Source organism: Marininema mesophilum, assembly GCF_900106775.1.
In the GTDB taxonomy this organism is placed as follows: Bacteria; Bacillota; Bacilli; order Thermoactinomycetales; family DSM-45169; genus Marininema; species Marininema mesophilum.
On sequence record NZ_FNNQ01000009.1, the window covers coordinates 115,343 to 158,563 of the forward strand.

Below are 43,221 nucleotides of genomic sequence, written 5' to 3' on the forward strand. Positions count from 1 at the left end.
GTTCATACCGCTTCCCGTTAGGAGCAGTAAAATCGATCTGCCGATTAACAGCATCTCGCATATTGATTTGCCCTTGGATGCTATTCTCCCACGTTGGCGAGTTCGCATCTTCAAAGTCAGCCATAAAGATCTTCGCTCCGGAGTTCAGGGCGTTGATCACCATTTTCCGATCCGATGTGGGGCCAGTAATCTCTACACGACGATCCTTAAGATCATACGGGAGATCAGCAATGTGCCAAGAGCTGTTACGGATCTCTGCTGTTTCCGGAAGGAAATCAGGTCCCTTTCCTGTATCAATCTCCTGCTGTCTCTGCCTGCGTTTTTCGAGTAACTCATCCCTGCGGCCACTAAAACGGCGAACCAACTCAGCGACAAAGGTCACCGCCTCCGGGGTGAGGATATCAGCAAAATCCTTGGTAACTTCCCCTTTGACATTTACATGAGCGGGAAAAGAGGGTGTTTGCGTGCTCACGGGTGCTTTCACTCCCTCGAAAAAGATCATTTGATGTCATACTGTTTAAGTACAGAAACCATCTTTCGACTTGTATTATATAACAGTACAATTCAAATTGACAATACTTTTTTTCAATTCAAAGTATATCGTCACTCCAACCGCCCTTAACTCTGCTCTAGTACAGATTAAAAATATCCTTCTTCCAGACTTTCGCTGACTGAAAGTCCACTTTTATTAATGGGGGTGTTAAGACAATGATTTTTAAATTCTGACTATTGAAGAGGAATCTCCGCACTCTTGAAAAAGAACACATGGTAACTTAACCTCAACAAAAGGGTTTGATGCTGCTCCAATCTCACCTTTTGAAGATCAAAATCCACTAGAGTGTCATAGGAGGAGTCACATGACGGAATTTTATTCAATTGTTCTTATTACTATTTTGGCAACGATGAGTCCTGGGCCAGACTTTGCAATGATTACGCGAAATAGCTACCTGTATGGTCGACCTTCTGGGTTGTTTGCAGCCTTGGGAATTAGCTTAGGTGTACAGGTTCATGTGTTGTACACTATCTTTGGGATTGGTTTGATAATTTCCCAATCTGTCATCTTGTTTACCCTTATCAAAGTGGTAGGCGCCATCTATCTCATCTTTATTGGTATAAAAACATTTATCAATCGTGAAGGTCTCCGTATTGATTTACAAGGAGGCAATAGCTCCCTTTCATCCTTCTCCTCATTGAAAAATGGTTTCTTAACCAATGCATTAAATCCCAAAACCACTCTATTTGTTGTTAGCACCTTCACCCAAGTAGTAGATGCTCATACACCCTTAGCTATCCAGTTTGGCTACGGACTATTGATGTCCGTCGTTCATTTCATTTGGTTTGGATTGGTTGCTCTCTTTTTTTCTCGGGAACAATTTCGCAAGAAAATCATGTCCTATCAGAAAGCTGTCGATCGAGGCATCGGGTCGATCTTAGTTGCTCTAGGCATCTCTTTAATGTTTGCAAACCTATCTAATAGGTGAATGAAAGAATTAAAACGCCGAAGGTCTCCATGATGAGAACCTTCGGCGTTTTATTTTTTACTTCGGTTGTTGTTCTCTTCCTTGAATATACGTCCATTTCAAGGAATATTCAGGGCCAATCGGCAAGCGATACAGTTGTTTCACATAGGGCTTTTGCACGTAAGCTTGGGACTCATAGAAGAGGGGAGACACTCCCGCATCATCCATGACAATCTTTTCCGCCTTGACTAAATCTTCGTTTCGTTGTTTTAAATCCTTGGTTACCTTCGACTTTTCCATCAAACGATCAAAGTCAGCGTTGCTCCACCGACCGAAATTAACTTGGCTTTGGGAGTAACCAATCTCCAAAAAGCTCATGGGATCATTATAGCGACCGATCCAGCGCACAAGGGATAGATTAAACATCCCTCTTTGTTCCGCCGCAAGCTTTTGTTTTATCGCTCTTGGACTGATACTTACATCAATACCGAGGTTATTTTTCCACTCGTTCTTTAAAAATAGCGCAATTTTTTTTCGATCATCGTCATTTACACTTAATTGAAGGGTCGGCGGAGTTGAAATTCCTAACTCCTTCATCCCTTCATTCAAGAGTTGCTTTGCTTCTGCTGCATCATAATGCGTAAGGGTTCCGGCATCTTTGCGGAACGTCTTACCATGGGCGTCATCAATACCGTCTGGAACCATTCCCTTTGCAGGGCGTGATCCATTTTTCATTACGCCATTAACCAACTCATCCCGGTCAATAGCAAGACTGAGTGCCTTACGAATTTTCTTGTTTTGGAAGAATTTCATCCGGTTGTTAAACACCAATAAGAACGTGGCCCCGCGGTCAACAGATTGGTACTCATTCCCACTTTGGAACGCTTTCACAAGTTTATCGGAGAGAGGAGATAGATCAGACCTATTGGAGGTGTAATCATTCATCGCACTGACAGAGTCACTAACGATTTTTACGTCTGCCTTCTCCAACTGCACCGTTTTTGCATCCCAGTAACCTTTGTTTTTCTTATACTGATATCCCTGTTCGTGTTTCCATTTGGATAAAATAAAGGGCCCATTGTATACCATCGTATCCTTGTTCGTTCCATACTCTTGTCCATACTTCTTTACAATATCTTGTCTTTGAGGTAAATACGCTGCGGACGCGAGCATACTCAAAAAATAAGGAGTCGGGTAACGTAAATTCACCTGCAAGGTACGATCATCCAATGCTTTTATACCCAACGTTGTTTCTGGGAGTTGCCCTCCATAATAGGCCTGCGCATTAACAATAGGAAAAAGAATAACAGCAGATTGCAATTTTAAACGCGGATTGAGAGCCCGTTTCCAAGCATACACAAAGTCCTGGGCTTTCACTGCTTTACCATCACTCCACTTGGCGTTCTTACGAATCTTGAAAGTGTAAGACTTTTTGTCCGCACTCACCTTCGGCATCGCTTCTGCCATAGCCGGTTGGGGCTTATTATCCTTGTCCAGCCGCATTAAACCTTCCATCACATTGTTTAATACATTGAAGGAGCTACCATCCAAAGCCGTAGCACTATCCAAGGTTGGTGGATCTGCTTCGGTAGTCATCCGCAGAACCTGCTTCTCCTTCTCCTCTTCTGCAGGCGCAGCCTTCTTCTTATCTCCCCATCCTAGTGAGTCTATCAATCCACATCCTGATAACATCGTAGCTACGGTAAAGATTACGACCGTCAGTACGACTCCCTTTTTTTTCAATCATCGTCCCCCCTTGAGCTGAACGGAACCGGTCCCAATCGACCAGTAATAAATCTTAGCAAACAGAATATTTGCTAGAAGATACCTTTTCAATTATAGTGCAATCACATCAGGTAAGAAAGAGTAGGTTTAATTAGTTTTTTCCTTTTTTGCACATCAAAGAAGGATAGGGAAAATAACCGAAAACCAATGAGATATGGTATAGTATGGCTGAAATCCTTAAGGAAGGAGGTTAACTATGCACCGAACACACTCGATCTTTACACTCTTGATTCTCATTGGATGTGCCCTCTTTATAGGAAACATCTATTGGCCCAAGGGAAATGGTTCTCCAAAACCCTCTGTAGAGCTCACTGTACTTGCAGCTTCTAGTATGACCGATACAGTCACCAAACTAGCCTCTCTATATGAGAAGGAACATCCCGAAATAAAGATTCTCCCTACCTATGCCTCCTCTGGTACCTTACAAAAACAGATCGAGGAAGGAGCTCCAGGGGATCTACTACTCTCCGCTGGAGAGCAGGAAATGAGGAACTTGATACAAGCTCATCTGATCAACAATCGCCTACATACTAACTTACTTACCAATCAATTGGTCCTCATCGCTCCATCTACTAAATCGAAGATAAAAAGATTTGATGATCTAAAGCGATCATCTATCCAACAAGTGATCATCGGCCAACCTAAAACAGTACCCGCAGGTCGCTATGCTAAGCAAACGTTAACCTCTCTTAAATTAATGGACCACCTCCATTCCAAAATGATCTTCGCTGGGGATGTCCGTCAAGTATTGGCTAGTGTCCAAACGGGAAATGCAGATGCAGGCCTTGTCTACCTCACGGATACCCTTGGTCAAATGAATATCCGCGTAATCGATTCTGCTCCACCAAAAAGCCATGATCCGATTCGCTATCCGATAGGTGTCATTCGCAACACAGAACACCCCAAAGAAGCAAAACAATTATACAAATGGCTGCAAAGCAAAAAGGCTCTCCAAGTATTTCATCAGGCTGGATTTCAAACCTTGAGGAAGCCGTTTTCTCTATGACAACACACTCTTTTTGGTCTCCTATACTCATCTCATTAGAAACAGCGATCCTCGCCAGTAGTCTTGCTTTTTTGCTTGCTATCGTTATCGCTTGGTGGTTAAAAGATAGATCCTTTCCAGGTAAGACGCTTTTAGAAACCTTTTTTCTTCTCCCATTAGTCTTACCCCCTTCGGTTGTAGGGTTTGGACTTTTAATGATTTGGGGTAGAAGAAGCCCCTTGGGAAAAATGATAGAGGACGTGTTCCAGCAGCCAGTAGTATTTACATTCCCAGCCACTGTCATTGCAGCTCTCGTCGTAGCTTTTCCCCTCGTATATCAAATCGCAAAAGTTGGCTTTACCAGTGTGGACACAGAACTAGAGGATGCTGCTCGCTCGATGGGCGCCCATGAGGGACAGGTCTTCCTCTACGTCACCCTACCTCTTGCCTGGCCAGCCCTAATAACTGCCTTTCTCCTAGGATTTGCCCGAGCACTTGGTGAATTTGGAGCTACCTTAATGTTCGCAGGCAATATCCCAGAGAAAACGCAAACGATCTCCACCGCCATCTATCTAGCCGTCGAAACAGGAAATATCAACGAAGCCTTCGCTTGGTCTCTTTTCGTCGTTCTATTTTCCTTTTTACTACTTAGCCTCAGTCGCTATCTCCATCGGTAGAGTGACAGATTACCAAGCAAAAGGCGCAAGTATGGATACCAGCGCCTTTCTTATCAGATGATATGTTTCAACTGATCAACCTTCTTCATTGGTAATTACTTTTTTGCCTCGGTATTTTAAAACTAATGGAACTGCGATCCAAAGTAGCGCCAAAATGAGGAAAGCCAAAGAAATCGGATGGGTAAACAGCACACTATAATCTCCATTGGAATTGGTTAATGCACGTCGTAAATTATTTTCAATCATCGGCCCCAATACCAAGCCCAGTACAAGTGGGGCGAGGGGAAAATCGTTTTTTGCTAAAAAGTAACCGATTACACCAAAAGCAATTAGTAAATACAAATCAAAGGTAGTCACCTGTACTGCATATACACCAAAAACCGAAATGGCAATAATAAGTGGAAGCAAATATTTTGGAGGCGTCTCTATGATTTTAGCAAACACTTTTACCAACGGCATATTGAGAATTAATAACATTAAATTCCCAATAAACATGCTGGCAATCAATCCCCAAGCTACCTGTGGATGATCCTCAAATAACAGGGGACCTGGTTGCACATTATACATAATTAAAGCTCCCATTAAGATCGCTGTCGTTCCAGAGCCTGGAACACCCATCGTTAGCATGGGAATCATCGCCCCACCCGAAGCAGCATTGTTCGCTGATTCAGGTGCCGCCACTCCTTCGATCGCACCTTTTCCAAATTGATCTGGATGTTTGCTTACCTTCTTTTCAATGAGATAAGAAAAAAACGAAGCTAACGTAGCTCCTGCTCCCGGCAAAATTCCAATGAAGAAGCCAAGTAAAGATCCCCTCGCAATCGGAGCTGCACTCTTCTTTAGATTTTCCTTACTCGGAATCACCCGTCCCACCTTCGCAATTTTCCCCTCAGTACTCTCCCGTTCTAAAATGGATTTAAACACTTCACCTAGTGCAAATAACCCAACTGCAATCGTTAAAAACTCCAAACCCTGGTATAAATAGGGAATATCGAAAGTGAATCTAGCTACCCCGGAAACATTGTCGAGGCCGATCGTGGCCAATAAAAGTCCAGATACAGTCATGATTAAAGCCTTAGTTAGAGATTTACCAGCTAAACCACTCACAGCACATAAGCCCAAAATCATTAGTGAAAAGTATTCATTCGGTCCAAATTTAATGGCCAAATCAGACAGAGGGCCCGCGAGAAATACTAAAAAGATCAATGAGACGATTCCCGCTACAAATGAGCCAATGGCCGAAATCGATAGAGCCGCTCCCGCTCTTCCTTGTTTAGCCATCTGATAGCCATCTAATGTCGTTACCACAGATGAGGATTCACCCGGTGTATTTAAGAGAATAGATGTAGTCGATCCTCCATACATCGCCCCGTAGTATACACCAGCTAACAGGATAATCGAACTCGCTGCGGCATCTTCCGGTGACGCTCCACTGGTAAGGGTTGATGTAATCGGAATTAATAAAGCCACTCCACTCATCGGCCCAATACCGGGCAAAACACCCACGGCTGTGCCGATTAACACACCGAAGAAAGCATAAAATAGATTTGTCCATTGAAATGAAACCAAAAACCCTTGATACAAAAATTCCAATGTATTCATACCAGCACCTCCTCAATTAAAATAATGGAAAAGAAGGTAGAACTCCCTTCAATACATTGACATAAAGGTAGTAGACGCCACCCGAGAAAAACCCTGATACAAGAATCGTCGAAATCCATTTCCCACGTTCCATCGTTTGAAATGTAATGACAAGGAAAATAAAAGTACTCAAAATATAGCCTAACCATTCTAAACTTGAGGCGTAAAAAAGAACTGCTACGATAACGATCAAGAACCTTTTCCAATCAAGTGTAACCTTCTCCTGTTCATTTGCTTGATAGCGAAAAGTTTCATAGAAAAGTCGTATACTTAGTAAAACAAGAAGAATACCGAGTCCAAAAGGAAAGACATCAGGTCCTACACCACTGCCATAAGCAGTAGTAGAAAGGCTTTTACTTGCTACAATAAAGAAAATGCCAACAAGTACAAATACTATGCTAGCCCAGCGGTCAAAGGTACGGTTTATCATAGAATCCCACCTTTCTTATATAGAATGTTTGATTTGCTCTACTTTCTCGATTTTATGTTTGAGTACTTTGCCGATCAGAACAACGAATATCGCTAAGGAAATGGGTAAAATATAATCGAATCCAGAAAATATATGATGCAAATACCCACCAATGATTTGATCTCCCATGACCATTTCCCCACTGATATAGCCCAGCAAAGCAGCTCCCAATGTAACGATAATGGGAACCTTATTCATTACCTTCATCAATATATGACTTCCCCAAATAATAATGGGGATGCTAATGATCAATCCGATAATCACGATAGAAAGATTTCCTTTAGCAGCTCCCGTTACAGCAATCACATTATCTATACTCATCACGACATCAGCAATGAGTATGGTTTTAAAGGCATCAATCAAGTTATTACTGCTTTTTACGGAAATACTTTCATCTTCACCCTTTAATAAACCCATCGCGATCCAACAAAGAATGATTCCAGCTATAAACAAAATCAGTGGTATCTTTAACACCCAAGCGGCTATAAAAGTCAGGATGATTCTTAAACCAATAGCCCCAGCACTCCCCAAAACTATCGCTTTTTTCTGTAGCTTGGGATCTACATTTTTACAAGCAAGGGCAATCACAACGGCGTTATCTCCACTCAATATCACATTCACAAAAATTACTTGCATCAAATTCATCACAAAATCAATCGACATTGACACCCCCCATATGAGACATTTTTTTCATCATAAACACTCGTTTTTGAAATAGGTAGTTTAAATTAATAAGTTGAATAAAACTCATTCCATGCCCTTTTGTTCATTTTATTCACAAACAGGTATGGTCACACTTTCGTTCTGTAATAACAAAAGTTTGATAAGTGTCTCGACGGTTAACGGAGATCTTCTTTTTAATCTCCATCGTTACTAACTTTCACTTGTACCGAATTTTTTATGTACAATCCAACCATAGCTAGGTGAGATTGATGACTAGACGCACGTGGAAACTAGAAAGTAAGATGGTCGCTTGGACAAGTTTGTTAATTTTTATGGTTGTCCTTATGATTGGTACCTATGTTTATTCCATACTAGTAACTACCATCGAAAATCAAGTTGGGAAGCGAGCACTTTCGGTTGCGCAGGTTGTTGCCGAAATGCCTGAAATAAAGGAAGCGTTTTCTCAAAAACAGCCTTGGCGCATTATTCAACCCATTGCTGAAAAAATCCGCAAACAAACAGGAGCCAAATATATTGTCGTCGGAAATCGGCAGGGGGTTCGTTATTCTCATCCTCTAGCAGAACGAATTGGTAAGAAAATGGTGGGTGGCGATAATAGTCCTGCATTGCAAGGAAAATCCTACATTTCCAAGGCGACTGGCAGCTTAGGACCCGCATTACGGGGAAAAGTTCCCATCAAAAATCAACAAGGCCATATCATTGGTATCGTTTCAGTCGGTTTTCTTTCCCATGATATCGATGAGATTATTCTAGATAACCTAGCGGATATTTTGATGATTCTGTTGATCATTTTTCTTCTAGGTACATTATGCGCTTTCTTCATAGCCAAATATATTAAACAACTGATATTTGGCTTGGAGCCAAATGAGATATCTGCACTTTTTCGTGAGCGTAATGCGGTATTAGAGTCGGTACGCGAAGGGATTATTTCCATTAACCCAATAGGAAAAATCACGATGATCAATCAGGTAGCCATGGATATATTGGAGATCCCACCCCATCAATCCGTACTCGGGGAATCGATTCAATCCATCCTGCCCAACACGCGGATGTTACATGTGTTAGCCAAAAAAGGAGAACCCGAATTAGATCGTGAAATGCGAATCCACGATAAGGAAATCATTGTAAATCGACTTCCTATCATCGATCAAAATCGTATACTTGGAGTGGTATCCAGTTTTCGCTTAAAGTCTGAATTAGACCAACTCAATTTACAGCTCTCACAAGTCAAACAATACGTAGAGGCGTTGCGAGCACAAACCCATGAATATAAAAATACTTTGTATACAATCTCTGGCTTGATACAATTAGAGTCCTATCAGGAAGCACTTCATCTGATTCATGAAGAAAGTACAAGCCACCAAGACCATATCGGTTGGGTCATGGATCATTTTGCTGACCCTTGGTTGGGAGCGATTTTGATCGGTTTTTATAATCGAGCTCGAGAATTAAAAGTCAATTTAGTAATTGATAAAAAAAGTAGGTTATCTCATCTACCCAGTTCGCTTCCTTCTTCTTCTTTGGTGACCATTTTAGGGAACTTAATCACAAATGCACTTGAAGCTGTGCAAAATCAAATAACCCCGAAACCGCAAGTAAACTTATCGATTTTCGAAGAAACCGATCAATTAACGTTTATTGTTGCTGACAATGGCAAAGGAATTCCCAATGACGACATCAAACGGATTTATCATTCTGGTTTTACGACAAAACAAACGGATCCACATACAACTCGGGGGTATGGGCTAAGTAACGTTTTACAATTGGTCCAGGAACAACAAGGCTCCATCAACGTCGACAAAAGCTCTTTAAGCGGAGCGTGCTTCACCGTAACTCTTCCGATTTCTGAGGAGGTAAGCAGATGATTGAAGTGCTCATTATAGAAGATGATCCACGTGTTGCTGAAATAAACCGTCGGTTCTTACAAAAAACAGCCGGTTACCAACTCATTGGTATAGCCAAGAATAAACAAGAAGGACTTGAATGGTTGAAGGTAATGCAACCGCAGCTTGTTCTGTTAGATATCTATCTACCCGATGGCAAAGGACTGGATTTGATTTGGGAGATTCGAAAACAGGCAAATGATACAGATATTATTATTATTTCAGCTGCTGATCAGATGGATATCGTGCAGGAAGCCCTACGAGGGGGGGTATTTGATTATCTAGTCAAGCCTGTGATGTTTGAAAGATTCGCCAGTAGCTTGGAAAACTATATTCAACATCGAAAGGTTTTTTCAAAAGCAAAAAAAGTGGATCAAAACCAACTAGATAGCCTCTTATTTACTCAAGCAGCTCCACTTGATCCACTACATCAACTCCCGAAAGGCATTGATCGTGTCACCTTAGACAAGGTAATCGAAAGTATGAGATCCAATCAATCTCAAGGATTAACAGCAGAGTATGTCGGGGGACAATTAGGAATGAGCCGCTCTACTGCACGTCGTTATCTCGAATATTTGGTTTCGATTCAGCTGATACGTACCGATCAAAGTTATGGTTCCATCGGCCGTCCAGAACGTAAATATCTCTGGGTTTCTTCATGAACAAAAAGCACAAAATGAACAATATCCTTGTTAAGTAAATCAATGCACAAAAGCTATCCTCCCGCTAAAAAGCATACTATGATAAAGAGAGTCATGAGGCGGCTTTTTATGTAAGCGCTATCAATCATAGGGAGGATCGGATATGAAGAAATTCATTTTCTCTATTATCGTTGGATTATTCGCTATATCGGCGGTTGCTTGTGCCAAGCCTAACTTTGGCAACGAGTCTGGAAATTACCCGCAAAGAACGATATCTTTCGTAGCCCCTTCGGGCGCTGGAGGTGGTTGGGACCAAACTGCCCGCTCGATTACTAAAGTTTTGCAGACAAGTAAGTTAGTCAAGCAACCCATGATGGTAGAAAACAAACCCGGTGGTGGGGGCGCTGTCTTCATGGCCGAATATGCAACACAATTTACAAAGGATAATTATAAATTACTTCTCAATTCACCACCTATTATCATTAACCATTTGAAAAAAGAGGGCAATAGCCCCTATGGGTACCAAGATACAACACCACTCGCTCAATTAACCAAAGATTATGGTGTCTATGTGGTCAAAGCAGATTCTCCCATCAAAGATTTGCCTAGTATGATAAAAGAACTAAAGAAAAATCCAAAAAAATATTCATTTGCCGGAGGTTCTGCTCCTGGATCCATGGATCATCTCGTTTCGATTTTACCTGCCTATCTCTCTGGTATTAAGCCTAAAGACATTAAATATATCTCCTATGATGGTGGCGGAGAAGCCATGACCGCCCTATTAGGAAACAACGCCGATGTCATCGCTACCGATGCCTCCTCAGTGAGCGAATATGTGAAATCAAACAAAGTACGTGTACTAGGGGTGACGGCCCCGAAACGCTTAGATGGTGCCTTGAAAAACGTTCCGACTCTGAAAGAACTAGGGATGAAAAAGGGAGAATTTAATATATGGCGTGGTATCTTTGGTCCAAAAGAAATGGAGCCCTCTGCAAAAAAATATTGGCAAACTAAATTGAAAACTTTATCTAAGAATCCTCAATGGAAAAAAGAGCTGAAAGCCAAAGGGTGGGAAAGTGACTATAAAGATGCCGATGAATTTTCTGCTTATCTAAAAGAGCAATCCAAACAAGTTAAAACGTTGCTAAAAGCAGTAGGAATGAATAAATAATATACCCCGTTCAGAGAAATCCCCGTTCACCTTCATCATGTGATACGGGGGTTTGCTGATTCTGGCGTTGATACAGCGTGACGATTCCGACTATCCCCTCTCAACTTTCGAGTATCTTAGGCTTTGTGCTATAATCCGAGGGGAGTATAAATATTGAACGTAACCAATCATCTGTGCACGGAAAGGGTGTTACTCATGGAACAAATGGATGCGAATCAGATTATCGAGTTCATCCAAAAAAGCGAAAAGAAAACCCCAGTAAAGGTCCACATCAAAGGGGATCTCTCTGGTATTGATTTCGGGAGTGAAATTCAGTCCTTTATCACAGGGAATGTAGGCGTGCTCTTTGGCGATTGGAAAGATATCCAGGTGTTGCTGGATACCCATAAGAAGAAAATCGAAGATCTTGTCGTCGAAAATGATCGGCGCAACTCGGCGATCCCTCTTCTCGATATGAAAAACATTTCTGCACGCATTGAGCCAGGTGCCATCATTCGGGACCAAGTAGAAATCGGCAAAAATGCGATTATCATGATGGGTGCTTCCATTAACATCGGTGCCGCCATCGGCGATGGTACCATGATCGATATGAATGTAGTAGTGGGCGGCCGCGGAACCATCGGTAAAAATTGTCACATCGGTGCAGGCTCGGTCATCGCTGGTGTGGTCGAACCTCCTTCAGCCAAACCCGTTGTCATCGAAGATGATGTCGTTATCGGTGCTAATGCGGTTATTCTTGAAGGGGTTACCGTTCATAAAGGAGCTGTCGTTGCTGCTGGGGCTGTGGTTGTGGATGATGTGCCTTCCAACAGCGTGGTAGCAGGTACACCTGCGAAGGTGATCAAAAAGATCGATGAGAAAACCCGCTCCAAAACCGAGATCAAGCAAGAATTGCGCCAACTATAAACCCGAAAATCAAAGATAGAACGCTAAGGAACGGGCCGTAAATGCGGCCCTTCTTTTTCAATTACCGTTTACCATTTCTTCCCCGAGGGAGGACTCATTATGAACGACTGGTCATCTCTTGATGATACTTACATCTTACCTACCTATAGCCGTCTCCCTATCGCCATCGCAGAGGCGAAGGGAAATACCTTAATCGATACCAAGGGAAAATCCTATCTCGATCTTTTTACGGGCCTAGCCGTTAATATTTTGGGTCATTCTCATCCTACTGTACTAAAAGCTCTTCATGAGCAAGCTGATCGGTATCTCCATATCTCAAACAAATTCTTAAACACACCCGCGATTTCATTAGCAAAGCGCCTTGTGGAGAACAGTATCCCTGGAAAAATATTTTTCACCAACTCGGGGGCTGAAGCTTCAGAAACGATGGTAAAACTGATCCATAAGTGGTCACAGGATGATGGCAAAGGACGAAGCGGCTTTATCGTAATGAAACGAAGTTTTCATGGACGCACACTAGGCGCCGTCCGCCTGACTCGTCAAGCCAATGTATATCAAGACTTTCCGCAACCAGACATTCCTGTATATGAAGTCGATCCAGAGGATATAGATGGATTGCGTCGCTTATGTGAGCAAGAACGACCGGCCGCCATCCTCGCTGAGCCCATTCTCGGAGCAGGTGGTGTACAACCTGTACCCTTGGATACCCTTCGTGAAATGGAACAGCTCTGTCGCACCCATGGAATGCTTCTCTGTATGGACGAGATTCAGACGGGAATTGGACGTACAGGGACACTGTTTGCTTATCAGCATGCAGGGATAGAGCCTGATCTCATTTTGTTTGCGAAGGGTGTCGGTGGGGGACTCCCTCTTGGTGGAGTAATTGCTGGACATCAACTCGTTGAGATGTTCCAGCCTGGGGATCATGGCACAACCTTTGCTCCCTCCCCACTCTCCGCGGCTCTTGGCAACGCAGTGCTTGATGTATTATTGGAAGATGGCGGCTTGGAAATGGGCCGACACCATGCAGAACACTTGTGGGATCGACTGCGTGAACTACAGGAAAAATACCCGCATATCATCTCATCTTTAAGTGGACGAGGGATGATGCTTGGGATTCGCACCAACCTTTCTCCCCAAGCCACCGCCCAACTCCAGCAAACTTTGCTCGCTAGGGGCTTTCTTGTGGATATCGCACAACAAACGGTAATTCGCCTTCTTCCCCCACTTACTCTCACAGTAGAAGAATCAGATCAATTTACTCAACAACTGGATACCCTGTTCGCCCAGATGCCTGTTAAGTAAATCTTCACCAGCGCGATAAAAACTCACGTAATTACAAGTCACGGATACAGCACATTTTCAGCCTTCTGTATCACGACGATGAAATCCCATTGCTTTCGATGAGGAGGATCTCCCATGAGCGTAGGTGATCTACACCCTATGATCAAAGTAAGACGGGACCTACATCAGATCCCTGAACTGGGTTTCGCCGAATGGAAAACCCAGCGCTATATCCTAGACTACGTCTCTAGTCTACCCCAGGATCATCTGGAAGTAGCTATCTGGCATACGGGGGTATTGGTTCGTGTACGAGGAACAGAAGGGGCACGCACTCTCGGTTGGCGTGCAGATATGGATGGACTTCCTCTTACTGAGGAAACCTCTTATGAATTTCAATCCCTTCATCCCGATCAGATGCACGCTTGTGGTCACGATATGCATATGGCTATCGGATTGGGTATCCTCACCCACTTTGCGACTCAACCAGTGAAAGATCATCTTCTTTTTATCTTTCAACCAGCAGAAGAAGGCCCTGGTGGCGCTCAGCCGATGCTTGCCAGCGAGGAATTTAAGAAGTGGAAACCGGACCAACTCTTTGGCCTTCATATTGGCCCTGAGTACCCAGTCGGAACCATCGCTACTCGGCCAGGGATACTATTTGCCAATACTTCCGAGCTCTTTATCGATCTCGTTGGCACAGCAGGACATGCCTCACTTCCCCACCAAGCCAACGACATGGTAATCACTGCCTCTCAACTGGCTATGCAACTCCAGACGATCATCTCGCGCAACATCGATCCCCTGAACCCAGCCATCCTAACACTCGGTAAGGTAACCATCGGCACAAAACAAAACATCATCCCAGGTATGGCACGCCTAGAGGGGACGATCCGCACACTCTCTATTGAAGTGATGGAACAGATCAAAGAACGCATTCTCGCTCTCGTTCATGGCATTGAAGTCGGCTTTCAGTGCAAGGCGACCATCGATTGGGGAGCTGGCTACTGTCAGGTATACAACCACGAATCTCTTACCCGTTCCTTCATGGAATGGGCTGATGCCAAAGAAGGTATCCAAGTCATCGAATGCCGAGAAGCCATGGCTGGAGAAGACTTTGGCTATTTCCTCCAAGAGATCCCCGGTTTCATGTTCTGGCTTGGGGTCGATACCTCTTATGGCCTGCACCATCCGCAATTGGAGCCAAATGAAGAAGCGATCCCTTTGGCGATTCAGTTAATTACTCAGTATTTTACTGATTACTAACAAGCAAAGCGTAAACGATATTGATGCCAGTAAAGTGCAGTTATTTGAATTAACGGATCCTGTTTTTGCATCGCTATTTGCTTTCATTTTCCTTAGTGAATGGATCAAGGGGACTGTTGGCTTATCTTGTTAGCAATCTACATTTCAGAGTACAAATCTAAAAGCGAAGATAGCCAGCAAATCTTAGCTCCACTAAGGAAAATTTGAATTTTTTTGAGAAAAAGTTTTTTTCGACCTTTTTTTACTTTTTATATCCTGCACAAAAAACCACCTGATAAAACAGGTGGTTTTTAATTGCATATTCCCGCCATATGTTGCTACATTCTTTATTCTCTCCGCCCGATTTTTAGGCTAACACTCAGTCAGTAGCCATCATTGATGGGAAAACTAGCTAACAGAGAGGGAGGTTGAAGATTCAGAAACCTGGACATTTCTCTTTCTTCTGTCACTGTTTCTCAACCATTCGTTCTCTTACAATGAAGCTATACAACAACTAAGGAGTGATTGTTCATGCAAAAATTACGCCGTGTTCTACCCTTTGCAGTTGCCTTTGCGCTCGTTGTCACTGTCTCTACCTCAGCAGCCTTTGCAAGTGATGGCAATGATGCTACTAAAGCAGACAAAAGTCTCCCTACTAAACACGCTGTTAAAGCACCAAGCAACAGTACCCCTGCTAAACCCATTAGCAAAAAAGCTGTAGCCATTGCTAAAGATAAAAATGGCAATGTAACCATTAAAAAAAGTGATAAAAACCCCACAGGAACCACTCTTAAACCTGCTAAACCTGCTAAACCTGCTAAACCTGCTAAACCTGCTAAACCTACTATACCTACTAAACCTGCTAAACCCGCTAAACCCGGTAGCAAAAAAGCTGTAGCCATTACTAAAGATAAAAATGGCAATGCAGTCATTAAAAAAAGTGATAAAAACCCCACAGGAACCACTCTTAAACCTGTCAGCAAATGAACCGTTGCCAAGAAATAAATTCATGGTAACGAGTTAGTAGCATCATCCACTCAGGCTGTCGAGAAAACTCGACAGCCTGTTTTTTAATCCTTTCCATTTTTTCTTCTGCGGCATGGCAAGACGAGCTCGAGAGCTGGGAGTTAAGCCGAACTCCACCGCAAGCGACTTCATTTGCTCGTGGAGCTGCTTCTTTTTGGTGAGGAGGGGGTGGGGAACTCGATTGGTTTCAGCCGAGTTGTTCGTATACTCCACCATAGCCAAGGGAGTGGTCGAATGTGATCCGTGCCTGGAGACAGCGCTTCTTCTGCTTCCTGACGAATGGATCTCCTTTTTAGTGAGGCGAGATCCATTCCCTTCAACAATATGGAGCCCGATAGGCTTGGCTTTTCTCCCCATGCTGCTCATCACCTCCTATAGCTATCTAGATAAGTACAAGAAAAAGTCGGGGCAGTGTAAATCCCCGACTAGGCTCGTTTTTTTGGCTAACTCCCCTATTCTTCTTCAAAAGGGAACACCGTAACGGTAAAGGTACCCGTAGCTGAATTGCCATTGGAGTCGATAGCGATACAGGTAACCAGGGTCGACCCGATGGGAAAGAAGGATCCGGAGGCAGGATTGCAGAAAGTGGTGATCGTCCCAGGGCAATTATCCGTCACCGTAGGGTCTGGATAGGTAACTATCGTGCCAATGGCGTTGTTGGCTTCAACGTCGATATCTCTCAACCCCGAGATGACAGGCGGTTCGGTGTCATTGACGGTAACGGTAAAGGTACAAGCTTCGATATTGGCGGAATCCACATTGCTGGTTGCGGTACTCGTGACTAAGGTGGGCGTTCCAACAGGGACTGTCGCTGGGTCACTTACTGTGGAGACGTTGGAACATTGTGGCGTAGGGAAGGGCACGGTGGCCCCGCAGGTTCCTGGATTATTTTCGAGGGTAAGGTCCGTGCAGGTAAGTGGAGTGACACAGCTGTCCAATAATACAGATACCGTATTATCGCCGGAATCAGTAGTCGCCAAATCCGGGGTCCCATCACCATTAAAATCAGCGCTAGTAATACCTACTGGTCCAGATCCTACAGCAAAGGTAGTTTGAGGAGCAAAGCCTCCTAATCCATCGCGCAAAGGTAGTTTGGGGGGCAAAGGTCCCATCACCATTGCCTAATAAAACAGATACCGTATTATCGATCAAATTAGTAACTGCCAAATCAGGGGTCCCATCACCATTAAAGTCAGCGTTAGTAATTCCTTGCGGAACACTTCCCACAGCAAAGGTAGTTTGATTAGAAAAGGCTGGGCAAACCATTTTTCTTACCTCCTACTCCTGTTTTTTGTGATTCTTACAGATTGATGCCGACTGAAAGCCCACTTCTTAGGGTGGGATGAAAGTCGGCGTTGCTCTGCATCCCCTGCTTTTTTGGGGCGCTAAGAGCAACACGTTTTGATATAGTGAACGCATGAGCGGTGCTCATCCCGCTGGTAGCGGGTTTCGTTCCCACGTACGTCATGGGTGGGGTTCTAGTAGCGAACCAACCTCTCCTACTAGGTAAAACCATGAGAGTGAGAGCTGGGTCTAACTAACGTACTGGTAACAGGTACGCCGCCCATGCGGGTACATTTCTAACTGCATGGGACGGGGTGATGGCACACCCCTGAACTTGGGAGTTGCATGAAGCAGAAATGAATTGAGTGCGCTAACTACCCGAGAATCCCATCGGCGCCCGAAGGAAGTGCCCTTGGGGTGCTTCAACCGTGGGAGTGTCAATTATTAAATCTCTATCAGATTTGGGACAGAGGATACAAAGAAAAATTTCGGTAATTTTATGAAACCTTCGGGGTACCATTCAGCCGATGCCTATTTTATGCCAACGCGTTCAAAATGTGAGCCACCTACAGGTTGTTTCAACTCCCCTCATAAACCCCAGACAAATGGAAGTAGTATTTTTTGGAAGAAAAGGGGTGCAACTATACAAATGAGATCCTTAGAAAAAAGACCCATTTGGATGCATGTGGTCACTCGGATCTTCTGTAAAGGTAGAGAAAGCGCCGCTTCCGTTTTCGTAAAAGTATTGTCACCCCCCTCTACGAAATAAAACGAATTTTATGAGCAGAAGATTGCCCACCGGTCTATGGGCCGTCTCCCTTAGAGATTCGATCCCCCCTCCCCCTTGACCAAGCTCATCCCCATCGTCCGTCCTCAGTTGCTGTTTTCCTATCGTGGCAAAGTTTGCAGAGGGGACCCTAACGATTAACAAAACGTTGGTTTACCCACTTAATTCCGAGCCTTATATTTCGACCCCTAAATCAAAAAAAAGCCGCCGTGCCATCAAAATTGATGGAACGACGGTTAAAATGTTGAAAGAACATAAAATCAATCGTAATGAAGTACTACTTCAATACACAAATTACCTGAAAATAACGCCCTAGACCTTTATGAAAAATACACCCACAATTCCACCACCTAATTTTTATGTGGGTGAATTGTGGGTGTTTTATATCTTAACAAACCAAGAACCTAGAAATGTTCGGTTTATCCAATACTACCTTCCATTTCAAACTTGATCAAACGGTTCATCTCGACTGCATATTCCATCGGGAGCTCCTTCGTAAATGGCTCGATGAAGCCCATGACGATCATCTGGGTTGCTTCTTCCTCTGTTAAGCCACGGCTCATCAGATAGAAGAGTTGTTCCTCAGATACCTTGGATACCGTTGCTTCGTGCTCGAGCACGATATCGTCGGTTTTGATCTCGTTATAAGGAATCGTGTCCGAAGTGGACTGATCATCCAGGATCAAGGTATCACACTCGATCTTCGCTTTGGAACCTGTAGCTTTCTTACCAAAGCTTTGCAGACCGCGATAGGTTACCTTACCGCCTTGCTTGGAGATCGATTTGGAGACGATGGTGGAGGTACAGTTTGGTGCAAGTGCCGTCACTTTAGCACCCGCATCCTGATGCTGTCCCTTCCCTGCTACTGCAATGGAGAGAACGTCTGCTTTAGCGCCTTCTCCTTTCATGATGACAGCAGGGTATTTCATCGTCAGCTTCGAACCGATGTTTCCATCCACCCACTCCATGTGTGCACCCTTCTCAGCAACCGCACGCTTGGTTACCAAGTTATATACGTTAGGAGCCCAGTTTTGGATCGTGGTGTAACGGCAACGAGCATGATCCTTCACGATAATTTCTACTACCGCACTGTGAAGAGAGTTGGTGCTATAGATCGGTGCGGTACATCCTTCTACATAGTGTACGAAGGACTCTTCATCTGCGATGATCAGCGTCCGCTCAAATTGTCCCATGTTCTCAGAGTTGATGCGGAAGTATGCTTGCAGTGGCACTTCACACTTGACACCCTTAGGGATGTAGATGAAGCTTCCGCCACTCCATACTGCACTGTTGAGAGCTGCGAATTTATTGTCCGTAGGTGGCACCACGGTACCAAAGTACTCTTTTACCAACTCCGGATACTCCTTCACAGCGGTATCCGTATCACAGAAGATCACACCGAGGTCTTCCAGTTCCTTCTGCATGTTGTGGTAAACCACTTCCGACTCATACTGAGCGGACACACCAGCAAGGAATTTTTGTTCTGCTTCGGGAATCCCTAGCTTTTCAAAGGTTTGTTTAATCTCATCAGGAACTTCATCCCAACTACGCCCTTGACGCTCCGAAGGTTTCACATAATAAGTGATATCATCGAAGTTTAGCTCATCCAGTTTACCAGGCAGAATCGAGAACCATTTTGAGTTCTCACTGCTTGGCATCGGCATTTTATAAAATTGCTCAAGGGATTTTAGACGAAAGTCCAGCATCCACTGAGGTTCTTCCTTCATACGAGAAATCTCTTCCACGATTTGACGTGTCAGTCCCCGTTTGGAACGGTAGACAGAGACGTCTTTATCATGGAAACCATATTGATAATCCGACATTTCGGGCATCTGTTTGGCCACAATCCATCCCTCCTTCAGGGTGAATCAGCATTTTAATTGGCTGATTCTTTGGCGCCCTTCTCCAGGGCCTTCCAGGCGAGGGTTGCGCACTTGATACGTGCTGGAAACTTTGCCACACCTTGTAATGCTTCGATATCCTCCAGAGGAAACTCCTCGGTATCAATCTCCTCCCCCTGCATCATACGGGAGAATAAATCCACAAGGTATACGGCGCGTTCCACATCTAACCCTTTGACCGTCTCAGTCATCATTGAGGCGGAGGCCATACTGATCGAACAACCTTCACCTTCAAACATTGCTTCTTCAATTATACCATTTTTTACTCGCATCTGTACGGAGACACGATCACCACAGGTGGGGTTGTTCAGATCCACTGTGATAGAGCCATCTTCAATCTGCCCCCGATTTCTCGGCTGCTGATAATGATCCATAATGACACGACGGTAAAGATCATCTAAAGACATTGCCGAAATACTCCTTTGCCTTCTTTAAACCCGCGACCAATCGATCGATATCGGATTCATTATTGTAAAGATAGAAGCTGGCACGAGCCGTTGCTGTCACCTCTAACCAACGCATCAATGGTTGACAGCAATGATGGCCTGCACGAATGGCGATCCCTTCAGCATCCAGAACCGTCGCTAGATCATGAGGATGGACGGTATCGAGGTTAAAGGTGACCATTCCTGTGCGATCCTTACGAGGGCCATACATGCTAACTCCCTCAAGTTCTCCCATCCGCTCCATCGCATAGGCCACAAGATGACGGTCATGAGCATCGATGGTATCCATTCCGATGGATTCCAGATAATCAACCGCAGCTCCTAGTCCAACGGCACCAGCAATGATCGGCGTACCCCCCTCAAACTTCCAGGGGAGCTCTTTCCAATCTGAATCATAAAGGCCAACCGTGCTGATCATTTCCCCACCGAATTCAATTGGCTCCATGGCATTAAGCAACGCTTCCTTACCATAGAGAACACCAATTCCTGTAGGGCCAACCATTTTATGACCGGAGAAAGCCAAGAAGTCACAATCTAGATCCTGAACATCTACTTTCATATGGGGCACACTCTGCGCGGCATCAATAACAATCACGCCACCCTTCGCATGAACCCAACCGGCTAATTCCTTCACCGGAAAAACCGTACCGAGTACATTGGATACCTGGGCAATAGCAACGAGTTTTGTACGATCCGTAATTGCTGCCTTTGCCTTATTCAGATCCAGTGTCCCATCCGGTTCTAATTCAAAATATTTTAATGTAGCACCTGTTACTTTGGCTACTTGCTGCCAAGGAATTAGGTTGCTGTGATGCTCTGAAGGAGAGATAAGAATCTCATCCCCTTCCTTCAGATTCTCACGGGCGTAGCTGGAAGCAACCAGATTCAGCCCTGTTGTTGTCCCCCGGTTAAAAATAATTTCCTGGGTAGATCCTGCGTTTATAAAACGACGAACTTTTTCCCTAGCCCCTTCATAAGCATCGGTGGCGCGAGAACCCAGGGTGTGCACTCCACGATGCACATTGGAATTCATCGTTTTATAATAGGTTTCCACAGCCTCAATCACTTTAAACGGCTTTTGGGAAGTAGCCCCACTATCAAGATATATCAAAGGGTTTCCGTTCACTTGCTGGTCGAGGATCGGAAAATCTTTAATATATTGGCTCATGAGCTAAGCTTCCCTTCGATGACATCCGTAATCCGCTCGCGCAAGGAATCAAAGGGGATTGTATCCAATACTGGCCCGACAAAGCCAAAGATGACTAGGCGCTCCGCTTGTCTACGGGAAAGACCCCGTGACATGAGATAGAACATTTGAATCGGATCAATTTTCCCTACACTCGCTGCGTGACCAGCTTGAACGTCGTTTTCATCAATCAAGAGAATGGGGTTGGCATCCCCACGGGCCTCAGGAGAAAGCATCAACACTTTTTCAGCTTGAACCCCGTTTGCCTTCGTAGCACCCTTCTCGATTTTGGTAACACCGTTTAAAATGGTTTGGGCTGCGTCCAACATCACACCCCGTGCAACGATATTCGTCTCGGTGTGTGTACCCCAGTGGTGGAACGTAGAGGTGATATTGGAGCGTTGTTCTCCGGCACCCACAGTGATAGCCTTTATCTCTCCATTGGAGCCAGAACCCTGCATATGCGTGGTGTTATCTGAGATTGTCCGACCACCATTTAGATCTCCAACCGTCCAGTCAAGGTGAGCATCTCGGCCGACCACAGTCCGGCGATAGGCAACTTCTGTAGTCTCCTCACCATGGGTATGGAGGCTGGCAACACTTAATCGAGCATTGTCACCTAGGAATACTTCAAATGCACCATTCACTACTGCATCTGAGTCCTCGTCGGAGACAAAGTTTGCGATGATGCTGGCATTTGCTCCTGTTTCCAATACAACGAGCACATGGGGGAAGTTCCCTACACCTTTACCACTCGCCCAGAACAGTGCTTGAAAGGGTAGTTCTACCGCGACGTTTTTCGGTACATAAAGAAGGAGTCCACCGCTAAATAGTGCTGTATGCAAAGCGGCCAAACGGTGCTCATTCGGATTAATCCCATCCGTCATAAAATGTTTTTGTACCAGATCGCCATGTTCCCGAGCTGCTGTTGCGATATCTGTAAAGATGACTCCTTTTTCTTTTAGATCAGCAGATAGTTGCTGATACACAGGACTGGAGTTCTTTTGCACAAAAACATGATCTTCTTTTTCCGCCGATACAAACTGTCGGACATTCTCCGGCAACGTATCAATCGTTGTTAGCGCCTCTTCCCCACGGTAAGGGTCAAAGGAAGTAAAGTTCCAACGGTCAATGCGCGTCTTCTCCAGTTTGGGCAGGGAGAGCTTCGCGGCCTCGTCTAGAGCGGCAAGGCGTTTTTGTAACATCCACGTAGGCTCTTCTTGTGACTGGGAAATTTGCGTAACAATTTGACGGTCGAAGAGTTGTTCTGTATTGACGCTCATCTCATACCCTCCTCCGCTCAAGCCTGTTGCTCGGCAGTTTCGTCTTCGATGCCCAGCTCTTCTTTTACCCAGTCATACCCTTCAGCTTCTAGACGTTCAGCAAGTTCAGGGCCACCTGATTTGACAATACGACCTTGCATCGTTACATGAACAAAGTCAGGTGTCACATAGTTCAACAGACGCTGATAGTGGGTGATGATCAAGAAGCCTGTGTTTGGGTTACGCATCCCATTGACACCCTCAGCTACCACTTTGAGGGCATCGATATCGAGACCCGAATCGATTTCATCAAGAATCGCGATACGAGGTTCCAACATCAGAAGCTGGAGGATTTCATTCCGTTTCTTTTCCCCACCGGAGAACCCTTCGTTGAGATAACGATTAGCAAAGGATTCATCCATATTAAGTTGATCCATCTTCTTATCCATTTGTTTGATAAACTTCATGATGGAAACTTCGTTACCTTCACCGCGCTTCGCATTCACTGCGCTGCGCAGGAAGTCCGAGTTAGTTACTCCACTGATTTCGGAGGGATATTGCATCGCGAGGAACAAACCTTTGCGAGCACGCTCATCCACTTCCATCTCCAGTACGTCTTCACCGTCCAAAGAAACATCCCCAGAGGTGACCTCATAACGTGGATGACCCATCAAAGCCTGAGCAAGGGTGGATTTACCAGTCCCGTTCGGACCCATGATCGCGTGGATTTCGCCGCCTTTTACTTCTAAGTTCACGCCTTTGAGGATTTCTTTTTCCTCGATAGATACCTGAAGATCTTTTATCGTCAGTTTAGGAACCGTCGACATGTGTGCATTCCTCCATATTCTCTTCACCCTAGGAATCAGCGACATTCTCCGCGATTCCCCGTATGCAGGTGGAAATGGTTATGTTACGATAAGTTGGATACAGGTAAGCTGATCCTGTTTTTAGACTTATTCTCACCTGATTCTCATTCCATTCTATCTCATGACCCCAGATGATTCAAGGTTTCCGTAATTAGGATCTATTTCCTCTCAAATATGGATTTATCCTCACCATCGTTTCTTTTATCTCAAGGAGGACAGTCAATGGGCAGTGCAAAATTGATGGGAAGCTCGTTGAGACATTGATGAAACCCATCCGATGCATTGAATGTTATCGCCAGCGCCCCGGTGGACGATGCGATTTTTGCCCCCTCCATCGTAAGAATCGACCCTTGTATGAATCCATTGGCGATGGTTGGTATGTACGTAAAGAAGAGAAGAAGCCTGGTAATCAACATGATTCTCCTGACACCCAGAGTGAATCATCATAAGGTATATGGGCTAGTCTGTTAATCACACTTTTATGCACCGCTTCAAGCGGTGTTTTATTGTGTCTATCTATCTTAAGCCTTTCCATTAACCTTTCCTTAAAAGGAAAGGATCATGAGGTTAAGATCAATTACAAACTTAACTTTTATTCCAGTTCCAGCGGATCCCAAACCATCGTTTTCCTATCTATCCAATACAAAATAAAAGTAAACTAACCCATGGCGAAAGTGCAAATGATATTTGAAAGAGAAACTAGCATTCAAAAATAAGAGAAAGTACCTTTTCAACGAAAAGGTACTTTACTTTACACTTCAGCACACACATCCATAACCAGATGATAACAGTCATAAACTGCAAAGGTACACAAACCCAGATCACTTTCCATCATTAGTGAAGCTTAGCAAGTAAAGTGTTATCTTCTGTCTATTGAAAGATAAAACATGAAGTTTGCTGAGCTCCAGCATAGGTTCCCAATAGTTCTTTTGCATAGTCCAAGGATTGCGAAATGGGTTTAGCGCCTCCAAATGATATGATCACCATCATGATGTTCACCGTGCTTTGCGTGATCATCGAACGTTTTGAATCAGCAGTAGGGCTTCCAAAAGGGCCTTTTTCATCGAAAAAAACCGGAAGATTGACCAAAGATATATCTTGTTTACCAATCCCCTTGTAAGTCTCTGCTTCATTCCCTACTCGAAACGTTATAGGGGGTTTTAAACAAGCAAGGTCATACGAGCCTACTGCGTGGAAAGATTCTAATGAGAGAAGATTATTGATATCTACAATCGTGTTTACTTTGTAAAGACCCTTTTTCTGAAGAATTCTCCGTAATAACGCCTCAGAAGAGCCTCGATAACGGGAAGGAGTCTTTCCTAATCGTTTATAGGTTGTCCGTAACGCTTGGATCTCGGGGACCTCGGATACTTGATCTAGTGAGTAACTTGCCAGAAGCTTTTTCTCAGTCTCTTTGATCTCCTCCCATAATCCCATTGGGGGATGCGATGAGGGGGAGATCGTCGTGGTAATAACCCCTATAGTCAGATGAGGAGCAGCTTCTCTAAGATTCTTAGCAATCTTGATCTCCATAGGTTACACCTCCCCATCCAAGGGAGTGAATGGAGGGTTTTCTTTTTTATTGGTCGATAACAAGAGCAAGGACACCAACAATAGAATAACCCCGATCCAACCAAGGGAATTCAATCGTTCACCGATAAAGGTGACCGCTAGCACTGTAGCAGTTAAAGGTTCTAAGAGTACTGCTACAGATGCCTGCGTAGCTTTCGTTTGCTTTAATCCCTTGATATAAATAATATAGGCAAACGTAGTGGGTACCCAGCCGAGAAATAGGAGTACTGCCCATACCTCTAACTGAGGCCCTGGAAATTTCAAAAACGGGAGCATAAGAAACGCTCCTACAGTAAAAGCTCCAGCAATAATACGCAGCGGTTCAACACGATCCAATAGCTTTTTGCCTGCTAATGTGTATCCAGCATAGCAACAAGAAGCGACTAGGGATAGAATATTACCCGATAAGAAATCGATATTCGATAAGCCTTTTAAACTGTTAATTCCAATCAAAAAGGTTACACCGAAAACTCCTATAACCAATGAAATGGCTGTTTTGCCACTCCAAGATTCTCGGAGAAAAAACCGGGCACATAAATGAACCCATATGGGAGCCATACAAATCGTCACCAACGTCGCCGTTGATACCATGGTTCGATCTACCGCAGAGAAGTAACTAATCTGGTAACCAGCAAGCGCGATACCAAAAAGGAGTAGGAGCCCCTTTTGTGATGGATTTAACGGTTGAACGGCTTTCTCACTGCTTCGTGTAAATCGATTGATGGTCAGCATCAATGGTGCAGCAAAGAGGAGCCTCCATGCCCCAACGGCTAAAGGTTCCATTTGGAAATTTGAAATCAGCCATTTCCCTATGATTCCAGTTGTTCCCCACATCACTGCAGCCATACAAATTAAAGCTAATCCGTTACGCATACCGATCCCTCCCAAATTTATCGGGATCGGGATATCATATGGCCCCCAATCCCGTTTTTAAAGAAAAACAAGATTGGAGGGAGGGGGCAAAACTCCTTTTAATTCCATAGGATCACCTCTTACTTATTAACTCAGGCTACTGCAGAGTTTACTGAAAGATTACTTAAACCTACCATAGAAAAAACTCTTTGAACAACAACAATTATTCCCACTCAAGGAGTACTCTGTCCAGAAGCGATACTGGCGAAAAGGCCCATTTTTCCGAACACTACTTCAGATGGCTCTTTAGTTCACACTAATGGATGTCCCGTTTCTTAAACCGTCCACCCTGTACTTCATTGAGGTTGCCAACCGCAAGAAATGCGCCTTCGTCCAAATCTTCAACAATCGATTTTAACTTCGCCTCCTCTAGACGAGTGATGACACAAAAGATTACTTTCTTATTATCTCCCGTATAAGCTCCTTCCCCATTTAGGTAAGTTACTCCTCGACCTAAACGATTCAGGATCGCTTCCCCTAGCTCTTCAGCCTGCTCGCTAATAATCCATGCCGCTTTTGTCTCATCAAAGCCTTCCATCGTAATATCAATGGTTTTAAATGCGATGAAATAGGCGATTAAAGAATACATTGCTCGATCCCAACCAAAGACAAAACCTGCACTGCCGAGAATAAAGATATTAAAAAACATCACTGTCTGCCCTACCGAAAAGGGAAGTCGTTTATTGAACAAAATCGCTAGTATTTCTGTCCCGTCCAATGAGCCCCCATAGCGAATGACCATCCCCACGCCAATCCCTAGAATGATCCCACCAAATACGGAAGCTAGTAGGGGATCATCAGTCAAGGGTTCTACTGGAATAAGGAGAGATGTCCCGATAGACATGACGATAACCCCAAACAGCGTGGATATCGCAAAGGTTTTTCCTATTTGCTTGTATCCTAAAAAGAAAAAGGGCAAATTAAGAAGAAAGAGTATTGCTCCAAGTGGTACACTCGTAAGGTAGGAAAGAATAATCGATATCCCAACTATCCCACCATCAATTACTTTGTTAGGGACCAAGAAGATCTCCAACCCGACAGCAACAAACGCTGCACCCAAAAAGATAAGAATGGCTCGTTTTAAGATTCTTAACTTGCTCAACTTCTTATGCTGCCTTCCTTTTAATACCGTCGCACTCTGTTCCAAACCCTCACCTCGTCTATATTGATTAACTATCGCGATGAATCCATTTTCAGGAGGAAGTTTAATGACACAGTTTTACCTCGTCCGACACGGCGAACCCTACTGGGAGCTAACAGATGAACGACAATTGATCGGAGTGCAACGGGATCTTGTCCCTCTTTCAACTAAAGGGGAGCGAGAGGCAAAACAGGTAGCCTATGATCCACGTTTCGCCAAAGCAGACCTCATTATAACCTCTCCCTATACACGAGCCCTGCAAACTGCATCCATCATCAGTCGTATTCTCGACCTGCCCATCCAAGTGGAATATGATCTACACGAGTGGATACCCGATCAAACTCTTTCCTATGATTCCTTTGAAAAATTAAAGGAGCTTCGGGCAGACTTTAGACGCCATAAGGGAATACATCCGCCTGATGAGTACCCTGTATGGGAAACAATGGAGAGTATCATCCATCGCGTCCAACATGTACTGGAGCGCTACCGTGATCGACAACGAGTCATCGTGATCTGTCATGGCACGGTCATCCGCGCTATCACTGGTGCAGAAGATGAATTGGATCATTGTGGTATCCAAGAGTGGGAACTATAAGAGGATTAACCCTCTTCCCTCACCATCATCCACTCTTCGCGTAGCATCCCCATTTTGATCGAATCATAGTATTTACTTTCCACTATACGAGCTTTTCGAATCCTGCCCTCTTCAATCATCCCGATTCGTTTTGCAAGTCGTATCATTCGTTCATTGCCTGACCAAGTCGAGATGCCTAGACGCACAGTAGCAAGATGCTGGAAAAGGTAGTCGATCCATAGGCGAAAAGCTTCTGTTCCATATCCTCCAGACCAGTATCGTGAATCATAGATTACTAGACCTGTCTCCAGCCAATCAGTACCTTCATCCACCCAGTAACGACTAACGATCCCTTTCAACACCCCATCAATCTCTATTCCCAACCGCCAACGAGTCTCCCCTTTTTCCTGAGCAAGAAAATTTCTTTCCCACCTCCTTTTAAATTGAGTATAGCTGAGCTCCTCCACCGCATAATAGGGACCATTCCAACGATGATGCTCTTGATCCTCGGCTTCATATTCCCAATACCAAATCGTATCCAGATCTTCCTTTGTCACATCTCGTAAATGAACACGTTCACCCTTAATCGAAACAAGCATTAATTATCTCCTTTATGAAAAAATTGTTCAACGACCCCTTACATGGGAAGGGGTCGTTGATTTTAATTATGAGGTTAACTCAAGGAATTGATCAATATCTGCCTGGATGGGATCCACTGCTTGCTGCCAAAACTCAGGTCGTGTCAGATCTACACCTAAGTGCTTCTTTGCCAACTCCTCCGTCGTCATTCGCCCAGTATCTTGCAATAAGTGGACATATTGATCAGCAAAGGAGGTTCCCACTTCTAATGCATTTCCGTAAATCCCCATACTAAATAAGTAGCCAAATGTATAGGGAAAGTTGTAAAAAGGAAAGAACGTGTTGTAAAAATGTTGCTTAGACGCCCAGAACCGAGGATGGTACTCAGAGAGTGAATCCATAAAGGCCTCTTTTTGCGCTTCTTCCATCAGTTCACTGAGTCGTTCGGCACTAACCAACCCTTGTTTACGTTCTTCATAAAAGCGCGTCTCAAAGAGGAAACGACAATGGATATCCATAAAGAAGCCAACTGTATTCTGGATTTTATTCTCTAGCAAGGTAATCTTCTCTTCCTTGCTCTTCGCTTCACGAATCGCTGCGTCGGAGACAATCAGTTCAGCAAAGGTAGACGCCGTCTCAGCAACATTCATCGCGTATTCCTTCACCAAGTGAGGAAGGCCTTTCATCACATCATCGTGATAGGCGTGACCTAGCTCATGGGCAAGTGTACTAATATTGGACATTGTGCCAGAGTAGGTCAGGAAAATTCGAGACTCTTCACTTTCGGTAAAGGAAGTACAAAACCCACCTGGCTGTTTTCCGGCGCGATCCTCTGCCTCAATCCACTGCTCTTGAAACGCTTTTTCCGCAAATGCTGCCAAGCGAGGATCAAACCGTCTAAATTGATCCGTGATAAAATCCGCCGCTTCGTCGTAACCAATTTCCTTACCTTCCTCTTGGCCAACGGGAGCATAGATATCATACCAAGCTAATTTCTCTACCCCTAGAATTTCAGCTTTTCGCTTGAAAAATTGGAGAAGCTTCTCTTTATTATGATCAATCACTCCCCACATCGTCGCTAGAGTTTTCTCTGACATGCGGTTCATATTTAGTGGCTCTTTGAGAACGGAATCCCAGCCCCGATGACGATACAGATTGATGCGAAAACCTGCCAAATGGTTTAATGTGGTCGCAACCAGATCCTCTTCTTCTTGCCATGACTTTTCGTAGGAGGAGAAAATCTGTTTACGTACTGCTCGGTCCGGATGATGCAATTTGTTGTTGGCTTGTCCTACGGACAACTGATGAATCACTCCATTATCCTCAAAGGGAATCGTCATCCGTCCCACCAATGTGCTATACATCTTACTCCAGGCATGATAACCATCTACAGCAAGATCTCCTGCCAAACTTTCTTCAGGAGCGGTTAATTTCTCTAATGCCCGTTGTCTTCTCTCTGCAATATTAAACGCAATCGGAGTAAATCGTGAATCTTGCAGTAAGTTATTCCAGTGAGCCTCATCCATTTCCAATAAGAGTTTATCTAATTTTGTCAGGATTGTGTTATATCTAGCTCCTAGTTGCCTTACACGCCCAAAAAGAATGTCAGCACCTTTATCGGTCATGTCTTGCGCTTCTAAACATTCAATAAATGCAACGGCTTCCCCTAGACGGCTGGCGATGACCTGAACCTGCTGAACAATCTCCTCACAAATGGTAAGGTCCTCAAGAGACTTACCTAGTAATTGCCGGATTTGAGCATCCAATGATTCTAGATCTTGGCCCAATGTGCTCAAATATTCCTGAAACTGAGGAGATGCACTTCCACCCGGGAAGAAGCCTTCTAAATCCCAGGTTAAGCTGAGTTGTTGCTTTTTCTGAGACATATTTTCACCCTTTTCTCCCAATTTACCTCTTAATTATAACACTCCTTCTCCCTCATCAGAGTAAGTGATGTTCTCTTTTAAAAAATATTAAAAGGACCTCGCTAGGAGATCCTTTTGACATCCGTTGCTTACTCACTCATTTGTCAATTCCAGAAAATGAGCAATATCTGCATGAATTAAATCAGCGGCATGTTGCCAAAACTCCGGACGTGACAAGTCAACTCCAAGGTGTTTTTGCGCTAGCTCTTCTGTCGTCATCCGGCCCGTATCCCGCAACAGATCCACATATCGATCCGCAAAATCCGGGCCTGCTTCAAGGGCTCTGCCGTATAGCCCCGTACTAAAGAGATAGCCAAAAGTATAAGGAAAATTGTAAAATGGGACGCCTGTAATATGGAAATGGAGCTTGGATGCCCAGAAGTACGGATGATACTCGGTAAAGGAATCTTGGAAAGCTTCTTTTTCTGCCTCAACCACCAATTCCCTGAGCCGTTGACTACTTACTAAGCCGTCTTTACGCTCTTCATAAAAACGTGTTTCAAAGAGAAAACGAGCTTGAATATCCATGAAAAAGGCGACTGCACGCTGGATTTTATCTTCAAGTAGATTGATTTTCTCTTCTTTACTCTTTGCCTCGCGAATCGCGGCATCCGAAACAATCAATTCTGCAAAAGTAGATGCTGTCTCGGCAACATTCATGGCGTACCGTTGTGCCATTTGCGGGAGGTCATTCATCACATGCTGATGATAGGCATGCCCTAACTCATGGGCCAATGTGGAAATATTGGATGAAGTTCCGGCAAAGGTCATAAAAATTCGCGATTGACTACTATCGGAAAAATTTGTACAAAAACCGCCTGGCCGCTTTCCTGGGCGATCCTCTGCTTCAATCCAGCGCTCTCGGAACGCCTTTTCTGCGAAGGACGCAAGGCGTGGGTCAAAACGCTTAAACTGATCGATGATAAATTCGGCCGCTTCATCATAACTCACCTTTGACTCTGTCTGACTGATTGGAGCATAGACATCATACCAAGCCAACTTCTCCACACCGAGGATCTTCGCTTTCCGTTTAAAGAACTTGAGTAGCATCCCCTTATTCTGATCAATCACTTCCCACATGGTGGTAAGGGTTTTTTCTGACATACGATTGATATCCAGTGGCTCTTTTAAAGGAGAATCCCATCCTCTGTGACGATAGAGATTTAATCGGAAGCCCGCTAGATGATTCAAGGTTGTAGCGAGAAGGTCTTCTTCCGTCTCCCACGCCTTGCCCATGGCATGAAAAACCTGCTGACGAACCTCACGATCTGTGCTATGCATTTTATTGGCCGCCTGCCCTATGGATAACTTCTTCGTCTCCCCATTTTCCGTAAAAGGAATGGTCATTCGTCCAACAATCGTGTTATACATATCTCCCCAGGCATGATAACCATCCACAGCAAGATCCCCTGCTAAACTCTCTCCATCTGCTGGAAGGCGATCTGTTGCTCGTCTTCTTCTTTCAGCTAAAGGAAATGCAATAGGGGCAAAGCGAGAATCCTGCAGTAAGTTTTCCCAACCTGCATTACTCATCTCAAGGAAGAGTTGATCAAGTTTCGTTAGTGATGCACTATAAGCAGCTCCCATCTGGGAAATGCGGCCACGAAGCATCTTCGCCCCTGCATCTTTCATATCTTGTGCTGTTAAACAACTAATAAAAGCCCCTGCCTCTCCTAAACGACGCGACAATCCCTGTAATTGATCCAAAACACCCTTCCATACGTCATAATCTTCGGAAGGTTGCTCTGTCAAATGAAGTAGCGCCGCATCAAATGAGGCGATGTCTTTCTCTAATGTTTCAATATACATCTTAAAATTAGGAGACTCACTTCCACCAGGGAAAAAGACGTCCAGATCCCATGTCATGCTGTACATTTTCTTCTGTTCAGCCATGTTCTCACCCTTTATCCTTTAGAATATACTTTGAGTATACCATCTTCTATTCCAGAACCAACCAGGAAATCACCACTACCACTCACTCTTCACATTTCTTGTTTCAGAAATATCTCCATATAAAAAAGCTGATGTGGAGCATCAGCTTTTTTATATATTCTATATACTCTAATCCGAATCCTCAGCTAACTGTTTGGCGTTTGACCTCCCAGTTAACTGTTCAGATCCCAATACCGACAATCTACCCTTCGGGTAGGATCATCATCAGAGTCACCTATATCGCCATCGACTCCATTGCAATTCTACAACTGGAACCTTTACTGTCGATGTCCTATTATGTCTGATTAGCCCCAAATGGAACCCCCAAGCGGTCGATATTTACCACTTCTGACAAAGGAAGACGATCACACCTTGGCAAATCAAAGTCACCCGCATATCCCAAAGTGATCAACATCGCTGGAAAAAGCGTATCATCTAACTCAGTCACCTCTGCTACTGCATTCGGGTCAAAACCAATCATCGGGCAGGTAGCTAAGCCCATATCCTCTGCTGCGACCATCAGTGACATGGCTGCTAAAGAAGCACTTCTTATTGCTTCCTCCCTCGCTTTGGTAGGATTATTTTTATAAGCATTGCGCATCATCTCTGCTTGTTTTGCAATCTTTTCTTCGGTACTCTCTCCATAAAACCCTTTTCTTGCGAACTCCCTCGCAACATCTTCGGCTCTCTTCCACGCTGCCAAATCCCCGCAAACAACGATGGTACACGCTGCCTGTTCCACTTTCTCCTGCCCCATCGCCGCTTGACGTAAACGTTGCTTTTGCTCAGGATCACGTACAACGATAAATTTATAATGCTGAAAATTCCACGCTGAGGGAGCCAGTGTCGTCAACTCAAACAGTTCAGCTAGTTGTTCTTCCGTAACCGCCCGATTTGGATCATATACCTTCATCGAACGCCGTTGGCGCAACACTTTTTTCGTCTCCATCGAAACAATCCCTTCGGTTAATTGATTTCTAATACGATCTTACCAATGTTACGATTCTCCTCCATGTATTGATGAGCCGTTTGCACTTCTTCCCAGGCAAAGGTCTGATCAATCACCGGACGTATTGCTCCTGTCTGAAAAAGCGGAAGACCCTGTTGGACAAAATCCTTAGTTAGTCGTGTCTTATAGGAAAGGCTTCTAGAGCGTAATGTGGTACCTGTCACCTGCAAGCGCTTCCTCAAAATCGGGGCTAAATCGACCCCCTTGATATGGGAACCACCCAATGTACTAATCAAAACCAAGCGTCCATCCAAGGTAAGTGCTCTTAGATTTTGTTCCCAATAGGGAGCACCTATAAAGTCAAGCACCAGATCAAACCCCTCTTCCCCGACAGCATTCCGTAACTTCGGTTCAAAAGGCCCCTCGGTATAGTTCACTCCTACGTTGGCTCCCATCCGCTCACTAGCCGCTAGCTTCTCTTCAGAGCCAGCCGTGACGGCCACAAATGCACCATAGTGCTTAGCCAATTGAATGGCTGCGGTGCCCACTCCACTTGCTCCAGCATGAATCAGCACTCGCTCCCCGGCTTGAAGCCTACCAATCCAGAATAAAGCCTGCCATGCTGTGAGAAATACTTCAGCCACTCCTGCCGCCTCAAAAAAGGACATTCCCTCAGGTATGGGCATTGCCATCTCCCCTGGGATTACTGCATATTCAGCATAACCCCCTCCAGGGAGAAGTCCAAAAACCCGATCCCCTTTTTTCCAAGGTCCACTATTCTCTCCCACTTCCTCGACAATCCCAGCCATCTCTAATCCTAAGATAGGACTTGCGTCTGAAGGTGGGGGATACTTACCCTCCCGTTGCATAATATCGGCTCGGTTGAGGGCCGTTGCCTTTACTCGAACCAACAACTCATTGGGTGTCGGTTTTGGAGTAGGATACTCGCCAAGTTTTAAACTATCTGGCCCCCCTGGTTGATCAATCAATACCGCTTTCATCTAATCGCCTCCTTGGTAAAGGGACTTGTCAGGAATTGTTCCCCAAAATCATCCCAAGAAAACTGCTGGGGTTTAACTCGCATCATAAGTAACCGCTTCTACCATCCGCTGAAAACCCACATCCTTCTTTCCTTCCTTCATCATCCTATCTCCTTCATTCCACCCTTCTTCATCCACCCAGATAACATAGGGAAGCAAACGCTCAAAGCTGGTGGCTGCTCCCTCCCAATCTCCCTCTTCGGCATGAAAGAGCGCTAGCTGATGGATCGCATAGCAGAGTGCAGGTCCAACAAGATTTTGTCCGTCCTCTTGGGGAAGAGAAGCAAACCGAGCTCCTTCTCGTAGGATCAACTTCTCCAGTTCACGATGTGCTGCTTCCTTCTTTCCTAACTTAAATAGGTAGTAGCTGTGATACACTTCAAGGTGGGTTCGGCTCATCATATACCCCATGGAGTCTGGAAACTCAGCGAGGGCCTTCATCATATAAGCCTCCGCTTTTACAAAACGTTCCTTCTCGGCATCCATCTCAGCCATTTCAATAAGACTACGCACATAGGCAAAATGACGGTTTTCATTTTCATCAGGTCCATAAGCAGCGATACTTTCAAACAATTGATAAGCGAGCTCTTTTTCTCCTCGGTTCATAAGCGTAACAGCGATTAACATACGGGAATTAGGTTGATCAAACTCTTGGAAGATCGTATTTGGTAATATGTGCGCTACTTTCTCCAGTGCCGCTTCTTTTAGTTCATTGATATGGAACATCATTTTTCCTCCACTATTAAAAGGGGGGAGTCTCCCCTTTGTGATATTCTTAATATTTTACCATGCACATCGATCTGCCCAACCTGGTTATACTTTCTGCGACTCACCGATCATTGATTTGGGGACATGTTTACCTATTGTTCGTTCATACAATAAACACACACCCGTATGAGACAATCCTCCCTCTAGTACCTATTCACCCAATGATCAACTACTCTTCCCTTCCCAAGGAGGAATCCCCTTTGCAAAAAGAACCTGCACCTAATTTCACACTGACTACCTTAACCGGAGAGACCATCTCCCTCTCTGATCTACGAGGCAAAGTTGTTCTTCTCTCCTTTTGGGTCACTTGGTGCCCCTCTTGTCAGGCGGACTTACCCCAGAAAGAAATATTTTCTCGTTCCCTGGAAGCGAATCGTTTCGCCTTTTACACCATTAACGTACCCGGACGCGAGGCTGACCCCAACAGGGTAGCTCCCTTCGTCCGCGAACAGGGTTTTCGTTTTCCTGTACTTCTCGACGATGGACGTTCGGTGTACGACGCCTTTCAAATACCTTCTGTCCCTACCTCTGTCTTAATTGATCCAGAAGGAATGATTGTGGGTCGATACGATGAACATACCCCTTTTCTTCGAGTAGTTGAAGCGATTGGACGACTCCTCTGAAGAAAAAAGGAGGCTACGATGGACTGGTTACAGGCGCTGATCTTAGGTATCGTACAAGGGTTGACCGAATTCCTACCGATTAGTAGTACAGGACACCTTTACTTAGGACGTCACCTCTTTGGCTTAGATGATGCAGGCTTATTCTTGGATACCATGCTTCATTTGGGCACACTCATTGCCGTACTAATCGTCTATCGGCGGGAAATCGTTACGGTTATCCGACAGCCCTTTGGTCCATTAGCCCGTTTAACCATCATCGGTACGATACCTACCGCTATCATCGGCTTTACCTTTAAGGATTTTTTTGAAGAAGTAGCTGTCTCTGGTGTTACCATCGGCTGGGAATTTCTCATCACAGGAACTATTTTATGGTGGGCAGATACCCTGAAAGAGCGTGGGAGCAAAAAACTCAGCTCGATCACCACTGCCGATGCGTTGATCATCGGTACTTTCCAAGGAGTTGCCATCCTACCTGCAATCTCCCGTTCAGGATTGACCATAGCCGCTGCCCTTTTCCGAGGCATCGACAAGGCAGAGGCCGCTTACTTTTCCTTTTTTCTCTCCATACCAGCCATTGCAGGTGCTGTTCTTCTCTCCACGGTAGATCTGTTGAGAGGACGGACAGAGGCTCTTCCCCTCTCTTCTCTTCTTATCGCTACGGTCATGTCCGCACTTTGTGGATACATCGCGATCCGCTGGATGATTCGTCTTCTTCAGCGGGGTTCCTTAAAAGGATTCGCAGTCTATGTCTGGTTACTGGGCCTCATCGTCCTCTTTGCACAATGGACAGGATTTTTTTAAAACACCTAACGTGATCCTTTCCGGACCAGCATAAGTAAGATAGAAGGGGGCGCATTCACTTAGTGTTAATTGGTCGAAACTCATTCTCTGTTACCCATTTATGATTCTTTACTTTCTTTCCTCCCGTAGTAGGAGTGTAATCAACCATATATACTGTTGTTTTTTCACCTGATTCAATAATAGCGATTGCTCCCTTCATTCCTTTCATGTGATCTGCTTTCAGGACCACTTTTGTCCCTGGTTTAAGAGGTTGGTTCGCTACATTTTTAATATCTTCCTGTACAATCCACTTATGATTCTTTACTTTCTCTCCTCCTGTTGTAGGTGTATATGTAATAGTATAGGCAATGGTATCATAAGCACCTACAATTTTTGCGATTGCTCCTTTCATCCCTTTCATATGATCAGCTTTAATGATCGCTTGGCTACCAACTTTGTAAGTTGGATTCTTTGCATTTTTTAATCCTTTAGGTACTTGAGCAGAGCCAGAATGATTCATCTTTGAATGGTCCATCTTTGGTGATTTAGATTCAGGTTTGTTTTCGGATGAATTGGTATTACTTGCATTCCCACACCCGCTCAAGATAACCATAGCTATAACAGCAGAACAGAAAAGTTGGTTTTTCACTAATACCACCTCTGGTACCTAAATTTATATACTCCCTTATAGTTTACTTTAATTCATGATGCTTTAAGCTTTCTCCTGTTTTCGCCTTTAGCTCTCCATTCGGCGAGGTTTCGGGTATCGGGTGGTTAAATTAGCCAAAGATTAGGAGAAAAAAGAGGCTCCATCGTGTAGTTTAAAGAGAGAACCTCAAAACTACGCACAAAGGAGCATTCTTATGAAGCAGAGTACGTTACTTTTGGATGTTTTGCAAACCTTATATAGTCAAAAGGAATATTTAGAACTCGCTCGTGCTTTATGATCCTTTTAGTAATTGTGCATTAACAGCAACAACCACCGTACTAACCGACATAAGAATGGCACCAACTGCCGGATCCAGGAGGATGCCGTAAGGAAACAAAACCCCTGCAGCTAAGGGCAAGGCAACGAAGTTATATCCCGCAGCCCACCACAGGTTTTGTACCATTTTTCGGAAAGTAGCTTTGGATAGATTGAGAATCGACACGACGTCCCTCGGGTCGCTTCTGACCAAAACAATATCTGCCGTTTCCATGGCGACATCGGTCCCCGCACCAACTGCGATTCCCAAATCAGCATTCGCCAAGGCGGGGGCATCATTGACTCCGTCGCCTGTCATCGCCACTTTTAACCCCTGACGTTTGACTGCTTGAATTTTTTCTGCTTTCTCATGAGGGAGAACCTCTGCAAAGATCTCTTCAATCCCCAACTGTCGTCCGATCCAGTTGGCTACTTGCCGATTGTCACCGGTCAGCATCATAGGACGGATTCCCATGTTCTTTAACTGTTGGATGGCATCAGCCGACGTTTCTTTCAACTGATCGGCGAGGGCAATCATTCCTATTAATTTACCATCCATAATGACAAAAGAAACGGTCTTACCGTCCTTGGCCAACCGCTCATATTGCTGCTCGTCAAATGGAAGATTGTTTCCCTTTATATAACCCGGACTAACCACCTTTATGTCATGACCGTTAATGGAGCCTTGGAGCCCTTTTCCGGTAATAGATTCGAAATCATCGGGTACTGTCAGTCGGATCTTCCGTTCCTGTGCACTCTCAACCATTCCTCAGGCGATGGGATGTTCCGATTGAGATTCCAGCGAAGCCGCCCACTTTAACAATTCTTCTTCCTTTCGATCTGTAACAATATCTGTTACCCTAAATTCCCCTTTGGTCAACGTACCGGTTTTATCGAAAACAATAGCATCTAAGTTTCGCGCCTCCTCAAAGCCCATCCGATTCCGAATCAACAAACCCTTACTTGCAGATAGAGCGATGGATTTGGCAATCACAAGAGGTACTGCTAACCCCAGTGCGTGCGGGCATGCAATCACCAAAACGGTGACGGTTCGTTCCAATGCGAGATCAAACCCATATCCAAGTCCAAACCAAATGGCCCAAGTTATTGCTCCAGCCCCAACGGCTACATAAAATAGCCATTTTGCAGCTCGATCCGATAAGGCCTGGGTCCGTGACTTGCTGGCTTGAGCGTCTTGGACGAGTTGAAGAACTTGTGACAGGTAGCTTTCCTCACCAGTTTTTTGGATCGACAATGTAAGAGAGCCTTCTCCGTTAATAGACCCTCCGATCAATTCATCATCTACCGTTTTTCCCACTGGGACTGACTCTCCGGTTAACATCGATTCATCTACATTGGAACGCCCCTTGACAATGACTCCGTCCGCCGGAATTTTTTCACCTGGTTTGACCAATACCCGATCCCTTTCTTTCAGTTCAGAAACTGGAATCTCTTTTGTTTCGCCATCATTAATAATCAAGTGTGCCTCTATTGGCATGAGTTTGACCAGCTCTTCAAGGGAAAGGGACGCCTTCATGATGGAACGCATTTCAATCCAATGACCCAGAAGCATGATGTCGATCAGAGTAGCCAGTTCCCCAAAAAAGTTTTCTCCCTGAAACCCGAAGATGACCAAGGAGCTATATCCATAGGCGACGATAATCGCCATACTAATCAGCGTCATCATTCCAGGGGACCTCTTTATAATCTCGTCTCGCAATCCGGTCAGAAAGGGCCATCCGCCATAAAAAAAGACGAATGTGGCCAAAACAAAGAGAATGTAAATCGATCCCGGGAACACAAAATGAAATCCTAATAACATCTGAATCATCGGGGAAAGGATTAAGATTGGAACCGTAACAGCCAGTGAAACATAAAACCGTCGTTTGAAGTCATGAATCATATGATTATGATCGTGATGTTTTTCTTGATGGCTCTGATGATGGTTTTTACCATCAGAGGAAAGTTCTTTTTTGGGCATGAATACTCACCTCTTATTTAAACAAAGTAAAGGTATTCGTCGTTTGCAAATGGATCTAAACCTAGCTTTTGTTTTCTACTATATTTCTATGTGGGGTCACCGAACCAAAAAACAACTCTAGGGGGCGGATTGTTGGGCATCCCATTTACCAGGAGGACGTCATGACACAATAATTAATTTTTCTTATCGTGGGGATGTCTTTGGTTACGATGATTGACTATACAAAGGGAAGGATTAATAGGGGAATTGTGGCTGTAGTCATTTCAGGTTCTATTATTAAACAACGGATGATACCAAAGAGAAGGGAAAGCGAATATTGCAGAGAATAACTGTGTATATAGTCGCTGAAACGAGAATAAATCCATTTGACAAGAGTCCACCCTATCCCGGCAAAATAAGATGTAGAAATCGATCTATCAAGGAGGTTGTCCCGATTGATCCCATACAAAAATGATGATTGGACAGACTTCACCGTTTCTGAGAATCACCAAGACATGAAAGAATCCCTCGCCAATTTCGAGAGTGAACTTGGCCGAGAATACCCGCTAATCATTGGGGGCGAACGTATCTTCACCGAAGATAAGCTGGTATCCATAAACCCCTACCGCAAAGATCAAGTTGTAGGGAAAGTATCCAAGGCGGATCAAGAATTAGCTGAGAAAGCCATCCAAAACGCCTATAAAGCCTTTGATAGCTGGCGCAAATGGCCCGCTCACATGCGCGCAGACATCCTCTTCAAAAGTGCTGCGATCATCCGTCGTCGTCGTCACGAGTTCTCTGCCACGATGGTATTTGAATCGGGGAAAAACTGGTTTGAAGCAGATGCTGATACCTCTGAAGCTGTCGACTTTCTCGAATATTATGGCCGTCAGATGCTGGAGCTAGACCAAGGCAAAACGGTTATCTCTCGCCAAGACGAAAAAAACCGTTACTTCTATCAATCCATGGGTGTCGGCTTTATCGTTCCCCCTTGGAACTTCCCCTTTGCCATTATGGTAGGAACGACTGTATCCGCTTTAGTAACCGGTAACACTGTTGTATTGAAACCATCAGAGAAGACCCCTGTTGTCGCTGCTCGCTTTATCGAAGTGCTTGAGGAAGCCGGCTTACCTGAAGGTGTTCTCCAATTTGTGCCTGGAGACCCTAAAGTAATCGGTGACTATATCGTCGACCATCCGTTAATCCGTTTCATCAACTTCACTGGTTCTCGCGCTACAGGTACTCGAATCTATGAACGCGCTGCCAAAGTTCATCCTGGCCAAAAATGGTTTAAACGAGTCGTTGCAGAAATGGGCGGTAAAGATACCATCCTTGTTGACCGTGATGCGGATCTCGATCTCGCTGCTCGCTCCATCGTTACTTCCAGCTTTGGTTTCTCTGGGCAAAAATGTTCCGCCTGTTCCAGAGCAGTTCTCCATCAGGACATTTATGATGAAGTGCTTCAGCGCGTCATCGCCCTGACAAAGGAACTCAAAGTGGGTAACCCCGCTGACCCTGATATGGACATGGGTCCAGTAATTGACGATATCCAATTTAATCGGATTCGGGAGTACATCGCGATCGGTAAGGAAGAGGGAGAGCTTGTCCTCGGTGGAGAGACAGATGACTCTCAAGGGTTTATGATTCAACCTACCATCATCGCTGGAGTTAAACCAGATGCACGCATTATGTTGGAGGAAGTTTTCGGTCCCCTCCTCGCAGTTGCTAAGGCAAAAGACTTTGACGAGCTCTTAGAAATCGCAAATAACACCGAATATGCATTGACAGGTGCTCTACTCACTCGTAGCCGTGAGCATATTGAACGGGCTCGCCACGACTTCCAAGTAGGGAACCTCTACTTCAACCGTGGTTGCACCGGTTCCATCGTGGGTGTTCATCCTTTCGGTGGATTTAACATGTCAGGAACAGATGCTAAAGCAGGTGGGCCTGATTATCTACTCAACTTCCTCCTAGCTAAGACAACCACAGAAAACCTGTGATCTTGTCATGAAACATAATGAAACACCCCTTCATATAGAGGCTCGAAGGTATCTCTCTTCGATTCTCTCTGAAGGGGTGTTTTTCTTCGCTTTTCATGAAATTTTTTTTATAGACTTCTTCTTCGTCATGGGATATAGGATATGGGATGTAAGGCGCGTGAAGGAAGTGCCCTTGGGGTGATTTAGTTGTGGGAGTGTCAAGCCAGATAGAGCATTGCCAAAATGCAAGTGACGGCAACGAAAGCTCCGCCTGATGTAAAAATAATAAACATTCGCGTTCCCTTATCTTCCAGGTGCATAAAAGTGAACAATTGGACCATTACCTGTGCAATGGCAAGGAGAATAATTATCGGAATCAACCACCGTAAAGGTACAAACCCAGTGGACACGAGTACGAAGGAAGCCGCTGTCATCAGTAACATCCAGACAAATGGAAGGACATACTTTGCTTCTCCGACACTTTTCGCTTTCGGTTGCGCCTTTTTTTTCGTCGATGGCTGGATCTCCGCCATATTATACGCCCCCTGTGAATTGAATATTAAGTTAATTATGAGGTGTTATGTTAATAATTGTCAATCCATATACAAAAAAATCCCCTCAGGATAAACCGCTGAGCCCTCATTCACAGGATCCCTATCATTCATTTACATTCATTCAATAAATCCCAAGCTAGGTTTACACCTTTATTTCGAAATACAGGCGCCTCTACTAGACCGTTACCTACACTATAGAAATGGAAACGAATAAAATTGAGGATAAAACAACCTATTTATAAACCAGTTAAATTTCTGCTTCGTGGAGGTGAAGGATAATAGACAATCACCATTCGGTTCGTACAGTACACAATAAACGGAGTAAGGTTCGTATGGCAAAAATCTTAGGTTCTCATCCGGAAATCGCCAAATATACTCCCATTACACGTCTTTTTAATCGACCAACTTTAGTACAGATGGTTCAACGATTTCCAATGATCTATCTTAAGCCTTCAGCAGGCTTTGAATCCCGTGGGATACTGAGAGTGACAGCAAAAAAAATCGGTTATGAGATTTGTGACATATACGAAAATCAAACGCATGCACCTTCCTTCCCCTCTCTCTATCAGACTCTTCTCCCCATCGTAAAAGAGAAAAAATACATTATCCAACAAGGCATTCATAGTGATGATGATAATGGAGCACACTTTGATATTCGTGTTCAACTTTTTTACATCCAAGGAAAATGGACGATTGGTGGGGTCGTCGCACGCGTCGCTTCTCTCGATGGCATCATTGCAGCGTTTCCCGATGAAGGAGCTACCCTCCCCCTTCCACGATTTATCCATCAACATCTTAGCTGCTATAGACCAGCCATTCCCATCATGCAAGAAATTAAAAATGTGGCGCTCAAAGCCACCACAATAGTAGCCAAAGATATTCCTAACAGAAAATCCATGGCCGTCGATTTAGGATTGGATCGTGACAAGAAGATATGGATTTTGGAGGTTAATCATGTGGTGCCATCCTTTTTCCACTTCAAACTAGTGGATAAAAAATACTATCACCGCCTTAGAGCACTTAAAAAAAGTGCTTATCAGAGTACATGATTGAACGAAGATTATTCCAGGTTTTCAACGAGATCAAGCACTGAGTGTGCTTGATCTCGTTTTGTAGCTTGTGACTTTTTTCTTTTTTTCTTATCTTTTTGTGCTAAGGCAAGGCAGGGTCGAAATAGGCTTTCTATAACGCATTAAGACACACAATATCCCATTTTGAACACGAGGAGTGGATGAACATGGCAGTACCAGGTCAGAGGGGACCACGGGGACCACGGGGGCCGCAAGGTCCACCGGGATTTCAAGGAGCGATTGGATTTCAAGGCGCTGTGGGACTACCCGGAAGGAACAGTATCTTGCAAACCTTTTCCAATGTGGAGACAAC

The 43,221-nt window shown here is 44.5% G+C and carries 39 protein-coding genes and 3 pseudogenes (1 of these 42 running past the window's edge); 16 read left to right on the forward strand and 26 right to left on the reverse strand.

The genetic code is table 11. The annotated features are described in order from the left end of the window. A protein-coding gene (gene aceB / locus BLV90_RS10060) for a malate synthase A (RefSeq protein WP_245726315.1) crosses the window boundary here: on the reverse strand, nt 1-472 show its 5' end (the start). Its footprint begins 1,139 nt before the window's first position; the window shows 472 of its 1,611 coding nt (coding positions 1-472); it begins with the start codon at nt 470-472; the stop codon falls past the left edge of the window. 385 nt (nt 473-857) lie between these two features. Here aceB and BLV90_RS10065 point away from each other — a divergent pair, with 385 nt between their 5' ends. Further along, the gene (locus BLV90_RS10065; protein ID WP_091740163.1) at nt 858-1,481 is read left to right on the forward strand and encodes a LysE family translocator; all 624 of its coding nucleotides are present in this window, start codon (nt 858-860) and stop codon (nt 1,479-1,481) included. 57 nt (nt 1,482-1,538) lie between these two features. Here BLV90_RS10065 and BLV90_RS10070 read toward each other — a convergent pair whose 3' ends face one another. Then, nucleotides 1,539-3,203: a peptide ABC transporter substrate-binding protein gene (locus tag BLV90_RS10070; protein WP_091740166.1), complete on the reverse strand. Its 1,665-nt coding sequence runs from the start codon at nt 3,201-3,203 to the stop codon at nt 1,539-1,541. A gap of 238 nt (nt 3,204-3,441) precedes the next feature. Here BLV90_RS10070 and modA point away from each other — a divergent pair, with 238 nt between their 5' ends. Next, the gene (gene modA, locus BLV90_RS10075) at nt 3,442-4,251 is read left to right on the forward strand and encodes a molybdate ABC transporter substrate-binding protein (protein ID WP_091740168.1); all 810 of its coding nucleotides are present in this window, start codon (nt 3,442-3,444) and stop codon (nt 4,249-4,251) included. Then, the gene (gene modB / locus BLV90_RS10080) at nt 4,248-4,907 is read left to right on the forward strand and encodes a molybdate ABC transporter permease subunit (RefSeq protein WP_091740171.1); all 660 of its coding nucleotides are present in this window, start codon (nt 4,248-4,250) and stop codon (nt 4,905-4,907) included. The genes modA and modB overlap by 4 nt, the downstream gene beginning before the upstream one ends. 75 nt (nt 4,908-4,982) lie before the next feature. On the opposite strand, the gene BLV90_RS10085 is transcribed toward modB, so the two are convergent. Genes BLV90_RS10085 through BLV90_RS10095 form a run of 3 tightly spaced genes read right to left on the reverse strand, consistent with a single transcriptional unit; the run spans nt 4,983 to nt 7,680 of the window. After that, a complete protein-coding gene (locus BLV90_RS10085) occupies nt 4,983-6,509 on the reverse strand; it encodes a tripartite tricarboxylate transporter permease (protein WP_091740174.1) in 1,527 nt (508 codons plus the stop codon). Nucleotides 6,510-6,525: 16 nt separating this feature from the next. Continuing rightward, the gene (locus BLV90_RS10090) at nt 6,526-6,975 is read right to left on the reverse strand and encodes a tripartite tricarboxylate transporter TctB family protein (protein ID WP_091740302.1); all 450 of its coding nucleotides are present in this window, start codon (nt 6,973-6,975) and stop codon (nt 6,526-6,528) included. 18 nt (nt 6,976-6,993) lie between these two features. Beyond that, nucleotides 6,994-7,680, reverse strand: coding sequence for a TerC family protein (locus BLV90_RS10095; protein ID WP_091740177.1), 687 nt, complete (start codon nt 7,678-7,680; stop codon nt 6,994-6,996). 269 nt (nt 7,681-7,949) lie between these two features. On the opposite strand from BLV90_RS10095, the gene BLV90_RS10100 reads away from it, so the two are divergent. The 7 genes from BLV90_RS10100 to BLV90_RS16265 all read left to right on the forward strand — a co-directional run bounded on the left by BLV90_RS10100 (nt 7,950) and on the right by BLV90_RS16265 (nt 15,815). Beyond that, entirely contained in the window at nt 7,950-9,566 is a 1,617-nt protein-coding gene (locus BLV90_RS10100) for an ATP-binding protein (protein ID WP_091740180.1), read from the forward strand. Continuing rightward, nucleotides 9,563-10,246 (forward strand): response regulator, encoded by a 684-nt coding sequence (locus BLV90_RS10105; RefSeq protein WP_091740183.1) that lies wholly within the window; start codon nt 9,563-9,565, stop codon nt 10,244-10,246. Before BLV90_RS10100 ends, BLV90_RS10105 begins: the two co-directional genes overlap by 4 nt. Nucleotides 10,247-10,388: 142 nt before the next feature. Then, nucleotides 10,389-11,396 carry a tripartite tricarboxylate transporter substrate binding protein gene (locus BLV90_RS10110; RefSeq protein WP_091740187.1) on the forward strand — a complete coding sequence of 336 codons (1,008 nt, stop codon included), beginning with the start codon at nt 10,389-10,391 and terminating at the stop codon, nt 11,394-11,396. Between the two features lie 195 nt (nt 11,397-11,591). Beyond that, on the forward strand, nt 11,592-12,302 hold the full coding sequence (gene dapD, locus BLV90_RS10115; protein WP_091740190.1) for a 2,3,4,5-tetrahydropyridine-2,6-dicarboxylate N-acetyltransferase: 711 nt from the start codon (nt 11,592-11,594) through the stop codon (nt 12,300-12,302). A 99-nt stretch (nt 12,303-12,401) separates the two neighbouring features. Further along, a complete protein-coding gene (locus tag BLV90_RS10120; protein ID WP_091740193.1) occupies nt 12,402-13,607 on the forward strand; it encodes an aspartate aminotransferase family protein in 1,206 nt (401 codons plus the stop codon). 114 nt (nt 13,608-13,721) lie between these two features. Beyond that, nucleotides 13,722-14,849, forward strand: a complete 1,128-nt coding sequence (locus BLV90_RS10125) for an N-acetyldiaminopimelate deacetylase (RefSeq protein ID WP_091740196.1) — start codon at nt 13,722-13,724, stop codon at nt 14,847-14,849. Nucleotides 14,850-15,359: 510 nt separating this feature from the next. After that, nucleotides 15,360-15,815 carry a hypothetical protein gene (locus BLV90_RS16265; protein ID WP_091740199.1) on the forward strand — a complete coding sequence of 152 codons (456 nt, stop codon included), beginning with the start codon at nt 15,360-15,362 and terminating at the stop codon, nt 15,813-15,815. A gap of 42 nt (nt 15,816-15,857) precedes the next feature. Here the strand turns inward: BLV90_RS16265 and BLV90_RS16855 are convergent. The 9 genes and pseudogenes from BLV90_RS16855 to sufC form a co-directional block, all read right to left on the reverse strand. Beyond that, nucleotides 15,858-16,072, reverse strand: a pseudogene (locus BLV90_RS16855) (P27 family phage terminase small subunit); the annotation flags it as partial. A 35-nt stretch (nt 16,073-16,107) separates the two neighbouring features. After that, nucleotides 16,108-16,220 (reverse strand): annotated as a pseudogene (locus tag BLV90_RS16860) (phage terminase small subunit P27 family); the annotation flags it as partial. An 86-nt stretch (nt 16,221-16,306) separates the two neighbouring features. After that, the gene (locus BLV90_RS10140) at nt 16,307-16,957 is read right to left on the reverse strand and encodes an HYR domain-containing protein (protein WP_177167999.1); all 651 of its coding nucleotides are present in this window, start codon (nt 16,955-16,957) and stop codon (nt 16,307-16,309) included. Beyond that, complete coding sequence (locus BLV90_RS16865; RefSeq protein ID WP_091740205.1) at nt 16,866-17,120, reverse strand: FG-GAP repeat domain-containing protein; 255 nt, start codon at nt 17,118-17,120, stop codon at nt 16,866-16,868. Before BLV90_RS16865 ends, BLV90_RS10140 begins: the two co-directional genes overlap by 92 nt. 1,224 nt (nt 17,121-18,344) lie before the next feature. Further along, on the reverse strand, nt 18,345-19,757 hold the full coding sequence (gene sufB / locus BLV90_RS10155; protein ID WP_425433881.1) for a Fe-S cluster assembly protein SufB: 1,413 nt from the start codon (nt 19,755-19,757) through the stop codon (nt 18,345-18,347). A 44-nt stretch (nt 19,758-19,801) separates the two neighbouring features. Further along, nucleotides 19,802-20,242 carry a Fe-S cluster assembly sulfur transfer protein SufU gene (gene sufU, locus BLV90_RS10160; protein ID WP_143035038.1) on the reverse strand — a complete coding sequence of 147 codons (441 nt, stop codon included), beginning with the start codon at nt 20,240-20,242 and terminating at the stop codon, nt 19,802-19,804. Continuing rightward, nucleotides 20,220-21,440, reverse strand: coding sequence for a cysteine desulfurase (locus BLV90_RS10165; RefSeq protein ID WP_091740214.1), 1,221 nt, complete (start codon nt 21,438-21,440; stop codon nt 20,220-20,222). Before BLV90_RS10165 ends, sufU begins: the two co-directional genes overlap by 23 nt. Then, nucleotides 21,437-22,741, reverse strand: coding sequence for a Fe-S cluster assembly protein SufD (sufD, locus tag BLV90_RS10170; protein WP_091740217.1), 1,305 nt, complete (start codon nt 22,739-22,741; stop codon nt 21,437-21,439). Before sufD ends, BLV90_RS10165 begins: the two co-directional genes overlap by 4 nt. Before the next feature lie 17 nt (nt 22,742-22,758). Next, the gene (gene sufC / locus BLV90_RS10175; RefSeq protein ID WP_091740220.1) at nt 22,759-23,547 is read right to left on the reverse strand and encodes a Fe-S cluster assembly ATPase SufC; all 789 of its coding nucleotides are present in this window, start codon (nt 23,545-23,547) and stop codon (nt 22,759-22,761) included. 299 nt (nt 23,548-23,846) lie between these two features. Between sufC and BLV90_RS15985 the strand changes: the two genes are divergently transcribed. Continuing rightward, nucleotides 23,847-24,035, forward strand: a complete 189-nt coding sequence (locus BLV90_RS15985) for a hypothetical protein (RefSeq protein WP_143035039.1) — start codon at nt 23,847-23,849, stop codon at nt 24,033-24,035. Between the two features lie 421 nt (nt 24,036-24,456). On the opposite strand, the gene BLV90_RS10185 is transcribed toward BLV90_RS15985, so the two are convergent. From BLV90_RS10185 to BLV90_RS10195, 3 genes are all read right to left on the reverse strand, one after another. After that, entirely contained in the window at nt 24,457-25,119 is a 663-nt protein-coding gene (locus BLV90_RS10185) for a B3/B4 domain-containing protein (protein ID WP_091740226.1), read from the reverse strand. 3 nt (nt 25,120-25,122) lie between these two features. Further along, nucleotides 25,123-26,031, reverse strand: a complete 909-nt coding sequence (locus BLV90_RS10190) for a DMT family transporter (protein ID WP_091740229.1) — start codon at nt 26,029-26,031, stop codon at nt 25,123-25,125. Between the two features lie 295 nt (nt 26,032-26,326). Further along, the gene (locus BLV90_RS10195; RefSeq protein ID WP_091740232.1) at nt 26,327-27,217 is read right to left on the reverse strand and encodes a YitT family protein; all 891 of its coding nucleotides are present in this window, start codon (nt 27,215-27,217) and stop codon (nt 26,327-26,329) included. 61 nt (nt 27,218-27,278) lie between these two features. Between BLV90_RS10195 and BLV90_RS10200 the strand changes: the two genes are divergently transcribed. Further along, a complete protein-coding gene (locus BLV90_RS10200) occupies nt 27,279-27,806 on the forward strand; it encodes a histidine phosphatase family protein (protein ID WP_177168000.1) in 528 nt (175 codons plus the stop codon). Between the two features lie 5 nt (nt 27,807-27,811). On the opposite strand, the gene BLV90_RS10205 is transcribed toward BLV90_RS10200, so the two are convergent. The 6 genes from BLV90_RS10205 to BLV90_RS10230 all read right to left on the reverse strand — a co-directional run bounded on the left by BLV90_RS10205 (nt 27,812) and on the right by BLV90_RS10230 (nt 34,936). Then, nucleotides 27,812-28,384, reverse strand: coding sequence for a GNAT family N-acetyltransferase (locus BLV90_RS10205; protein ID WP_091740237.1), 573 nt, complete (start codon nt 28,382-28,384; stop codon nt 27,812-27,814). A 66-nt stretch (nt 28,385-28,450) separates the two neighbouring features. Continuing rightward, a complete protein-coding gene (locus tag BLV90_RS10210; RefSeq protein WP_091740304.1) occupies nt 28,451-30,250 on the reverse strand; it encodes a M3 family oligoendopeptidase in 1,800 nt (599 codons plus the stop codon). Between the two features lie 132 nt (nt 30,251-30,382). After that, a complete protein-coding gene (locus tag BLV90_RS10215) occupies nt 30,383-32,182 on the reverse strand; it encodes a M3 family oligoendopeptidase (RefSeq protein WP_091740240.1) in 1,800 nt (599 codons plus the stop codon). A gap of 334 nt (nt 32,183-32,516) precedes the next feature. Further along, a complete protein-coding gene (locus BLV90_RS10220; protein ID WP_091740243.1) occupies nt 32,517-33,170 on the reverse strand; it encodes a nitroreductase family protein in 654 nt (217 codons plus the stop codon). Between the two features lie 17 nt (nt 33,171-33,187). Continuing rightward, nucleotides 33,188-34,171, reverse strand: a complete 984-nt coding sequence (locus tag BLV90_RS10225) for an NAD(P)H-quinone oxidoreductase (RefSeq protein WP_091740246.1) — start codon at nt 34,169-34,171, stop codon at nt 33,188-33,190. Nucleotides 34,172-34,243: 72 nt separating this feature from the next. Beyond that, entirely contained in the window at nt 34,244-34,936 is a 693-nt protein-coding gene (locus BLV90_RS10230) for a hypothetical protein (RefSeq protein ID WP_091740250.1), read from the reverse strand. Nucleotides 34,937-35,178: 242 nt separating this feature from the next. On the opposite strand from BLV90_RS10230, the gene BLV90_RS10235 reads away from it, so the two are divergent. Together BLV90_RS10235 and BLV90_RS10240 are read left to right on the forward strand one after the other, a co-directional pair. Beyond that, nucleotides 35,179-35,601, forward strand: coding sequence for a TlpA disulfide reductase family protein (locus BLV90_RS10235; protein ID WP_177168001.1), 423 nt, complete (start codon nt 35,179-35,181; stop codon nt 35,599-35,601). An 18-nt stretch (nt 35,602-35,619) separates the two neighbouring features. Next, on the forward strand, nt 35,620-36,402 hold the full coding sequence (locus BLV90_RS10240; RefSeq protein WP_091740256.1) for an undecaprenyl-diphosphate phosphatase: 783 nt from the start codon (nt 35,620-35,622) through the stop codon (nt 36,400-36,402). Between the two features lie 55 nt (nt 36,403-36,457). Here BLV90_RS10240 and BLV90_RS10245 read toward each other — a convergent pair whose 3' ends face one another. Then, on the reverse strand, nt 36,458-37,030 hold the full coding sequence (locus tag BLV90_RS10245; RefSeq protein WP_425433879.1) for a YdhK family protein: 573 nt from the start codon (nt 37,028-37,030) through the stop codon (nt 36,458-36,460). 292 nt (nt 37,031-37,322) lie between these two features. Continuing rightward, nucleotides 37,323-39,326, reverse strand: a pseudogene (locus BLV90_RS10250) (heavy metal translocating P-type ATPase). Nucleotides 39,327-39,760: 434 nt separating this feature from the next. On the opposite strand from BLV90_RS10250, the gene pruA reads away from it, so the two are divergent. Then, a complete protein-coding gene (gene pruA / locus BLV90_RS10255; protein WP_091740259.1) occupies nt 39,761-41,305 on the forward strand; it encodes an L-glutamate gamma-semialdehyde dehydrogenase in 1,545 nt (514 codons plus the stop codon). Nucleotides 41,306-41,502: 197 nt separating this feature from the next. Here the strand turns inward: pruA and BLV90_RS10260 are convergent, their stop codons facing one another. Then, the gene (locus BLV90_RS10260) at nt 41,503-41,817 is read right to left on the reverse strand and encodes a cytochrome C oxidase subunit IV family protein (protein ID WP_091740263.1); all 315 of its coding nucleotides are present in this window, start codon (nt 41,815-41,817) and stop codon (nt 41,503-41,505) included. Nucleotides 41,818-42,170: 353 nt separating this feature from the next. Between BLV90_RS10260 and BLV90_RS10265 the strand changes: the two genes are divergently transcribed. Next, entirely contained in the window at nt 42,171-42,887 is a 717-nt protein-coding gene (locus BLV90_RS10265; protein ID WP_091740266.1) for a YheC/YheD family protein, read from the forward strand. Nucleotides 42,888-43,221 lie beyond the last annotated feature (334 nt).

Coding starts and splice junctions, on each gene's coding strand:
- BLV90_RS10065 (WP_091740163.1), top strand. CDS start 858: ATGACGGAATTTTATTCAATTGTTCTTATTACTATTTTGGCAACGATG.
- modA (WP_091740168.1), top strand. CDS start 3,442: ATGCACCGAACACACTCGATCTTTACACTCTTGATTCTCATTGGATGT.
- modB (WP_091740171.1), top strand. CDS start 4,248: ATGACAACACACTCTTTTTGGTCTCCTATACTCATCTCATTAGAAACA.
- BLV90_RS10085 (WP_091740174.1), bottom strand. CDS start 6,509: ATGAATACATTGGAATTTTTGTATCAAGGGTTTTTGGTTTCATTTCAA.
- BLV90_RS10095 (WP_091740177.1), bottom strand. CDS start 7,680: ATGTCGATTGATTTTGTGATGAATTTGATGCAAGTAATTTTTGTGAAT.
- BLV90_RS10100 (WP_091740180.1), top strand. CDS start 7,950: ATGACTAGACGCACGTGGAAACTAGAAAGTAAGATGGTCGCTTGGACA.
- BLV90_RS10105 (WP_091740183.1), top strand. CDS start 9,563: ATGATTGAAGTGCTCATTATAGAAGATGATCCACGTGTTGCTGAAATA.
- BLV90_RS10110 (WP_091740187.1), top strand. CDS start 10,389: ATGAAGAAATTCATTTTCTCTATTATCGTTGGATTATTCGCTATATCG.
- dapD (WP_091740190.1), top strand. CDS start 11,592: ATGGAACAAATGGATGCGAATCAGATTATCGAGTTCATCCAAAAAAGC.
- BLV90_RS10120 (WP_091740193.1), top strand. CDS start 12,402: ATGAACGACTGGTCATCTCTTGATGATACTTACATCTTACCTACCTAT.
- BLV90_RS10125 (WP_091740196.1), top strand. CDS start 13,722: ATGAGCGTAGGTGATCTACACCCTATGATCAAAGTAAGACGGGACCTA.
- BLV90_RS16265 (WP_091740199.1), top strand. CDS start 15,360: ATGCAAAAATTACGCCGTGTTCTACCCTTTGCAGTTGCCTTTGCGCTC.
- BLV90_RS16865 (WP_091740205.1), bottom strand. CDS start 17,120: ATGGTTTGCCCAGCCTTTTCTAATCAAACTACCTTTGCTGTGGGAAGT.
- sufB (WP_425433881.1), bottom strand. CDS start 19,757: ATGCCCGAAATGTCGGATTATCAATATGGTTTCCATGATAAAGACGTC.
- BLV90_RS10165 (WP_091740214.1), bottom strand. CDS start 21,440: ATGAGCCAATATATTAAAGATTTTCCGATCCTCGACCAGCAAGTGAAC.
- sufD (WP_091740217.1), bottom strand. CDS start 22,741: ATGAGCGTCAATACAGAACAACTCTTCGACCGTCAAATTGTTACGCAA.
- sufC (WP_091740220.1), bottom strand. CDS start 23,547: ATGTCGACGGTTCCTAAACTGACGATAAAAGATCTTCAGGTATCTATC.
- BLV90_RS10185 (WP_091740226.1), bottom strand. CDS start 25,119: ATGGAGATCAAGATTGCTAAGAATCTTAGAGAAGCTGCTCCTCATCTG.
- BLV90_RS10190 (WP_091740229.1), bottom strand. CDS start 26,031: ATGCGTAACGGATTAGCTTTAATTTGTATGGCTGCAGTGATGTGGGGA.
- BLV90_RS10200 (WP_177168000.1), top strand. CDS start 27,279: ATGACACAGTTTTACCTCGTCCGACACGGCGAACCCTACTGGGAGCTA.
- BLV90_RS10205 (WP_091740237.1), bottom strand. CDS start 28,384: ATGCTTGTTTCGATTAAGGGTGAACGTGTTCATTTACGAGATGTGACA.
- BLV90_RS10210 (WP_091740304.1), bottom strand. CDS start 30,250: ATGTCTCAGAAAAAGCAACAACTCAGCTTAACCTGGGATTTAGAAGGC.
- BLV90_RS10215 (WP_091740240.1), bottom strand. CDS start 32,182: ATGGCTGAACAGAAGAAAATGTACAGCATGACATGGGATCTGGACGTC.
- BLV90_RS10220 (WP_091740243.1), bottom strand. CDS start 33,170: ATGGAGACGAAAAAAGTGTTGCGCCAACGGCGTTCGATGAAGGTATAT.
- BLV90_RS10225 (WP_091740246.1), bottom strand. CDS start 34,171: ATGAAAGCGGTATTGATTGATCAACCAGGGGGGCCAGATAGTTTAAAA.
- BLV90_RS10230 (WP_091740250.1), bottom strand. CDS start 34,936: ATGTTCCATATCAATGAACTAAAAGAAGCGGCACTGGAGAAAGTAGCG.
- BLV90_RS10240 (WP_091740256.1), top strand. CDS start 35,620: ATGGACTGGTTACAGGCGCTGATCTTAGGTATCGTACAAGGGTTGACC.
- BLV90_RS10260 (WP_091740263.1), bottom strand. CDS start 41,817: ATGGCGGAGATCCAGCCATCGACGAAAAAAAAGGCGCAACCGAAAGCG.
- BLV90_RS10265 (WP_091740266.1), top strand. CDS start 42,171: ATGGCAAAAATCTTAGGTTCTCATCCGGAAATCGCCAAATATACTCCC.